This window comes from Litorimonas sp. WD9-15 (assembly GCF_050271975.1).
GTDB lineage: Bacteria > Pseudomonadota > Alphaproteobacteria > Caulobacterales > Maricaulaceae > Litorimonas.
This window is the reverse complement of sequence record NZ_CP189850.1, coordinates 1,260,330-1,318,000: the sequence shown is the minus strand read 5'-3', so window position 1 is coordinate 1,318,000 and position 57,671 is coordinate 1,260,330. Positions and strand designations below refer to the sequence as shown.

Sequence of the window (57,671 nt, the reverse complement as noted above, 5' to 3'; positions counted from 1 at the left end):
AAGCTCGAAGGCGGGCAACAGATGCCGCCTGCGCACCATATTCCTGAATAATCTGATCACGTGATGACAAGGACGCAGTTCGTTTCAAGACAACCAAAACATCGCCTGCCTGAACTGTTTCACCCTCTCTCACGCGGAGTTCAGAGACGATACCGCCCTCAAGATGTTGGACCATCTGGCGATTATCTTCGACGACAATTTGTCCAGACGCGGCGACACCTTCTTCGAGCGGTGCCAGAGCGCCCCATGTGCAGAAGCCTCCAAAACCGATGGCACAGAGAAGCGCCATATTACGGACCGTCTTGTCACGCATAGGATTGATGAATGTTTTTGATTGAGTCATGATTAAGCTCCTACCGCTTTAAGGGTGGGTCGTGGCTGTGATGCAGCGATGTAAGCCTGTGTCTGGGCCTGTCCGACTGATCCATTTTCGACGATGAGAAGTTGAGATGTAGCCCGAATGAGTTTCAAGTCATGCGTGGCGACAACAACGAGTGTTCCTGCCTTTGCAACAGCATGGAGGCGATTAATGATCTGATGAGCGGAAGCTGGATCGAGATTAGCTGTCGGCTCGTCGAGGAGTAAGAGGACCGGCTTACCAAATAACGCACGGGCCATGCCGATCATCTGACGTTGGCCTGCGGAAAGTGACCCGACCCCTGGAACACCAACCTGTGTCTCATATCCCTGTGGTAGAGCCAGAATCATCTCGTGCGCTCCAGCAACTTTAGCCGCCGCGATAATATTATTCGGCTCCACGTCTTTCATACGCGAGATGTTTTCCGCAACTGTCCCCGGGAGGAGTTCAACATCCTGCGGCAGGTAGCCGACATATTGCCCGCGATCCGCCGGGGCCCAATCGTGCAGTTCACGTCCGCCCAGTTTAACTGCGCCGCCATGCGGTGACCACGCGCCTGAAATCGTCTGAAGAAGTGAGGATTTTCCAGCTCCATTCGGCCCAATAATGCCGATCATTTGAGGAGCATCTACTTCGAACATAAACGGGCGCAAGATAGGAGCATCCGTGTCGGGAATACCAACGCTGAGGCGATCCAGCTTCAAGGCAGCGTCAGGACGGGGTAGCGGCGTGTACTCGGCAGATGTTTGCTCTTGAGAGATTGCAGGTAATATCTGGTTCCAAGCAGATTGAGCAGCGGCGACGCCACGCCAGCTCCCAACAATTTGATCAATCGGACCAAGTGCGCGGGATAAAATGATGGACCCCGCGACAATGGCACCCGGTGAAACCTGTTGTGCAATAGCCAGCGCTCCACCTGCACCCAGAATTAGGATTTGAAGCGTCTGACGGCCCGAGCGTGTAATAGAGGAAAACTTACCCTCATGGGATGTCGCCCTGAGCGCGTGTTCGCGGGCTTCAGATTTTGTTGCCCGCCATTTTGTCAGCGCCGGACCGGACAAGCCCATAGAAACGATAGCCGAGCGTTGACGGGCCAGTCCGTTAACGAGAGAAAAGGCCTTCGCGCTTGTTTGGCTCGCCGCATCATTAGTCGCCCGATTTGTCATTTCCGCTATGACGGCAATCGTAAACAGGATGGCGCCACCCGCTAGACCAAGAAACCCGATCAATGGGTGAATGATAAACATGACCGCAAGGAAAAGCGGCGCGAAAGGCAGGTCGAAAAAGGGCAGAATGGTTTGATTGGCAAAAAACCCACGAATGCGTGAGAGAACGCGTAGGTCATTCGGCAAACGCCCGCCTGCATCATGACGGCGTTCGAAATTCGCGAATATGCGCTCGGAGAGCTCTTCTTCCAAACGCTCGGCAGCTAGAGCACAAATCCGGCGACGCCCAATTTCTGCAGCGGCATAGATACCCATCAAGAAGACCGCAATTACGGTCATCCAGATTAGCGTATCGTGCGAGCCTGATGTTAGAATACGGTCATAGACCTGTAGCATGTAAAGCGGGGAGACCAGCAGCAATAAATTGCTGACGAGACTGAACCCCATAATGGGCCAGACAGTACCAGGTAATTCTCGGGACATGGATATGAACCACCCAATCAAGCCGGATTTATTCACCGTTGAAGTTTGCAATTTCGCCATGACGGTCTCTCTCTTTGTCAATTCGATGCGCGCACTGGACCACTTTAACCAAAGCGGCTCATCTTTCCGTCGCACCAGCCAAAGGAAAGGTTCAAAACAGAACTGAAATTTTCAGATATTCATACAAAAAAGACCGGCTCCGGGGGCGCATTCCGGAGCCGGCCTGAACGAACCCACCAAGAGAGAGACCGGCAGGTCCGCTCCCCCTTGTTCGGGGAAGCTTTTTATTACTTTCGCAAATTACGCGATTTCGAAGAGTTCCTGGGCAATAAACGCCTCAAATTCATCTTCTAATGCGATAGCGAAACTATCCGCTGCGAATGTTGAGTTACCTTCAAGGCTTTGGGCTGAAGCAGGTTGCGTAACATTCATAAGGGATGCGTCATCAACGGAGAGAGACTGTACAACAGCGGCGTCCAACTGACTGGACTCTGCCATCGGGCCTGATGGTGCCGATGTAATCGGTGCACCATCCTGACCAATGACTTGCTCAATGCTGACCAAAGTATCGACCTGAATGTCCTCGACAAAGACGTCTCCGTCTCCTGTATCGGCCATCGGGTCCATTGTATCGCCATTCACGTCACCGCCGGCATCGACGATGAAGTCCTGAACGACCCCACCATTTTCGCCGCGCGGCGCATTGTGCAGATGGATCGAGGAGAACGGTCCGACCGGGGTCAGCTCGCTTGTCGAGATACCCGCAACGTCCAGCGTACCCGAGTAAGTGGCGTTACCTTCCGCATCAATCACGATAGTGACTGTAGCTTCACCTGTCGCTTCGGAGTCAGAGGCACCATTTGGTTCCTGCGCGCCGTCAAGTGACGCTTCGAGAACCAGAGTCCGGACGCCGTCCACTGTTTCATCGCTGACCACTGTATCAAGTTGTCCGCGGATTTCGCCGCCGCCAAACTCTTGCGTGTGGATGTTAAAGTAGAGGTTCCCAGCATCTGCCGCTGCGATAAAGGCAGCATCATTTGCGACTTCAGCTTCGGTAACTTCGACAGAGAAGCCGAGTTCACGCGTGGCTGTACCGTTTCCGTCTGCGTCGAGTTCGACAATAACAGGAACGCTTGACGTTGTGTAATCCACTGTGTCGAAGCCTTCGCCACCATCATAGATGTCTTCGCCGCCGGTCCAGATGATCGTATCGTCACCCTCTCCTGCTTCGATGACGTTCTCGCCGCCATTACCGCGGATGACATCGTCTTGGGCTGTACCAATAACATTCTCAATTGACGTGAGTGTCTCATTGACCATGCCATAGCTGGCTGTTCCCGCACCGAGGTCCACAGTGACGCCCACACCGATATTGGAGTGGTCAGCTGTGTCGATACCTTCACCACCATCCAACGTGTCTTGGCCACCGCCACCGCGCAGGACGTCATTGCCGTCACCACCGATAAGCGTGTCATTACCAGCACCCCCATCAAGCAGGTCGTCGCCGAATCCACCTTCGATCGTATCATTCCCATTTCCACCAAAGAGTTCATCATCTCCGCCGAAGATGGCACGGTCCACGAGAATGCGCAGGACGAGTTGCTGTCCGCCATTCAGAGTGAAGTCGCCAACAGCCGGATCAATCACAGTTCCTGCAGCTGTTGTGCCGCCAAGAATATTTATCGGGCCGCCATCAAGATTGCCTTCGGAGCCGTTAAAGCCTGGGTGAACCGTTACAACACCGTTTTCAGTGATGCCCGTATTTGGACCCATCTGGTTTAGGAAGGCTGCATCCAGTTCCGTGTTCACCTCAGTTCCGGCATCCAGCACATCCGATCCGAAGCGCAGAATTTCAACTGGGCCGAGAAAAGAACCATCTGATGAGAAGATCGGATCCGTCAATGGGTTACCCGGAGACGCCAGGAAAGCATCATTGGATGGAATGACCATAGTGGCCCAGACAAAGTTACCGACACCAACATCGTCAGGATTGACATTGATTGTAAAGGTCGCTGTCTCGCCTGGATCGATGGGTCCGGGTGCGCCCTGTCCCAGTCCGAAGACTGTCGCATCGACACCATTGCGTCCGGCCAGTTGGCTGAACTCTGTCGCAAGTGCATTGACGTTTCCGTCTTCTGCTAAACGCTCCAGACCGGTACTGACGGCGCCGCCACGGTCATAGAGGTCGAAATCGGAATTGGCAGCATCTTGGAAGCCGAACCAAACAGGCGTGAGGAAGGTTCCGCCTTCTCCGAGTGTGTTCTCGACAGAGATAGTGATTGTCTCACCGTCGCCGATTGCATCACCGCGGATGAAGTCGTCACCGTCGCCACCCCGGATAACATCGGAGCCATCACCACCTGCGAGCAGGTTGTCATTGGCATCACCCGTGATGACATCATCCTGAGCCGTACCAATCACGTTTTCAACGTTAACGATCGTTTCAGCTTCGACCATGCCGTAGGACGCGTTACCTGTTTCAAGGTTTATGTCGATACCGAGGCCGATATTACCGAAATCGGCTGTATCAACACCGTCGCCACCATCAAGTGAGTCTTGGCCACCGCCACCAATCAAGGTGTCGTCACCGGTTCCACCGATCAGCGTGTCGTTGCCGGCACCACCTGAAAGCGTGTCATTTCCGGCACCACCGTCAAGCACGTTATCGCCTTCATCACCTGTCAAACGGTCATCACCCGTAAAGCCGGTGAGATTTTCGAAGTTTGTGGATGTCTCTTCAATCGTCGTGCCGTTCGGCGCAACATAGATAGCAGAGTCTGTCGAGAGGTTTGCGTCCACGTTACGTCCGATGCCTTCGAATGTCAGCGTGTCATTGCCTTCGCCGCCATCGAGAACATCAAAGCCCCCGCCGCCACCAACAATATCATCGCCAGAGCCACCAAAGAGTGTGTCATTACCGGCGCCGCCCAAGAGAACATCATCACCCGCACCGCCATCGACAGATTGCGATCCAGCCGCTGGGGCCAGTTGGTCATCATTCTCGGACAGAATCACGTTCTCAATTGAGATGAGAGTGTCAACGCTTTCAACTTCGGCAAAGACGTCACCGTCTTCCGTGTTACCGTTCACGTCACCGCCTGCATCCTGAACGATATCCTGTAAAACAGGTCCGTTCTGCCCCGCAGGGGCATTGTGAAGATGGATCGCGGAGAACGGTCCGACCGGTATCAGTTCAGAGACACCAATACCATCAACATCCAAAGTGGAGCTGTAGGTTGCGTTACCTTCAGCATCGACGGTGATCCTGACTTGACCAACACCTGTTGCGATGGAGTCAGACGCATTATTTGGCTCTTGCGCGCCATCAAGAGCGGCATCCAAAACAATCGTACGAACACCATCAACTGTCTCATCTGAGCTCACCGATAACTGTCCGCGAATTTCGCCCCCGGGGAAGTCGTTCGTATGAATGTTGAAGTAGAGATTTCCAGCTTCGGCCGCTGCAACGAATGCTGCATCATCTGCAACTTCAGCGTCCACAACTTGTACACCAAATCCGAGTTCGCGTGTTGCAGTTCCGTTTCCGTTTTCGTCAAGCTCGACGATAACCGGAGCAGAAGACGTCGTATAATCAACTGTGTCGTTACCTTCACCACCGTCCAGAATGTCGTCGCCGCCAGTCCAGATGATTGTGTCGTCGCCGGCACCTGCTTCGATGAGGTTTTCACCACCATTTCCGCGAATAGTGTCGTTATTTTCGGAACCGACAGCATTCTCGAAGTTCGAAATTGTGTCTGTTTCAATAACTTCAGCAAAGACGTTTCCGTCACCTGTATCAGCGTCGTCGGATTGCGCGACACCGTTAATATCTCCGCCTGCATCTTGAACAATATCAACAACAACAGGGCCATTTGTGCCAGCCGGAGCGTTATGCAAATGGATAGCTGAGAAGCCGGCCACAGGCAGTAATTCCGATGTGGAAATACCCGTCACGTCAAGATCCGTCGAATATGTCGCATTCCCTTCAGCATCGAAGACAAATGTCACAGTGGCGGAACCTGTCGCATCTGAGTCAGAAGAGTCATTAGGCTCCTGTGACGCGTCAAGAGAGGCTGACAGTACGAGTGTACGAACACCGTCCACGGTTTCATCAGACACGATTGTGTCAAGCTGACCACGGATTTCACCGCCACCAAATTCAGTTGTATGAATGTTGAAGTAGAGGTTTCCAGCTTCAGCTTCCGTTTGCAAGTCACCGGAGAGCATCGGGTTCAGCATACCATCAATTTCGACAGCTGCCTCTTCGAAAGCAATTCCGAATCCAACTTCTCGTACCGCAGTACCATTGCCTAAATCAATATTCACACCGACAGATGATGTTTCGTAATCAAGTGTATCGATACCTTCGCCACCGTCGAGTGTGTCTTCGCCGCCGGACCAGATGATCCGATCATCGCCAGCCGCACCCTCGATGACATTAACATTTCCGTCGCCACGTAGGCTGTCATTATTATCAGACCCAAGAAGGTTTTCGAAATTCGTGAAAGTCTCATTGACCATACCGTAATTGGCTGTTCCGTCACCGAGATTGGCTGTGACACCGACACCGATACCTTGGAAAGAGTTCGTGTCGTTACCTTCACCGCCATCCAGAGTATCTTGGCCCCCGCCACCAGCGATAAGATCGTTACCGGCACCGCCTTCAATTACGTTGGCCGCTGCACCTGTTGCGGTCAAAACGTCGTCGTTATCTGACCCGCGTAGATTTTCGATGCCTGTGAAGGTCTCATCGACCATGCCGTAGCTGGCTGTACCCGTTCCGTCCGCATTTACAGTGGCTGTGACACCAACACCAATACCTTCGAACGAGTTCGTATCGATACCTTCGCCGCCATCGATAATATCGACGCCGCCGCGACCCGCCAAAATATCGTCACCTGCGCCGCCTTCAAGGATGTTGGCAGAGCCATCACCTGTCAAAACGTCGTCATTGCTGGATCCACGTAAGTTTTCAATATTTGTGAAAGTCTCACTGACACCACCATAAGACGCTGTACCATCGGCAATGCTAGCTGTGACACCCTGTCCGATATCTGCAAAAGAGTTTGTATCGTTGCCGGTTCCACCATCAATAGCATCCGTTCCCGGGCCACCGGCCAGAACATCATCGCCAGACCCACCACGCAATGTGTCATTTCCAGCCGCGCCGGAAAGCGTATCATTACCAGCCAGACCATTGATTTCATCACCGCCACCTAGGCCGTTAATCGTGTCATCACCATCGGTCCCGGTCAGGAGGTCAGGTCCTTCTGTCGGCGCATTGGCGACGGGTAGAACAACATCAGTGTCATCATCATTGCCGCCACCGGATACCGCCAGTGCGATCCCGCCAACAACGGCTGCACCTGCAAGCAGTAAAAGCGCGCCATCGCCATCCGTTAAGTTTGCAACCGCCTCTGGCGTCAGAATAAAGCGTCCGGCATTTTCCACAAAACTATCCTCACCGAGAATAGTGACGCTTCCGTCTTTCAATGTGATTTCCAAACGTCCATCATCAAGACGGCGCACGGAGTCCACCGTATTTAGTTGTTCAACATCCACCATTTGCGATGTTGTGTCAGCGGCCTGAGCCTCTGACGTCAGTGCAACAGCGCCAGCGGCGGCTGCCAGTGCGGCTTTTGTGGCAGTTTTGCCAGCCTTATTCTTACCTGTGTTTATCTTGGTCGTCATGGGAGTCTCTCCAAAAGGGTACAATATTTTGTAGTGGTCAACTCATTGGGGGAGTTGGGAGGGAAGCGAGCCGACCACTACGCCTCTATGTCGCGCCAGCCAGAAATAAGGTTCAAAAAGTATGAAAATTAAATCATAAAATAAAAAACCCGGCACGATGGCCGGGTAATTTTAGATAATTCTAAACAGAGATATCAGGTGTCGCATTGCCCATAAGAAGTGATTAAACCATCCCCAAAAACAGGATCACGACCGCCCTCTCCCAAATCTTCAGTCATCTCGGCGAGATGAGAGCGTATATCATGGATCGAAATCTCCTCGCCCCTCTTTCTAACCGCCAAGCGCGCCGTTACGAAAGGCGCAGCGACAGATGTCCCCGAAATATACCGTCCACCCGTTCTTGTCGGGATATAGACGTCTACGCCAGGAGCCGCAAAATCAACATGTTGTCCACGCACGGCCTTTGGATAAATTTGACGCGCACTATCGACTGCCGTAGCGGCGAGGACAGATTTTAAAGCTGCCGGATAGCGAGGTTGCGCATCCGGTCCATCATTTCCGACAGCGGCGACGACCACAACGCCTTTATCAGCAGCCAAATCAAAACCTTTTGCAAGAGCCTCATTATATGGTCCCGCAAGACTCACATTGATTAACGACACGTCTTCGCGAACCAACCAATCCAATGCTCGCAGCATCGGCTCAACACCTGAATATGTTACACCATTCAAGTCTTCTGCCACGACGGATGCAGCAAATAATTCCGCATTTTGTAAGCGCCCTTCACCAACTAAGAGCTCTGCAACAGCTGTCCCGTGATTACGGGCCGCTTGACTGGCTTTGTCATTAACAAAACCTCGACGGTTAATGTTCGCATCCTGACGGCTCAAAGCCATTGGATCAACTTCGCCGTCAATCATACCGATACGCATGGTGACATCACACCCGTCCTCCGGCCAATCAATCAACTGATTTGCGTAGAGCCTCGGCTTGCTCGCGAAGGCTGGACCGGTTTCCAGTGGCCCACTTTGCAGCAGAAATTTGTGGTTTGCCTCGACCGTTGCGCGCGGCTGAAGTCTTTCCAGCTCAAGACTCGCTTCCCGGGGATCAATGCCCGGTGGACAGTCAAAGGTCATAACCCAAAGCCCAAGACCCTTCAGGGCCTCCTTACGTTTGAGTTCATAACCCCAGCGCAAAGCAGATTGTTCAAGGTTGGTTGCCACATCAACGCTCGCCACAACCGCCACGACTTCTGAGCGATTTATAAGCGCCTCATCTTCGGCAACGGTCTCCACCGGAACCGAAACTTGTTGCGTCGATGCACAGGCAGGCAGGATAAATGCCAGACCCGTCAGCGTGATCAATTGAAATCCGGCTTTTAATTTTCTCTGGCAAGTGTGAGTCATGATCAGCCTTTATCTTTGGTATTACAACCTTTTGTCGTTGGGCAAACGGCAAAGGTTCAGTCAGAATCTCAGTTGTGTTGTCAAAAAAACAGACCGCGTATCTACAGAAAATGTATCCGCCGCATAATCAGCATATTCCAGAGACAAGACGACATCTTTATATTGACCTGAAATGGACGCATTCCATTCCGTGCCGAATTTTGCCGTGTTTGCATCAGCACGAAACCAATGATGACGGGCGAAAACTCTTACGGAGTCAAAAATACCAACATGCGAGAAATCATGGCGCACCAGAAGTGATACATCCCTGACGCCCGTATCAGGCGTACGGAGAAATTGGTCGGAAAGTCCTTGAAACCGATGGAGTGAGCCTAAGGGTGTTTGGAAACCTTGATTATCGCCGCTTCCCAATGTCTCAGCACGAAGTGTAACTCCGGACGACCCTGGTTCCAAGGTGAGTTCTGCAAGCCAATAATCCGTTTCAAAATCACTGGGATTATCCTCGTGGTCGACTTGGCGTGCATAGGCAAAATCCCAAACCAATCCAAAATCCTGCCAATGCCGACGCCCAAATAAACGACCTCCCGTCACGCGATTAGAAAAAATATGCCTATTTGGTCCCTGCGGGCCCGTCTCTATATCCAATCTATAGTGATATGCGGTTAAACGCCCCAAAGGCGTTGCGAAATTATAGTTCGCGAAGATGGAGTCACCCGTAAACCGCCCACCCGGATTATCGTCACCCAAGGGCCTTAGAACGCGGCCAATATATCCCACATCCAATGTACCGGGCCCCAATGATGACGTCTCAAACCGAATGGCGTCAAAGGTTTGATCATTTTGACGGAATGGAAACGCGCCGATAAAACGCCAATCATCCAAGGCAATTCTTTGCCGGCCCGCCGTGACGCGAACACCGTCAATAGCTTCGCTAATAATGGCCAATCGGTTCAGCTCAAACCCGTCGGGGTCAGGGATAAACGGGAGCCCCGTCTTATTCCGCGTTCCATCATTAAAATTGTCGACCAACGCAATATTACCTTCGACTTCGGCCAAGAAAATAGTGTCTTGCGGGAGATCAATTTCGCCTGCCAGCTGGAACCGCGAGGTTAACGCCTCTCCATCGGGCCGCCCAGATTGTGTCGTGTTTTGATACCGTGTTCGAACATCTAAGGAAAATCGCGGAGACAGCTGCCACGCCTCCGGCACTTGCTCTTCAGAATGTTGCGCTTGAGCAATATTCGGAAATCCAGCTAGGCAAAAGTAGAATAACCCACCCGCCAGATCTCTAAATCTCGACACCGCTGATTTTGGTCGCGCCAACATCCCGACTTATGAGTCTATTCGCATTCTGATATGGTTTCTACAGTCGGATTTGTAGTCCCGCGCGATAGCTTGAGTTGAGCAGTTATACAAGAATCTGGCGTTTCATACGTCACGGAATAAAGCCCGAGCGTCGAGGGCCCGTTGATAATTTGTCCACCCGTTTCCGTCAAAATATCAGTCATATCGCTCAGCAAGGCGGACTCCGAAAAGCCGACCTTTAGAGTCGCATTTGGTACATATCCCGCTTCAGAAACCGTCAGATAAACATCGCTGCCGGGTTCAGCTTGCATCCCCGACAATGTGATGTGACCAAGACCTACTACAGCAAGCGCGACAGCCGCGATACGCCAAAACGGATTAACACCGGAAGGTTCGTTGGAATTTGCCGCTTTGATTGGCGCAGGTGTTGGAATTTCATTTTGTGAGGGCACGAGAGAAAGTGCTGGGGCGTTCGCCTTCGCCTCAGTCGCATCTGTACGCATGGCCGCCTGCAATCGATCCCAACCGTCTTCCGCAGGTTTCTCGTCTGACATGGCTGCACGCAAATTTCTCTGCAGTTTAATATCCGCAGCAATCTCTGCGTCCTGCTCCGCAGCCGACTCAAGTTTTTTGACCTCTTCCAAATCAAGATCGCCACGCAAATAGCCAGGTATCAGGAGGGAGAAGTAATCTCTTTGGTTTTCAATTTCCATTGTTTCGATTTCACCTCAGGGATCCACATCAGACCCCAAATAATTTCAGTCTTTCAGGACTTAGTCGCACAAAACACAGAAAGGGTTCAATCCTTCCTCATTTAGGCTTCCATCTGTCCCAGTACCGTTATCATTTTTCGCTTTGCGTGCAATATGCGAGTCTTGATGGTTCCCACAGGGCATCCCTCCACTTCTGCAATCTCTTTATATGTCATATCCTCAAAGAAGGAGAGATGCAGCGCCCGCCGGTGTGGCTCTGACAATGTATTCATTGCTGCGCGGACACGACTTGCATCTTGAGACGCGGCAAGGGCATCTGACGGGAGCGCATCTTCGCAAACCCGCGAATCTTCCATATCGCTCAGCACAGTCCGACCGGACTTCCGATTTCGGTCATAAGATTTGAACCGTGCGATCGCAAACATCCAAGATTTAAGCGATGAACGGCCCTCAAAGCGTTCCGGACGACGCCAAACCTCCATCATGGTTTCGTGCACAATATCGTCCGCGTCAGCTTCATGCGCAAGACAACGTTTCGCGAATCCAGTTAAAGGGCCCGCATGACGCGAGTATATTTCGCTCATAGCGCTTTCATCACGGGCCGCAATTTTTTTCATTAGGACTAAGTCATCAGAATATTTCACGACTTGAAACTTCTCATCAGCTAGAACTTTCATCGAAATCAACGACACGACACCTCGCAAAACTACGAACCTTTTTGCCGCGTATATTTTTTTTAAAGGTTTTTAATCACACGGTTTTTCAAGAAAATGTGATGTCCTAATTCGCTTATAGCTTGCGCGTGTTCAAATCAATTTGTTGATTGTTCGCGAACTCGTATTATCGAAATCGGTGTCATGCGAAAGGCCCATTGTTCAAATTTAAGATCAGATATGAACAGTGATTTTGTCTTCCGGCTCCATTCCTCTGAAATAAAAAAGAAATTATTTCACAATGAAGCCTATAGAATGCCAATAATACGACTTTAGACCGCCGCTTCACTGTTATCGATAAAATGGATGGCTTTAAATGTGCCACAGGGACGAAAGCAGCCTGGCCAAGACCGCGAAGCGGGTTTGGTTCACGCGAGCCCTGCCCAAAGCAACAGCGAAGTAAGATGCTATGATTCTCAATGATATAATTACTACGGAATCTGCACATCATTTAGAGTAGCTAAATTGAATCAATTCTAGCCTACGCTTGGCTGACACACTCTTTTAGTAAGATTTCAGGGTCACCAATACTTGATTTATCAAGATTTTACCCCCTGATTTAATGAGCATGTGGCTATTATATCACAGTTTATGAATAAATCTTACAGAAATACAAACGATTGCAATAATGTGTTGCAATCGTTTGTATTTTGAACCATGGCACGCTCAAGAGACGTTTGATCTCATTTAAAACATAAACGGGAGAGTACAATGAACCACAATTTCAGCAAACTATTGACCTGCACTGCCTTAACAGGATTGATGTCTACAGCAGCATTTGCGCAAGACGCAGAGGTGGAAGATGTGATCATTGTCACAGGTGTCGCCAAAGCAACGACAGCGTTTGATTCATCGGCATCTGTTACAGCCTTGCCTGATGACTATATCGAAAATCTTGCACCTCGTTCCGTCAACGAGCTGTTCCGCAGCTTGCCGGGCGTTAAGGCAGAAGATACGGGCGGTGACGCAAACGCAAACATCAAGGTTCGCGGTTTGCCAATCGCTTCAGGCGGTGCGCGTTATTTCTCCATTCAAGAGAACGGTTTTCCAACACTCCTGATTGGTGACACTGCTTTCGCGACCGCCGATAGCTGGGTGCGTGTGGATAGTACGATTGGATCCGTACAAGCCATTCGTGGTGGCTCTGCCGCTACTCAAGCGCCCAATGCGGCTGGTGGTATCGTAAACTTGATCTCTAAGAAGCCTGTAGAGAATGGCGGATCAGTGGCCGGTACAATTGGCTTAGATTATGACTCATATCGTCTGGACGCGGAATATGGCGGCGTTTTTGGTGACGATGCCTATTATCACATCGGTGGATTTGCTCGCACAGGCGAAGGCGTTCGTGATGTCATGACGACACAGGAAGAAGGTTATCAAATCAAAGCTACCGTTGGAAAAGATTATGACCGCGGTAACATTGCTGTTCATTTGAAGCATTTGAATGACCGGGTTCCGACTTATTTGCCACTCCCTGCACGGGTCCAATCAAATGGCGATATCGGCACAATCGGATTGGATCTTGGAAGTGGGACAAACTCGCTTGGGCTGACTGACTTCACGGCTCGCTCCAATGGCGAGTTCGAATCCAATGAGGAAGGCTTCCAAGCTGATATGACCTCAATAGGCATAGAAGGTGATTTTGATGTAACCGAGACTGTCACAATTGCAGCCAAGGGTCGTTACGCGGACATCGCGGGGAATTTCTATTCGCCGTTCCCATTCGCGATTACGGACGCGCCTTTGGAAGGTGGCGAAAACATCGACTTTGCCTTGTTCAATACAAGCTCCAACATGGACAATTTGTTTGGTGATGTGAACGTTACCGGCAATTTCGACAATTTCAGCGTCAAAGCCGGTATTGAATATGCCAATCAAGACAGTGAGCAGAACTGGAATTTCAACCAGGCCCGCGCGACACTCGTCAACGGCGTTCTTGTGACAAATGGTCCGGCTGGCGGCTTCACAAACCCATCAGATGGGTCCTATATTGACGGGTTCCGTCTCGGCAACCCTGCGTTCGGCAATTGCTGTACACGTGAGTATGATTTTGAAATCGAGCAATTTGCTCCGTACATTTCCGCGAATGTAGAGTTTGATGCTCTCACTGTTGAGGCCAGCTATCGTCGCAGCGAAAATAATATCACCGGGCGGTTCACCGAAGCGTCAATCGTTGGACCGCAAGATGGTAATGGCGACGGCACAATTGCCTCCAACGAAGTTGGTGCTCAAATCATTGATCGCAGCGCACTGCAATCTGTCGATTATGACGCGGATTATGATGCATTCTCTGTTGGTGCAAACTATCAAGTAAATGACACCGTCGCGCTCTTTGCGAACTATTCGGAAGGCGCATCTGTAACCGCGCCTGACCGTTCAACTGGTCAACTTATGGCATCCAGCACGTCTGGGGTCTTGACGGGTTCTAATGATCAGTTCTTGAACTTTGTCGATGCTTTCGAAATTGGCGCAAAATTCCGTCTCGGACTGGGTGATTTCAGCATTGTCTACTTTGATGCGCAGGTCGATGAAGGCGGACAATTAGAAGCGTCAACGCAGAACGTCATTCAAAACTCATTCGATACGAACGGTATTGAAGTCGAAGGTAACTTTAATTTCGACAACGGTTTTGGATTGCGTGGTAACGCCACATTCACGGACTCCAAAATTGCCGGGCCGGATAATAATCCAAACATCGGTAATACTGCGCGTCGTCAGGCTCCGTATATTGTGAACCTCAATCCATATTACGAGGCTGACGCCTATGGGTTTGGATTTAACGTCTTTAGCACAGGCAAAGCGCCTGTTCAGGACAGCAATCAGTTTGACTTGCCTGCCTACACAACCGTTGGCGCTTACATCAATTATGATATTCGCGAGAATATGGAAATCAGCCTCAACGCCAACAATCTGTTTGACGCGGTTGGCTTCTCCGAAGGTGAAGAAGGCGCGCCAGCAATTGGTGACTTTGTTCGCTTCCGTCCAATCAATGGTCGTACTGTTTCTGCAACATTGCGCTATAATTTCTAGCTTCCGACCCCTCGGATGCAAAACTTAGCCTGCCGCGCCTCGCGTGGCAGGCTTTTTTGTGCCAAGTGTAAGTTGATCGAGCGATTCCGCTCGGTTTTTCCAATGGATGGTGAATGGCGAATTCTCGTAAAACGATGTCAGAACTGGCGAGACTGGCGAAAGTCAACGTCTCAACAGTGTCGCGTGCTTTGAATGATAGCCCGCTCGTCAAGCCAGAAACGAAGGCTGAGATCCTGCGAATCGCCCAAGAAATTGGTTATTCCGTAAACGTCGCAGCGCGAAATTTACGTCGGCAATCCAGCGAGACCATAGCGCTAGTTATTCCGATAAAGCCGGGTTCGGGTGAAACAATTTCCGACCCCTTTTTCTTGGAAATGGTGGGTGCTGTTTCTATGGCCGCATCCCGGCGGGGCTATGACCTACTGCTCTCAACGCCAGAGGACGAAACTGCCATTGCGGAGCGCCGTCTTTTACAGACGGGCCGTGCAGACGGCCTCATTATTATCGGACAAGCGGGCCGTGAAGACCGCTTACAAGCGATAAGCGAAATGGAAAATCGCATCGTGGTCTGGGGCGGTTTGCAGAAAGAAGCGCCCTATACGCTGATCGGGAGTGATAACATTGGCGGTGCCGAAATGGCGACTGAGCATCTATTAGGATTAGGCCGTCGGCGCATCCTTTTTATAGGCGATACAAGCTTGCCGGAGATTGCGCTACGCTATGAGGGTTATCAGAAAGCACACGCTGAAGAACGTGTAGAGGTAGATCCAAGATTGAGTCTGCAAATTGGTTTTGGTTTCCAGGTCAAAGAGGTGTTTCCAAAACTGACCTCATTGATAAAATCAGGGCTTTCTTTTGATGGCATATTTGGGGCATCGGACGCGCTAAGCATTGCCGCGATGGACGCTCTACGTCAGAATGGTTTGGACGTGCCCAATGATGTTTCTGTTGTCGGATATGATGATATCAATCAAGCCTCAATGTCACAGCCCTCGCTGACAACGGTCAGTCAAAATATAGCTGAGGGCGGCGAGCTTCTGGTGAGTTCATTGATAGACAAATTGGAAGGCAAGGCTGCTGCCTCCAAGCTCACACAGACAAATCTTATCATTCGGCAGAGTTGTGGCGCTAATTCAGCCTAGATGAATCGTTTGGATTGGGGCGAAGGTCATTGGACGGTCCCCGCCAATTTTTCCGGTATAAGGCGCGATTAACTTCGCGGTTTTTTCTGATATTTCGCGATCCACAAAGCTAGCGCCAAACAGATGGTCTAAACCGTGAATCAAACTACCGTGACCAAAAACAGATTTCCAAGGCCCGGTTATCGTTTTGGATCGATATAACCGAAGGCCTTTTGTAATCTCTCCATCGGGCTGTTGCTCATGCAAACGATTACAGGAAGAAATCATGAGAAGGTAATCGCCTGTGTCTTTGTCGACGCAGAGTTTCGGCACTTCGGCTTGCGTATATTCATTCTCATCCGGCAGGCGGATCGGGGCTTGCAATTTGGCTACCCATTGATTGCCCTCTTTTTCAAGAATGGCATGGGCAACAGCTGGAATGCGAGGCTCTACCTTCGCGGACCAAAAAGCGTGCAGGACTCCATCGTGAGCTTCATAGATGAAAGGATCACGCCACGCCAAAATAGGGCCATCCCCTTCGCCATCATTATGACCTATCCGGCCTTCTTCCGGTAGGTAATAGCCTGCCTGAATAATAGTTTCACGATCGCGGACCGGGTGGCTTTGCGACTCAGAGGGAAATGCCGTAGGCCCGTCAACTCCACCAACCGCGAAATTAATAGTCTGCACAAATCGTCTCGTTGGAGACTTATGTTCAATCCCCGTATAGCCAAATAGAATTTCCCCGGATGCTAATTGATGAACACTCCCGCTCCAGACGTTTCCGTTATCTGACCCGTCAGAGAGATTACGCGGATGCAAAACTGCGCCGTGATCCTGCCACGTTTCACCATTGTCATCAGAAACGAAGTGACGAAAATGGAACGGGTAATCGTTAAATTCAAACACTGTGATAGGAGCGCCGACGCTAGTAACGCGTGCCAATCCCAAACAATAAAGGTGAAGTGTGCCGTCGACTCGAACGATCCAACTGTCCCAAAGCCAGAGATCGGGATGAACAATTTCCCCCACGAACTTTTCTGGATATGGTTCTGGGGTGTTCACTAGATTTGGCAGTATTTTGGTCGCCATCGTCACGCTGCAATCTCCCCACGGCGAATAAGTAACTCTCGTTCAATCGTTTTCACGGTGTCACCATTGAGTTTGTAAAAAACGATGAGAAGGCCTGCCGCACCGAAAAAGAGAGCAGGCACGATATTAAACATGAGTCGGATGCCGGTAATGGCTTCCGGCGTCTGCACTTCATTTGCAATGAACCCAAATCCTGCAAGGATGAAGGCTGGGACGGCGCTTCCCACGGCAGAACCCGTTTTGAGCGAAAACATGGACGCCGATACTGTTAGGCCCGCGCTGTTAATCCCTGACTTCCATTCGCCATATTCAGCGCAATCTGTATACATCGCAAAGAGCAGTGTAATCATCACGCCAAAGGTAAATATGCTAGCCGTGTGAAATGCGGTGATGGACCAATACCATTCGGGCGGAACGAAATAGCAGCCAAATAAAAGCGCGGCGTTCAGCACGGCCATAAAAATCATGAGTTGCCGCTTATCAAACACTTTAAGAAATGTTGGCGTTAGCATTGCGCCAAAGAGTTGTCCTACGAAGCCGAGCGTAATCAGCAATGAAGTTCTGTCCATCCACCAAAGTCCTGCCCCTTCGCCGGACGGGACATAGTATTTCATGTAGAACGCTGCAGAAGAAATGCGGGCAATTAATCCAACGACGATTAGAATTCCCGAAATGGCCAGAACAATCCAAGAAATATTGTTCAATAAAACGCCAAAATCCCTTGAGATGGACCCGCCTTCGCGTTTTGGCTTAATCCGTTCTTTTGTGCTGGCAAATGTAATCATGAAAAAGATGATCGACAAAACGGCGAACAGAATGATGGTCAGGCGGAAGCCCGTTAATTCATCGCCCTGACCCAGAAATTCCACCAAAGGCTTCGTCATCGCCCCTACGGTCAATGTCCCAAGAGAGGCGAAGATGAACCGATATTGCGTGGCTTTCTCGCGCTCTTCTGTCTTTGGATGAATGACTGCCAAAAGAGCGGAATATGGAACATTAATGGCTGTGAAGGCCAACATGACCAGAGAATAGGACACGTAAGCAAAGATGAGCTTCCCAATGTCTGAGAGGTCAGGCCCTAAGAATAAGAGATACCCTAGAAGCGCATATGGAATGGCCATCCATAGCAGATAAGGGCGGTATTTTCCCCACCGCGTTTGCGTGCGGTCCGCAATAAGGCCCATTGCGGGGTCAGTCACCGCATCGAGTATCTTTGTGACCAGAAACATTGTCCCGGCCGCAGCCGGGGAAATGCCCCAAACATCTGTGTAATAGTAAAGCAGGAAGATGCCGAAGAACCCATTATAAAAGTTCGACGCCATGTCGCCCAAGCCATAGCCAACTTTTTCGCGGATGGAGAGCGGCGCAATGCGGTCACTGATAGCCATGTTGATGTCCTCCCAAACGCAATTTTATCATTGCTTTCCCGAATGGCTATAGCATAATGCAATCGATTGCAATAAAGGCTTTCATAAAAAGTATTTTAGGATTTCCAATGACCAAAATCGGGCTTTCTGGCGGAATTGATGCGGGTGGGACTACGTTCAAATGTGGTGTCGCATTAGCGAATGGAGAGATTATAGCTAAGCAGCGGGTGGACGTGACCACCCCGGTCGAGACTGTAGCCCAATGTCTTACGTTTTTTCGCCAGTATGACTTGTCTAGTTTCGGAATTGCGAGCTTTGGACCTATCGATGTCGATAGGTCCTCTCCGCATTATGGTCGAATTTTGAAAACTCCAAAACCAAATTGGTCTCATTTTTCACTCAAGGCTGCTTTTGAGGCAGGGTTAAATCTTAATGTTGTTGTCGACTCTGATGTGAACGGGGCCTTGATGGCAGAGGTCACGTTTGGGGCCGCGCGAGGTATTTCATCGGCGGCATATATAACGGTTGGAACAGGAATTGGCGCAGGCATAATGTCGTCGGGCGAAATATTGGGTCGTCCTTATCACCCCGAATTCGGGCACATCGCCGTAAAAAAACATGATGTCGACAGGGGTTTTCCGGGCGTATGTCCCTTTCACGGCGATTGTTTAGAGGGACTGACATCCGTAAGAGCTCTGAAGAAACGATGGGGCGATCCGATTGATTGGGACGCAAACCATCAGGGATGGAACGTGGCGGCTAATTATCTAGCTCAGGCCTGCGCCTCGCTTGTTCTAACCCTGCGCTTAGAACGCATTATTATCGGCGGTGGATTAATGTTGGCCAAGAACATGCTCCCAAAAATTCAAACGGAATTTGAAAGCCAATTGAATGGATATTTGGGAAATTCCATTGCAACAGCGGACAATCTAATCTGCACGCCCTTTTACGGCGATGACGCAGGATTGCACGGCGCAATAGATCTTGGAAAGCAAGCGGTTTAATTCTCAGGTAATGGATTACAGATCTGGGAGTATGCGACAGGCATCTCTCCCAAAATAGCTTTCAACTACGCATCTTGGCACCTTGCAAGACCTTGGATAATTTAAAAGACAAATCTGAAGTCAACATCATTTGGTGATTGTCACTCTGGACAATGATAGGAATAGATAGGCTGCTGTTTTGTAGCACGAAATGTATCTATGACTGTGCTACAAAAAAATTGGAAAATTTTAAACTATTGTTTTATTTGGGTTTTTCTTCACGGCATCTTGCCGTGAGGGAGCACCGTTTTTCTGACATAGCAAATTGCGTAAGCCTCTGAAAAGCTTCGGAAAGTCCCTCTTTCCTTTACTTTCCACACAGTAACTCGCGCGACTTGCCTCACTTCTTGGCTTACAAAAGGCATAAACAGGAGATGGCAGGATGAAGGCGATTAGACGGCCCGACCAATACCTACGGTGACGCGGTGATATATGGCACTATGTGCGGCGCGCGCCCAAGGCCGTCAGCCATATATACGACATAGCTTTGTCACGTTAACTGAACCAGCCGTAATTTTTCTCTGGATGTACTCCTAGCCGCAAGCTTTCACCGTAATGGGACTCCATACTAATTGCGCCTGCGACCGAAATTTCCGAAGTGTATTCCTTGAGATTAGGCGTCGTCGGAATTTGCAAATTCAAGTTTAAGCGAAAATATATCCAAAGGCTCGTTTGATGATGTCTGTTTGGAAGCGATGTCAGGTGTAAATTGAGGTTTTCATAGTTGCAGATTAGCGCATCGATTGAAAATAGTCATTGTGGTAACAAAGCCACTGAGACTTGGGTGTGTTTGCAGTCACGTATTTTGAAGCGATTTTAAGCAAGGATTGCTCTGGGGCTGTTGTGATACACTATCTCTAATTAGATAAAACAGCTGTTACGTCTTCGGAAATCTCTGAAAATATCTTCACGATTAGTTTGGCGCGGGCTATTCGAGGCATTTGGATATTTAGACACACCCTTAGCTGCAGCTCATTGAAAGAAAAAAACTCTCGAGCCACACCTTATGGTGCAGCCCGGATACATTTAAAATGACCTCACGCGAATCGTAAGGCCTGAGTATTTTAACAGACTTAGCGTTGTACGCGACCTGAGCCATCTCCGCCCATCAGATTTTCAACTTCGCTACGGGACACGCGATTGTAATCGCCCAGAATGGAATGCTTCAAAGCGGAGCCAGCGACGGCAAATTCTAAAGACTGCTGACGGTCTTCATAAAGGTTCATGCCAGCAATAAAGGCTGACGCGAAACTATCGCCCCCGCCGACACGGTCTACGATGTCAGTAAGCTCATATTTCTTTGATAATAAAAAGCCGTTTTCACGATCGCGCATACAGGCGGACCACCCGTTAATGTTAGCATTAATGCTCTCGCGCAGTGTAATAGCAATCGTCGACATACCCGGATAAATATCGAGCACTTTCTGCGAGAGTGCTTCATATTTGCTTGTGTCCAAATGTCCGGCTTCCACATCAACGTCAACGGAAATGTCGAGCGATTTTTGGCAATCCTCTTCATTCGCAATCCCGACATCAATATATTTCACCAAATCCTGCATAACTTCGGGAGCTGTTTTTCCATATTTCCAGAGTTTACCGCGGAAATTGAAATCGCAAGACGTCGTCACGCCCGCCTTCTGTGCTTCTTTCACACATTCCAGAGAAAGGTCAGCGCAATCTTGCGAAAGAGCCGGTGTGATACCTGTAATATGCAGCCACTTTGCGCCTTTAAAAATCGTCGGCCAGTCAAAATCGCCAGGCTTACATTGGCTGATCGAAGAATTGGCACGATCATAGATGACTTTAGACGGACGTTGGTTAGCGCCTGTTTCAAGAAAATAGATACCGACCCGCTCACCCTGTCTTTGGATGAGCGATGTATCCACGCCTAAACCGCGAAGGGAATTGACCGCGCTTTGACCGATATCATTATCGGGCAGAGCAGAAACGAAAGCAGCATCAAAACCGTAATTCGAGAGCGACACGGCCACATTGGCCTCACCACCACCGAAAGTGGCCTCAAATTGTGGGCTTTGAAAAAACCGTTCATAGCCGGGCGTGCGAAGTCTCAACATGATCTCGCCGAAGGAAAGAAATTTAGTCATGAGTGTCTCTATTTATAGTGAATCTAATTTTTCTGCGCGATAGCGATGGCGGATTTTGCCAGTTCGGTGAGAACATCAAAGTCCCCCTTTGCAATGGCGTCCGCAGGTGTCAGCCAAGAACCGCCACAAGCCAAAACGGCAGGGACTGCGAGATATTCGTGTAAATTAGTCAGGCTTACACCGCCCGTCGGCATAAATCTGACGTCACGAAAGACGGAAGAGAGAGCCTTCAGCATCTTAGGTCCGCCTACCAATGACGCAGGAAAGAGTTTGACGGTTCGAAGGCCTAAATTCCAAGCCTGCTGCAGTTCTGTTGCTGTCGATATACCTGGCAGGATGGGAATATCCGCAGCGTTAGCGACCTCAACAGACGCAGGGTCAAGCCCGGGCGAAACAATAAAACTCGCGCCTCGTCGAATAACTTCTTCCGATTGGCTAGCGCTTAAAACGGTTCCCGCCCCGACATGTGCATTAGGAAATTCCTTCGCAATTGCCTCAAGGCAATCTAGTGCCGCATCCGTGCGCAGCACGACTTCTAAAACATCCAAGCCGCCTTTCAGCAGGGCTTCTGAAATTTTCAAGGCCGTTCTCGGGTCATCTGATTGAACCAAGGGGACAACGCGCTTACTTTCCAGAGCGGCGATAAGTTTATCTGACATAGTGATACCTACAAAGACGTTCAGTCTATAATTTATGTTCAGGCTTTTGCCCGTGAGATAGGTTGAGGGGATAAACGTAAAAAAGTTAAATGTAAAAATTTATCAAACTACATTTACGCAGTTTTTTACATCACCCTTCCAACTTTCCTAGGATTTGAGCTTTACGAAATAATCGAAAATTTCTGGGACGTTTCCATTCCCCATCCCTGCATCAACGGCGGCTTGCAGGCTCGTTGACGTGCTTTCTGCAACCAAGGACTTCGATCCTAAATCTTTCATCATCTGAACAAAATAACCGAGATCTTTGTTCGCATTATTGATGGAAAAACCGAGGTCACTAACACCGTCAACAGCGTAGTTTTTACAGAATTTCATAAAGGGCGAATTGGACGGACCGGATGACATGATGTCATAAAGTTGTTGACGATCAACACCTGCTAGTTCTGCAGCCGCAAAGGCTTGCGACATCGCTGTCACCGTTGTCATACCCATGAAGTTATTGATCAATTTCGTCGTGTGACCCGCCCCTAAATCACCGAGATAGAAAACATTCTCACCCTGCTCTTTCAGCATGGGCTCATATTTATCGAATGTGGCTTTGTCGCCAGCTGCCATAATATTGAGCAGTCCATCTTTGGCATGTGCAGGCGTCCGTCCCAGCGGCGCATCAATCATACCAACACCTTTTTTCGCCAGATCGGCACCAATCTTTTTTGTCGAAGCCGGGATGGATGTCCCAAAGTCGATAAGCACTGAGCCTTCTTTGACCCCTTCGAGAATACCGTTTTCACCGTAAACAATCTTTTCCACAACGGCGGAAGTCGTCAAACAAAATTGAATAATGTCAGATTTTTCCGCTAACTCTTTGGGTGAGCTGGCTTCGCTGGCATTTCCTCGATCCAAAACTGTTTTCACAGCATCCTTGTTCAGATCCATGACGATGACTTCAAACCCTCTTTTCTGAAGGTTTTCAACCATATTCCCACCCATAAGTCCGAGACCTATGAACCCTATAACTGGCTTAGACATTGATAAACTCCATCATGATTTTCGTTACTTAATTGATATTTACGGCAGAGTTTTCTTGCCGTGGCTTGAGAGGTTGGATGTGACCACATAAAAACCAGACACTTGCGATAGCAGCGAGGGCTAAAACAGCGCCAAGAATGAATACGGGTGTGTAATTAGCACCTGCCGTTAAAACAGGCACGAATAAAGTCAACGCAAAAGCCGTCAATTTCGCGGCCATCCCCGCAAAACCTGACAAGGTTCCGACCGTCTTCCCGCCGTAAAAGTCAGCCGGCAAGGTTTGAACATTTCCGATTGCCGTTTGAAATCCGAACAGAATGATAAACATCAACGTAATGGCAATGCCGGGCGTCACAGCAACAGACATGGCCAAGAGAGATGGCAGCATGATCAAGCAACCCAACGTAATTGTAAGTTTACGCGTCTTATTTACTGTCCACCCCTTACCGAGCAGATATTGCGCTAAAAGCCCCCCAAACCATGCGCCAAACATGGCACCGACATAGGGCAACCAACCGGATACAGCGAGGTCCTTAATATTAAAGCCGTGCACTTCAAAGAGATAGGTTGGAATCCAGACAATGAATAACCACCAAATTGGATCAATCGCGGCGGAGGCGGTGATAACGCCCCAGCTCTGTTTGCGGGACAGAAGCTCGCCTGTTGACGGATTATAACCACCATCGGGATTACCGTCCTCGTTCAAATCTTCATTGATTTGACCACTTAAGATATACTCACGTTCTTCTTCCGTGATCCATGAATGGTATTTCGGCGGAGCCTTCACAATGACAAGCCAAGGAATAAGCCAAATACCACCCAAGCCGGCAACAATCAGGAATATGACCTTCCAATCGAGATAGATTGCCAAATAAGCGAGGAGCGGGATTGAAATAATTCCCCCGATGGCGGCGCCGGAATTAAATATACCTTGGGCAAGCGCGCGCTCTTTCGTTGGGAACCATTCCGCATTGGCTTTCGCCGCGCCCGGCCAGTTCCCGGCCTCAGACACACCCAGTAAAACCCGGAAAATGCTCAAGCTCAGAACGCCTTGCGCAAATGCATGTAATGCCGTCGCAATTGACCAAAAGCCAATCGACAACACAAAACCGACCCGCGTCCCAAGCCAATCGAATATTTTACCGAAAATGGCTTGGCCCGCCGCATAGGACAAGATGAAGACAGCTGAAACAAGTCCCAAAATAGCTTTGTGACCATCGGCATCCATATCAGGAAAGAGGTCCGGCGCCATATGTTGCGGCCAGAGCACAGTAATTGTTTGCCTATCGATATAGTTGATCACTGTCGCGAGCGCGACCAGGCCAACAACAACCCATCTTAAATGTCCCTTCACGACATATCCCCCCTTTTGTAACTCTTCGGAAAGACGCTTGTGAATGCGCGCCCAATCAAATGAGTAAGTCTGTTATGTTTATCGAATGCACCACATATTCCAGAAAAGCTGTGATCAATAATTTCTTGCTTAAGGGGCCGCATTTATTGGACACCTTCAAGATGTAAGTCCGAATGAAAAATATGATATTGTCCCATCCAGGTCAGCGCCTGACCGTTAACAACAACCTCATGCGACTCCGTCTCATTTGTGTCATCTGAAAGCCCGAAAGCCACGGTTTGTCCTGATTTTGTTTCAATCAGAATGACTTGATCTGAACCAGCCTCAAAACGTGTGACAGTATTGACGCGGCTATGGCTTTCCAGAGTGTATTCTGATGTTGCGTTATATTCTCCGTGAGGTTCGATCACCGAAGCATAGGACACCCCGCCCGGTTTTTGGCTGCGCAAAATAAATGCGGGTTCTCGGCGAAGGTTAAAGTTTGGGTCAGTCGCACCCGTTTCAGCGAAAATGATTTCCGTGTTATCCGGTACGGACGATGTGACAGTGTAAAAAGTCTTATCGAGTAGGAATGTAATTTGAGACAAACCGTTTACAGCTTCGCTGGCCGCCACCTTCCATAAATATTGATATCCATTTTCAGTCCCCAAAGGCGCACGGGAGTCCGTGTAAGCCGCGACATTAAAATTCGTATCGACGAGCTGCCCGTTATAATGGAAAGGCAGATCATATTGATGGATCCCTTGCGCATCCGCTTCGACCAAATCAATAATGACGGGCCGATTAAAAGCCTTGTCTTCAACCAAAGCCACCGTTCGTGCGAATGTCACATTATCATAGGCCGTTTCTATTTGGGCCGATGTAACTTTTAAATTTGGCTCATCGACAAAAGCGCCCAATGATGGCGCATTCTGGTTGCCGATATCGACATCACCGTCAAAGTGACTGACCTCATCGATAACGAGCGTATTATGCGCGACCGATTGTTTGGCGTAAGCGTTATTTTCAGGCAGGTAGTGCCCGCCATATTTTGCTTCGATATTCAGAAAACGAGCCGCGCCATAGTCACGTAAAACCTCATACCCTTGATCATAAACCAGGAGTCCCATTTTATCGAAATGACCGTGGCCCAGTCCTTGTGACGTATTCTTTGCGACGACAACCAAATCATCCGGGTCATTTGAGGCGCGAATAATATCAAGCGCCCCTTCGGTCCCGTTTTCCCCGTCCCCCAAACGCATGGATTTGTAATCAAAGGCTTCCGTTTTTCCGGCAACAATATCCTGCGAAACTCTGCGACTTTCAGCCGTTAACATAAAGCGGCCCTGTTCCTGAGCAATGGAGAGGAGACCCTTATCGCCCGTCAGGTCATAGGCAATGGCCACACCATGCACGAGCTCCCGAGTTGCGATACCTTTATCTTTTATTGCGTCATTGATTGGAAAGAACAGCCCGCCGTAATTTTGTTGAATCGTTGCATAAATCGCTTTTTTCAGAATCCCGTCCCGTTTTTCAAAAATCTTGCGCTCTGGATTATTTCTCTCAACTTCCTGAGCAAAAATAACGAACGGCATGAGCGCGAAGCGCTGATAATAAGGCCCTTCATTATAATATCCATCAGGAGAAAAGAGCTTATCCATCTGCTTGAGAAAACCCGCTTCGCCTGACTTATCTAAACCGAGTAAAGCCTGCTCAACATATTCAGGCTCATCAATCGCATAACCCGTCAACCCAACAGCTGCCGTCGCCCATGTCCCGTGATTATGGACCTTGTTAAATGTTTCCGGTGAACCCTCTGAGAGGAAATCCGCCATGTTCCGGAGGAGATCCGTTTCAATTTTAGTCCGCTGATCCGCCGTCAATGTTTCTTTGATCGCACCGTAACTTTGAGACACATTTAAGAGAAACATGCTCTCATTTAAATTCTGCCAAAACATACGTCCCGGAGATTGCTCTTTCTGGGCAGGGTGCAAGTCCCAATCCGAATAGACATCCGCATAGGCGAGAAGAAGCTGGCCGGCAAAATCCGCGAATTTTTCTTCACCTGTCAACGCATAGATTTGGCCAGCCTCATATATTACGGTAGCGTTCGCCTTGTGCTTTTCATGCGTGTAACCACCACCCGGATCCTTCGGGACGGGAACAATAATAGGTTCCGACATTTGTGAAGAGAGCTTCTCCTTAGCCGCATCTAAAGTGGCTTCAAAAGTGAGACCCTGAAAAGTGGAATTTTGCAAAACTTGTTTTTGACCCGAAGGTTGAGACATGTCTCCTGGATGGCACCCTACAAGCAGAGTAGACAATGCGATGAGAGCGACGCCATACCGTAATGTTTGACTCATGGATTTAGCCCCGTATTGTCTTCAATAAAGGCCGTATTTTCCAATATGCTGTTAAGCTCACGAACTTGCGGCGGCTTAACATCCGTGAAATTGTTCTCTGTAATTTTTGTTTTTGGCTCACCAACTGTGTGGTTTATCACAAAAGGCTTGCTGTCTGAAAAGCTGTTCCCAGTGATATTTGTGACCTGAACGCCGTGCAGCAAAAGCGACGCCTTTGATTTATTGCGTTTATCCGACCCGATATTTGAAAGCGTCGAGTTATGCAGCTCAAAATGAGGTCCAAATGTGCTTTCATCAGTTCCACCCCGATAAAAACTTACGAGCTCCTGACCGATATTTTCAAATTCTGAATTTTCAATCGTGACATATTCAGCATTATAAATACCGTAATCGTCATCTTCGCGATTCAACTTTAAAACCTGACCTGAGACATTCTTAAATTTTGAATTCCGGATTAGAATATCGTCTGCAAATGTGCCTTTTGCAACAGAGACAACATTGAAGGAATGATTGACGTCAAGGTCTGTGATTTCTGTATCAATAATTTCCAGCCGATAATTCTTCAACATCGAATAAGGGCTGGTTCTGATAACCGAATTGCCGGCATTATCGGGACTATCCTTGCCGGAAACACCTAAGCCAATGACCTGAAGACTACCGCCATCTTCAATCTGGAAGAGCGCAGAACGGCCAAAGGACAGTTTAACATCACCCCGCCCCTGAATGGTCAGCGGCACATCAATTTTCAATAGTTTACTGACGGTATAGTCACCTTCGGAAAGCTCAAGAATATCTCCGGGTGCGGCCTTCTTTAGGGCATTAAAAATCGCCCCCTCTTCCGGCTGAACCTGATGCGTTTCCCCTGAACCAAAGGCAATATTTGGATCCACCTTCGGATACCAAGCAGGCCCAACCATAGAGGGCGTCGTCACAGTCACATCTCTCGATATACCCGCCTCCACGCCAGTTTGTGGATACATCAGGCCGTTCTCGAGCCGCCCTAACGCCATTTCCTGTCGCCGGAATCCATCCGTAAAATCGGGTAAATCCTGCGGGCCCAGAACATTGTCCTTAAAGGCAATGCCCGACATATCATCATAGACGGTAAAGACATCGCGGCCATCATCATTGTAGATCAGATTGCCTTCGAATGTGCTGTTTTCGGGCACGCCGCTACGCTCTTCATCACTGCCCGCTCCGAGCTGGATGTTGTCACTATTTATCAGACTATTATTGATGATTTCTGCGTCAATAACCGGGTCATATCGATTTATCGGACCATTGGGCACACCGTTCATCACGACCAAAGCACCGCCAAAACGCGTGCCTTTCAAGCCTTCCATATAATTATTCCGGATTGTCTGACCCGCATTAATCACACGAATACCGCCCGTATGGTCGGCATCATTTCCAAAAAACACGTTATTTTCGACAAGATTATTATTGCCATGACGCATTGTCAGCGTTCCACGGGATTCAAAAAATGTGTTGTTTTTAAAAGCGTTTTGCCCAGACTTATTGGAAATAATTTCAAGCTCACCATCGGCGCGATCAAAATAGTTATTCTCAACAACGGTATAACTATCCGTGCGGGAGAAATGACTGGTCCCAATCCGCAATGTTTCCCCGCCATTTGACCCCAAGATTGGACGAGGCCCAAAATAATTATGATCTATGCGATGACGGTTTTCTTGGCTCGCCTCAGTATTGAGACGGACAGCCATAGTTACACCCTTATTTCGCTTTCCAATCAGGTGATTATGATCAAAGCGGTTATTTTTCCCATACATCATAACCCATGAGTCAACTTCATAGCGCTCAGGATTGTTATAATTGTCAATGACTACCTCACTGACGCGAGAGTTATTGGCCAGATCATCTTTATTTCGACGGAAGGAAATGACTTCGCTAGTCGGGGTATATCCGTCTTTAAAGACAAGACCAGAAACCTCTAAATGCTCACCCGCAAGCCTCAAATTGGATTGACCGGTCAAGACAACCTGACCCGGCGTCTCTGCCGTTAGCTTGATAGGGTTATCCGCCTCACCACGCCCTGTGAACAGGATCTCAAAATCCACCCACTCACCATTAGCCAACGTCAGAGTGTCACCAGGCTGGGCATTCTGGACCGCAGCGCGATATTGCGCCTGGTCAGTGATAAGTCGACCATCAGTTTCCGCCGAGCAGGCGAGCAATAAAAAAGCCGATGCTGCGACAGATAAGTGCAATATTGTTTTAGATTGACCCACTTACCCCATACTCCCCTTTAAACAGTGAGAAGATTTTGGACTTTCTCAATCTGTTCGCATTGTTATTGGGATGAGGTGTCGTCAATCCTTCCAAATATGTCAACCAATAATGCCAACCAATTCATGATATTGGTATAGCTCTATGAGAGCTGTTTGGTCAGAAGGAAGCGAGACCGGCTTTCAGATGCCTTTCGCTTGACCTCTTGATAAGCCGCCTCCTCAGAAGCCTCTAAAAGCGCTTCGATCATGCGGGTAAAGTGCGCCCGCATCGCCAATCGCGCTGCAGAAGAATCTTTATTTTTCAGAGCATTAAGGATCGCACGATGCTCATCACCTCGGTGACTTGAATCCTTATCACAAACTTTACGATACACTTTCTGAAGCTGCGCGGCTTCCGTCCGCATTTCCCACATACTGTCGACCACATACATAATCGCGTGATTATTTGTCGCCCGCGCGATTGCGCTGTGAAAGGCTTCATCCGCGTCATCGGGCGACATATTCGCCTTTATCTCTCCGGACATAATCGCAATATATCTCTCTAACTCCGCAATAGCTTCATCAGTTATAATTGGTGCCGCAAGAGCCGCGGCCTCAGCTTCAAACAAGGCCCGAGCTTCCGTTAACTCAAATGGGCCAACCTTCGGTAAACCCGTGAGAGGCAAGTGACTGCCGTCTAATACATAGGCACCGGATCCGACCTTAATTTCAATACGCCCTTGCGCCTGTAGAGCAATTTCGGCCTCGCGCACCGATACACGGCTCACCCCAAATTTTTCCGCAAGATCACGCTCCCCCGGCAATCGACTTCCCGGCGGAAATACGCCGGAGTCGATCAGTTCCAGAATTTTATTCGCGACCGTGTGATATAATCGTTTTTCAGCCATGTCTCGCCCTATACCAATTTTCTTCCGTTAGTATAATTGCCTAGTCCAATTTGCAAACAAAAAACGCCTCCCCGAGGGGAGGCGTCAAAGCAGAACCTGCAATGTTAACTTACGCTTCGTCGCTTAGAATGTGTAGCTCGCACCAAACACAACACGACGATCCGTAATACCCTGGTAACAGAGCAGGCCACCGTCACTCAGGCAGAAGACATCAGAGCTTGCTTCGGTCAAGTTAACCGCATCAACTTGAAGCGTCAGCCCATCAATCACTTCATAACTCAGGCTACCGTTCAACTGACCACGAGATTCTTGAATGCCTCTGAAGCCAAATGGTGTAAAGGAGTTAGCTGTGCCCGGTAAATCATCCGTCGCAAAAGCATCACGCCATGTATAACGCAATCTCGCAGAGATACCGTATTTTTCGTAATAACCCGTGATGTTGTAGGCATGGTTGGAGAGATTCAATAATGTTGCCTGCTCACGTGTGGGATTAGCAACCCCTTGAGCCGTGAAAATGACATTGTTTCGGTTCCCTGAAACAGGGACAAAGCCGGTATTATTTGTCTCATCTTGATATGTGTAGTTAGCCAGCACACCAAAACCGGAGGCAAATCCAAGCTGATCTTCCCACTCTGAAAGATTATATTGAATCGCGACCTCAACACCCTCTTGGATCGTTGAATTATCAGAGTTGAAAGTTGTGCGGTTACCAACACAAACCCCAATTTCATCATTCAGACCGAAAATACCTGAGGATGTTCCTGGGGAGAAAATTCCGCCACCTTCGCAAGGGGCAGTGACATCACGAAGCCCACCCGTTTCATCTGGCTGATCAATGGCTTCACCAAATAGACCTGCACGCTCTTTACGGAAGACGCCAACTGTCAACACAGCCTCAGGCGCAAAATACCAATCAATAGAGGCATCAAGGTTTTCAACCTCTTCCGGCACCAAGAATGGGTTACCACCATCTGATAGACCGTTCACGCCCCCAAAATCTGGGAAGGTTCTGGCCGCTGTAATATCGGTGAAGTCAGGACGACGGATGTCTTCAGTATAAGAGCCGCGAAGGACAATGTCCTCAGTGACATCAATAGCCACGTTCACACGTGGTAGGAAATGATCGTAACCATTATCAACAGTCACCAAAGACGCGACGCCATCTGTGAACTGGTTCGCAGTCGATTCCAGATCCGTGTCTATATAACGAAGACCCACATTACCACGAACTTTATCAAAAATATCAAAATTCACTTGACCGTAAATCGCAAGTGTATCTTCCGTGATATCAAAGAAAGCACCATCATCAGAAATCAAATCGCCGCCAAAGAGCGGGTCTAGGCCTTGTTGTATTGCTGCGGCATTGATTGCAGCTGTAGCCTCTCTCAAGTTCCGAGTTAAATTCGGATCTACCTGCAAGACACCATCAACGGCCAAGCTGTTTCCAGTTCCGGAAGCGAAATTATCAGGGATTTCATTAAGAAATTGAGAAATCCCACCTGCATTCAAGCTACCTTCGAGTCTGCCGCTTCCGCTGACACGCGCGTTCCGATCGTCTCTGATACTCTGACGCTCTCCGAAACGCACCCCTACGTCTACAGAACTTACGAAATCAGAGAAACCTGTTTCGGAAAAGTCATAATTTGCATCAAAACGAAAAGCCCGATCCACGTTTTCTCTAACATCGGCACTATAGGTGGGGTTACCATCGACGACATAATTGTTAGGATCCAAGAGATCCGCTTCTGATGGGGCGAAAGGATCTGCAAAATTGATGTCGAAACCGAAACCATCACCTAGGTCGAAGATAAGCGGCGTACCATTCTCATCTCTAAATCCATCCCCGCTCGGCGCGATAAATGAGTTCGGATTAATGAAGTTGAGGTTGACCGCAAGGTTTGGATTTTCAGTGAATGAGCTGGATCGTGCGAATTCAGCATTAAGCGTTAAAGCTTCAGTTGCTTCCCACTCACCACCAAGTCTGACAGTTGTTGTGTCGGTAAAGCGCGAACCGCCATCAGACGCAACGCGGAAGAATGGAGCACCCCGACCATCATTCACCTGAGCATCAGCCTGAAGCGGGGTGAATGTACCCTGGGTAACAATGGCAATGCTACCAAAATCTTGGTTACCATTTTCACCTCGGACAGATCCAATGTCAACAGTGTCAAAGGCCGTGAAATCAACACTGCCCCCAGGGACGACAGCACGATCACCAGCACCGTTTAAACGACTGACATTAGACGCCTGAACACGAGACCCTGAAAGATCACGCTGTTGGTCATTATAGACCACGTCGGCAAACAATCTCAGATCCTGTGTTGGCTTAAACTCTAACGAACCTGCCAAGTTGAGCGTTTCGAATTCCTGTGTTCTTTGAACTTGATTCAAGAACTGAACACCCAAAAATCGGTCAACGCCCGCAGGACACTGTAGTGACGGAACATCGACCGTACAATCATTAAGGATATCGCGGTCAAGACGCGGGCGGAATGCCGTATTCTCTGACTTGGTATAGCTACCACTTGCAACAAAACCAACCTCTTGCCCCCTGGCGTTCTCCCATTTGTTACCAATGGCGCCGGACACGCGAGGCAAAATTCCATCCGTCAGGCTGCTATCTTCACCTTGGATCCGTACAGAGGCGAGCATATCTGTAAGGTCCAACGGACGAATAGTTCGCAGGTTAATCGTACCGCCGACTGCGCCCTCGATGTGATGCGCTTCCGGTGCTTTAATAACTTCTAGACCCGCAATAATCGCTGGATTGACGTCTGTGAAATTGATACCTACGCGACCATTTCCAGACCCTACAGTTGTTACACCGTTGAACTGAATAAGGTTTTGACCGGAACCACGAATTTGAACGCCTGTACCAACGCCTTCGGTTCGTGTAATTTGGATACCTGTGATGTTTTCCAGAACCTCAGCAAGGTTTTGATCTGGCAATTTACCAATATCTTCAGCGAAAATTACCTCAACGAGACTATCGGCCTCACGCTTTTCAATCAGCGCATTTTGGAGTGATGCACGAATACCCGTCGCGACAACAACGTCATCGGACTCGGCATCTTGCGCCGATACGGATGTCGCCATCGCCATGACGGACACGGATGCCAAGGCAGCCTTTAGAAAGGTTTTTTGATATTTCATTTTGTTCCCCTGAAATATGGATTTTTATTAACAACTTAAAGAACCAAGAAAAAAACGGTGTCAACCTTTATGTTGACCAATAAATTAATATTGGTCCTACCAATTAACGATTTCATGGTTTTGTTGTAATTTAGCAACATCGTTGTATTGACAGCCATAAGCGAAAGTCAGTCAAAAACGTCGCACGACTTCGCTCTTAATATTTTGTCGATGAGAAGTTCAATTTGGAAACATCCATACCACCGTCCTGACTTACGCCCCCTATCTACGGGGTGGCATATTTCTTGCCATGAGAATGATGAAGGTTTATCGGGCAGATGATGAGACGGCCAGGTCGGCTTCAATCCACACCTTTAATTTCGAGAGTAGAAACTGTGATGACAACGTCTAATGTATATGAGATTTTTAACGACTTTTTGGCGTTTAAAGACCCAACGCAGGTTTTGGATTTAGCCACTCATTTAGAGGTCTTTGGATCCGCAACTTTGAGCGATGGAAAAGTCTATACGGGCGAGGCGGCCCCGGAAGCCTTTCGGGAGGCCATCCGCCGTCATGCGGAAACAAAAAAGTCATCTGTAAAACTAGGAAAGATTTCCTCGCGGGTCGGAGATGACACGGCCGCGATCTTTGTCACAGAAGTGAAAGGAAAGCGAACAAGTCAATCTAGCGCCTTCTCAATCACACTGCGCGGATCCGATATGATTGGTTTTGTTGAAACAGTCTCAGCTTAATACCAGATAATTATAGGCGCTCCAGCATAAAGCGGAGCGTCGCTTCCAAATCATGGATAGGTTTCGGAGCCCCCGCATCGCGCAGCTGCTTCGGGTCCCCAACGAGTTTTAAGAGCGCCCCGGGCGTGCCCGTCGTGATAATTTCTGGATGATGTCCGGTAATATTCGACAGAGTTTCCAAGACATCTCCCACGCTCGCGGCATGACCTGAGCAGAGGTTAAGAACGCCCGTCGCCTCGCGTGCCATTAAGGCCACGTAAGACGAAACAGCATCGCGCACATCCCAAAATTCCCGAATAGAGACGGTCTCCCACAACTCAATTCTCTGCTGCCGCCCCGAAAATGCTTTCACAAGTTTTGGCACAATAAAATGATCGGGCTGTTCAGGTCCCGTGTAATTAAACGGCCTGAGGCAGAGTGTCGGCAAACCTGACCCCGCCGCCAGATTTTCCATATCAAGTTTTGACTGCCCATATGCATTCGCAGGCATTGGGGTGCGATTTTCGGAGACTGGTTCTGGACCGGGATTGCCATAGACAGCAGCACTGCTCGCCAGTGTAATATGCTTTAAACGCGGCGCATAATCCTGTGCTGCGTTTAACACATTCGCCGCACCGTCAACATTGACCCGCGTGTAAACCTCTTCGTCATCGCGACGTGTCGCACTGATCGCAGCTAAATGAACAATATGCGTTGGATCAGCAGTTTTTACAGCAGCAATCGTCGCGCTGACGTCACATATATCCGCAATGTGAACCGGAAAATCTGCGGACATAATGGGGTGGCGCGAGAGTCCCGCCACATCCCCACCTGCAGCCCGAATAGCGGAAATAAGGTGCTGCCCGGTAAAGCCCTCAGCCCCTGTGACGAGGACCTTTGCTCCCGCTAAACTCCCTGAACGGGTCATATTTATCCGAGGCGTTTCAGATCGGCTTCGACCATAATCCGGCAAAGCTCTTCCAAGTCTGTTTTGGCCTCCCAACCCAGATCGGCCTTCGCTTTGGACGCATCCCCGATCAGAAGTTCCACTTCGGCTGGACGATAGAACTCGGGGGCAATGACAATGCGTTTTTCACCCGTTTTCGCATCGCGTCCTATTTCGTCCTCATCCTTCCCGGACCATTCTATATCGATATCCGCGCCTTTAAAGGCCATATCCACGAAAGACCGAACCGTTTCCGTGCGATTTGTCGCGAGGACATAGGTGTCAGGTTTATCAGCCTGCAACATGGCATGCATACCTTGTACATATTCTTTAGCGTAGCCCCAATCGCGTTTCGCATCCATATTCCCGAGGCGTAGAACCTCGCTTCTACCGGTCGCGATTTCAGCCACACCATGCGTAATTTTTCGCGTCACAAATTCACGTCCACGAAGTGGAGATTCGTGATTAAAGAGAATTCCGGACGTTCCAAAAATACCATAACTTTCGCGGTAATTAATTGTCATCCAATGCGCATAAAGCTTTGCAACGCCATAAGGGCTGCGCGGGTAAAAAGGCGTATCTTCCTTTTGCGGAATGGCCTGGACCTCACCAAACATTTCGGATGTGGAAGCTTGGTAAAATTTGATTTTTGGATTCACAATCCGAATCGCTTCCAATAGGTTCACCGGGCCGATACCGGTGATCTCCGCAGTCGTGATCGGCTGTTCAAAGGAGACACCGACAAAGGATTGCGCAGCAAGATTATAGACCTCGTCAGGTTCGTGAACCTGCATAAGACGGATAGAACTGGACAAGTCTGTCAGGTCATATTCGACAAGCTTGAGGTTTTCATGGTTTGTCACGCCGACATAATCCAAGCGCCAGAAATCGACGCTGGATGTCCGACGATATGTGCCGATAACTTTGTAACCCAAGCCCAGAAGATATTCGGTTAAATACGCCCCGTCCTGTCCGGTGATCCCTGTAACAATTGCTGTTTTCATTCTGCTGCTACTGCGGTTTCCGCAGTCCCTTCTTTTGCCCAATCCAGCATCGCCGCATAATGTTTGGCGATGTTCTGATATGCGTAATTTGCGTTGTGATAGTCCACACCGGCATAGGAAATGCCCGTCCAGATCTCTTGGTCCATATAGGCTTTAACAGCCAATTCAGCGAAAGCTTTCGGATCATCCTCTTTCAGAATGACCTCAGCCAAACCTTCCTCGGCCATACCTTCAAACGCGATGGAGGTTCCGACCACGGGAACACCGACACCGATAGACGATGCGACTTTCCCCTTCAGGCCCGCCCCAAATCTCAGGGGCGCCAGTGTCAGACGCGTCTTCGATAACAGAGTGTCAAGATCGGGAACAAAGCCCTGAATAATGACGGAATCGGATGCATAAGCTTGGAATCGTTCAGGCATGGAGGACCCACAAATCCGCAAATTCACACCGGGCAATGCCGTCTCAATATGCGGCCAAATCTTTTCCATCATCCAATCGACAGCATCGACATTAGGCGGATGTTTATACCCGCCGATAAAGAGCATATCTTCCGTCGTGTCATATTCGACCAGACGTTCGGAATGCGGACGGATCAGTGGAACGAGCCAAAGTTTTTCTGCTGGCACACCCAGGTCAAGAAGTACCTCCTCCTCGACAGAAGAGAGAATGATCGTGGCATCCGCTTTTTCAATATAGGAGAGTTCACGCTCGCGCATGACATCTGCTGCAGCGGCAACCTCGGCATCGCCCGTTGTTTCGGCGCGACGTTGCATCCGAAGAAAGTGCATGTCGACCGTATTATAAATCGTTTTGGCTGAGGGCAAACGTTCCTTAATTTTATCGAGGAACAGGTCAGCACTCTCCGCACGGCTCACAATGGCGTAGTCAAACATATCACCGCGATCATCGATGAACATATCGAGATTAGAGTAGAACGGGTGGTAGACGCATTCGATACCGAGCGCCTGCAGATCTTGTGTCGCTTTACCCCAATAGGCAAAATTTGATCCCGGCACAAAATGAACGCGGTAACCCTGCTCCACCAAAATTCGCATGGCATAGACAGAATTAACAGAACCCGCATCCTTATCCGGCTCCGGCGTTTCCGCATCAATATAAAGAATGTGCCCTTTTACGGCACGGTCCGAGGCCAAGAACGGGGTCTGCGCATTTGGCAGATGATGTTTTAACGGCTCAGCCCAGCGCTCTTTAAATATCTTCTGATTGACGAGTTGATATTGTTTCGCGCCCGCATTCAAATCCGTACCGGAGGACAAACCCTCAATATGCACAACAACGGAGGACGGTTGATAAACGACGCGGTAACCCATTTCGCGAACTTTGAAGCAGAGATCTGCATCTTCATAATAAGCTTTTTCAAGGCCTTCGTTGAAACCACCGATCTCTTTCCAAAGCACAGTCGGGATCATTAAGGACGCGCCGGAAATATAATCGACATCTCGGACAAAATTATAAATCGGGTGATCGGCATTCTGCCCCTTCCCCCAATTCCAACCGGAGGCATCCTCCCAGATGATCCCACCGGCTTCTTGTAACTCACCCGTTGGATACACAAGCTTTGAGCCCGCAATACCCACATTCCCATGTTCGCGGAATGTCGCGAGCAGATTTTCCATCCAGCCCGGTTTGACCAATGTGTCATTATTCAAAAAGATGAGGTATTCGCCCCGCGCATGCTCCGCCGCGCGATTACAGTTCAACAAAAAATGTAAATTTTTCGGGTGACGCACATAACGAATACCGGGAATTTCCTTAAGAATTTTATGGAAAGGATCCGGAGAGGCATCATCCGCAATAATAACCTCATAGGTACAAGACACGCGCTGTTGATAGATCGACTTTAAACACGCAATCGTCTGACTGATCTCATTATAAACGGGGACAATAATAGAGATCACCGGATTGTCGACCTCTGGGAAAGCAAAATTAATCGTATTGTCGGTTGTCGGCAACGCCGTATTGGCCTCAACTTGCATGACTGGCGGTTGAAGGCGTTGCGCCAAACCCGTAGCTTTTCGCGCCATGCCGAGTTTTATCATCTCAGGTAAGGGCAAACCACGACGGATCATCCGCAAAGTTGAGAATAAAAAGCTCTTTAGACCCGCTCTCAAAGGCGCGCGCTCGTAATATCCGAGCCGGTTTTCCAGAACCGAAACTTTGGCAGAAAACTCATCTTCAACCATCTTTGAGCGAAGGTTTTCCATCTCAATGGTTGTGTCTTGCATCTCTTTGATGCGAGTAATTTCGGTTAAATTATTTTCGGTCTTTTTAAGCGCTTCTTTTGTTTCATATAAGTCACCGCCAATCCGGTTAATTGTGTGAATCGCATCATCCAGGGCTTGCGTCTTATTTTCTAGTTCAGATTTATACTCAGCCTCTCGTTGACGCGTTTCAATCAAATTCCCCTTAAGGTCCGAAATCGAGTCTTTCAGGAAATCCAGTTCATCACGTCTCAATTCAATCTCGGCTTCTATGACCGCTAATTTCTTTGAATGACGAGTCTTAGCGGATTTGAGGTTTCTGTTAAGACGCTTCACTTCTTTCTCAATTTGAGACTTTTGTGTATCCGCGTGTGATAATTTGGATTTTACATCAGAGATCGTTTTGACAAGCTCCACTTCTCTGTCTTTTAAATACTCTTCGGCTTCCCGTAATTTTCGGATCTCCAAGTTTAGCCCGTCCCTTTGCGCTTTTGCGCCTTCGGAGTCCTTAACCCTGGATTCGATATCACTTTTCAAGCGGTCGATTTGCTTTTCCGCCTCGGAGCGCGCGGCATCTTTTTGCGCAATGGTTTCGCGTAAAGAGGTAATATCCGCTTCGGTATTCGCCAATGTATTTCGGAGCGCCTCAATCGAGTTCGTCTCAGCCGTCAGCTCACGAATTTTGGAATCGCGTGCTTGTATAGCCGAGTCTAGAGCCGTGGATCTCTCTCTCTCTTCGGCAAATGTTTCCTTTATCGCATTCGCTTTTTTGACATAGTCATCCAGCGCTTCAGCTTTTTCATCATATTCCGCCTGAAGACGTTTTCTTTCAGACAAAAGTTGAGCATTCTGCTCTTCCGCCTGCTTTAAAGTTTCTAAACGATGTTCAGGAACCGTGAGCATTTTTGCGGATTTCGGTAGCAGACTCTTCCCGGCCTTGAGTGTTTTCACATCAAAAGTGACGGACTCGAGATAGGTTGATGCCGCAGACCAATGCGCAAATAAATCATTGTCAGTCTTAGCCAGTAATGCGTCATAAGATGTATCATCTTTTCCAGATACAGACTCTCTTTGCCCGACGATTCGGCCAATCATATCAATCATACTCGGCGTAGCCTGAAGTTTCAGATGCGGAAGGGCCTGCGTCATCGCCTCAACGATACTATCTGATGTTAAGGAAGTGAGCCGTTCAAACAGAACAACGGGGGGCTGATGCGCGGACAGAACTTCACCTAAAGTACTTAACTGAGATTGCACGACGAGGTCTGCCGCTGCTTCTGAAAACCCATTACGCTTAGATATGGAGGCCTTGACCTTGGACGGCCGCCGCAGCGCACCTATAACATGCAGGTCATGACCTGACTTTTCCGCAACGCGTGGCCAAATCGGAAGAAGAACTGCAAGACGAGGATCCTTGATAAGCTTGTTTGAGCCGTTATCGAAATCAGTCGCAAGAACATTAACTAAACTATCAATCGCCTGATCCGCGGCTTCGGTGTCCGGCCACGCGTCTGGTAGCGCCGCCGCCGTTGTCCAATCAACACCTAAGGCTTCGAAGAGCGCATCATGGGCCGCAACAATTTTTGAATTTTCCCAAAATCCACGTGGATTATCAAAGGCAGGCAGCATTAAGGTCCGCCCGAGATCAAGCCCGAGAACAGAGAGAACCTGCGTGCAGACGGACGTCCCGGATCTATGGACGCCGACGACAAGTTGTATGACGGGTTTGTCTGTTTTGGACACGAAGGAAAACGCCTATTTTGTTAGGATGTGGCTGGCCGCGAAGACTTAAATACCACCGGACTTTACGGCTTTGTAGAGGTCCATGTCTATCGCATTGAGTGCTAAGAGTGCATCAAAGGTCTCTTCGCCAATCCGTTCTGCGAATTTGGCAACATTTTCTTCGACGGTTCGACCACGTGACGTCACATTTTCATGCACACTGACCGCTTCAAAGTCAGGAAAATGTGGACGAATCAGAGCTTGAAACTCCAACATGGACGCATCGAATGTCTCAACAAGGCCCACAACCGGAAATGCCTCTAATGCTTTACGGGCCCGTGGTTCAAAGAGCTGCATTTGCTTATTTGGCGTAAAGTCATGGAAATCCTTAAGACGGAACGCGTGAAATTCTTGCACTTGCCAAGGGTTAGGCGTCGACACCCGCCAATCCATATAATATTTGAAATCGCCTTCCTTGGCCTTGATCGAACCCGGTGTTTGCGCATCCTGTTTCCGCTCAAAATCATAGGCTGACCGGATGCGATCAATCGGATGACGGAAGAAGAAAATTGGAATGATTTCAATATCTTCATATTCCGGTACGGTTACAACAGCCGTGTGGGAACTGACCGCATCATATTGAGGGTTTTCACGAATGAATTTGATCAAGTCCTCCGGATCAAGCTTTCGGTTGTTCGGCCCTTCAATTTCAATCCAACGCTCGCCGAAATTACGTTGTAGGATCGTATCAACAGACGTGCCTGCATTCTTGAAAAGGTGGAAATGGACGATAACGGGACGTTTTGACATTTTAGCGCCTGAATAGTGGGGCCGTCGGAGTGACGGCAAAGCATAGTTCCGCGCCCCTTACGAAAGGGACCGCGACTCTTCAACCCCACATTCGAGGTAATGGCCTTATCGCTTACACCGGTTGACGATCATGAACCGTTCGCCAATCCGCTCCATCAAAGAAGACTAGCGCCATTCCGCCAACGGCATCCGATACCATTGCGATACTGCCGCCGCCCTGCCCTGGAGGAAGCGTTGCAACCGTGTAAGTCTGCATGCGAACCGCCCCCTGAACATCCAACATGGCTTCAATCGGTTGAATATTCGGGCCGACGCGCATCCCTGTTGCCGTATCCACGATAAAGGCCCCATCACCCGCAGGGACAAATGTGATATCGGCATCGAGTCCTGCAGCGGTATTTTTAAAAACGAAAGAGAGATCATCCGGATCATCCTTTTCCGTAAACCGCCAATACAGACTCGTTCGGGGAAGAACGTTTGAACCATTTCGCGTCACGACCGTGCTGGTGAGTTGCAGACCCTGCCAGAACGGATTACCCGTATTCTTGCCCCCGCACCCGACAAAGACGAAGGCGGTCCCATCCGCCAGTGTTTCATCAGAGGTCGGCTTTTCAAAACTCATATTGCCTTGCCGCGTTCGGATATAGCTGACACCAGCCTTATTTCCGCTATCCACATCGAATTCCAGCTGTTGCCCGTCCGGCAAACGCAGATTTGCCGTCCAAGGATCGACGTGAAATACCTCGTTAAAGGCCTGACCATTTCCGCTCACCTTGAGCGAAAAATCATTATTGCCCACGAGTCCGAATTCCGCATGGCCTTGGAAATCATTCTGGAACACGAAGGAGGCCGTCTCTCCGCTAGAAGATTTATTCACGACGCAGCGGTGGCTCGCGCCGGCATGGGTGAAGAGTGTGGCATCTGATGACACGGCCAGTCGGTTAGTGCCGTCCGCAGTTGCATTGATGCCCAGTTGGGTCAGAGAGCTGAGATCATCACCGCTCCCACCAATAACCTGCCAATCCGACCCGTCGAAAACGGCAAACCGCGCTTCATCCTCGACCCAGACCTGCCACCCCATCTCAGGCGGATAGGTCAGATAGCCACCCTCCTGATACCGTATCAGACTGCCGGGCGGTCTTTCCCAGTCCCCTTGAGGGTCAGGAACGATATAGCCGCGACCCTCTTCTGGAGACACAGGCGGCGCGGTCATCGTTCGACTGACCACCCGGGTTTGCACGCGAATATCCAACGCTTTGAGTGCTTCATTATGCGTAATATAACTCAGCGCCTGCCCCGGCATGATATAAGGCAGGCCAAGTGAAGGTGTTTGTTGTTGAGCGAGCGTGGGCATCTGTGAGATCCTTGTTGAATTGACTTTCATAGAAACTAGCCGACCCCGTAAAAGTGAGGATCATGTTCTTCTTAAAGGCGGATTGGCCTTCCCTGTTGATGCGGGACCAACCAAGCGTTAAGACGCGACAAAATGCGACGGTTTTGTCGCACTTATATTGGGATCAATCATGAAGTTCGAACGCACGTCCATACCCGACGTCGTCATCGTGACGCCGCGCCGTTTTGGCGATGCGCGCGGCTATTTCATGGAAACCTATAAGCGGCAGGCCTTTCTTGAGGCGACCGGGCATGATCCTGTTTTTGTGCAGGATAATTTCTCGCTCTCCGCCAAAAAAGGCACGATTCGAGGCCTTCATTTCCAGACACCACCTCATGCACAGGGGAAACTCGTCCGCTGTCCACGCGGGGCTTTGTTGGATATCGCCGTGGATGCACGGATCGGGTCACCAACTTATAAACAATGGGTCGCGGTCGAATTGACGGGCGAAAATGACAAACAACTCTGGGTGCCCCCTGGGTTTCTCCACGGGTTCCGGACACTCGCGCCGGACACTGAAATTGCCTATAAATGCACGGACTATTATGCGCCGGAGTGCGATGGGTCAGTCATGTGGAATGATTCCGACTTAAACGTGGATTGGGGCGTGGATTCGGGGGATGCACTCCTCTCTGAAAAAGACCAAAAGGCACAGAGTTTTGCCGATTTCGACAATCCGTTTACCTATCAAGGATAAATCATGAAAATCATTGTTACCGGAGGCGCAGGTTTCATTGGCTCCGCCGTTATCCGACAAGCCATTAAAGACGGTCATTCTGTGATCAATGTGGATTGCCTGACCTATGCGGCCAATCTGGAATCCCTGAAATCCGTCTCGGATAGTCCGAATTACGCATTTGAGAAGCTCGATATCAATGACGGCCCGGCCATGATGAGCCTGTTCGACCGTCATCAACCTGACGCGATTATGCATCTGGCAGCAGAATCTCACGTAGACCGTTCCATCGACAGTCCAGGGGAGTTCATCCAGACGAATGTGATCGGGACGTTCAACCTCCTCCACGGAGCCCGTGTTTACTGGGATAGTCTAACGGGTGAGAAGAAAGAGAATTTCCGCTTCCACCATATTTCGACTGATGAAGTGTACGGCGATCTGGAACTGGACGATCCGGCATTTGAGGAAACCACCAGCTATGATCCGTCTTCCCCATATTCCGCTTCGAAAGCGGCGTCGGACCATCTCGTCCGGGCTTGGGCGCGGACATATAAACTCCCCACGCTGATTACAAATTGTTCCAACAATTACGGGCCGTTCCAATTTCCGGAAAAGCTGATCCCCGTTGTCATCCTGAAAGCGCTGCACCGCAACGCCATTCCCGTTTACGGCGCGGGCGATAATATCCGCGACTGGCTCTATGTCGACGATCACGCGGATGCGCTGCTAACCGTCCTACAAAAAGGTGCCATTGGCGAGACCTACAATATTGGCGGAAACAATGAGCGGACCAATCTGGAGCTCGTCAAAACAATCTGCGGATTGATGGATGCGCGAGTCGAAGATGGCTTCAAACATGAAGAGCTCATCACCTTCGTCACAGACCGTCCCGGCCATGACCGCCGTTATGCGATCAATGCGTCCAAGATTGAAAATGATCTGGAGTGGACACCGTCCGTGTCTTGGAATGAAGGCTTTGAGCAAACCATCAATTGGTACCTTGAGAATGAGGATTGGTGGAGACCTCTCGTGAAGGCCGATATGTTCGGTGCCCGTTTGGGACTCGAAGGCAAAAAGTAATGTCCCTGCGCCTCGCCATCATAGGAAAGACCGGGCAGCTCGCCCGCGCCCTCCTGCGCGAGGGTGAGGATATGGGTCACGAGATCATTGCGCTTGGCCGTGATGCGCTCGACCTGACAGCGCCTCCGCAAGAGATTGAGATGGCCGTCGAGATGCTACCGTCGGGCGTAGGCGCACTCATTATCGCCGCTGCTTACACCGCCGTAGACGCAGCAGAAAGCGATGCAGACACCGCCTATGCCGTCAATGCCGCGGCTCCCGCCGCGATTGCACGCGCCTGCGCCCGCCATGATATTCCGCTGGTCCACATCTCGACGGATTACGTGTTCGACGGCGAGGCCGACCAACCCTATATGCCGGATGATGATACGGACCCACCGGGCGTATACGGAGCGTCAAAACTGGACGGCGAATTGGCGGTTCTGTCCTCAGGCGCAAGAGCGGTTATCCTTCGCACATCCTGGGTGTTTGACGGGACCGGCAAGAACTTCCTGACAACCATGTTGCGCCTGTCCGAAACGCGAGACGAATTGCGCGTTGTGGACGATCAAATCGGTCGCCCAACCTATGCCGGACATCTCGCTCGCGCGGTTATCAAAGCGGCAGAAACGCTCGCGACAGAACCGGATTTGGAAACCTCTGTTCATCACGTCACAGGTGGCGGAGAACCTATTAGCTGGGCGGATTTCGCCGTGGCCATTTTCCAATCCACAGACCGCAACACGCGTGTCGAACGAATTCCGGGCAGTGAATACCCGACACCCGCAGAAAGACCTTCCTATTCCGTGCTGGACACGGATAGTTTCGAACGAACATTCCGTCATCCCCTACCCGAGTGGCAAAAGGGATTGGCGGCAGCTTTAATGGAGCGCACAGAATGACAAAACAACGCAAAGGCATCATCCTCGCCGGAGGAACAGGCTCACGCCTGCATCCCGCCACGATCACGGTCAGCAAACAGCTCATGCCGGTTTTCGACAAGCCGATGATTTATTATCCGCTTTCCGTCCTCGTACAGGCAGGTATTCAGGACATCCTGATGATCACAACGCCGCACGATCAAGCGCAGTTCAAAAAATTGCTGGGCGACGGGAAAGCCTGGGGATTAAACATTGAATGGGCGGTGCAACCGTCACCCGATGGATTAGCCCAAGCCCTTATCATCGCGGAAGATTTCCTCGACGGCGCGCCGTCCGCGCTCATCCTTGGCGACAACCTCTTCTTCGGCTCAGGTTTCGCCAAAACCATCAAAAGATCAGTCAAAGATACGGGCGGTGCGACCGTGTTTGGCTTCCACGTGAAGAACCCTTCGGATTACGGCGTTGTCGGATTTGACAAGGATATGAACGCGATCTCCCTCGTGGAGAAACCTGAAAACCCAGCCTCGAATTACGCCGTCACAGGTCTGTATTTCTATGACGAGCACGCGCCGAAATATGCGAAAACGGTCACCCCTTCCGCCCGCGGCGAATTAGAGATTACCGCTCTGAACGAGATCTATCTCAACCGTTCGGAACTGCGCGTTGAACTCCTCGACGAAGGCACTACATGGCTGGATACGGGCACGCATCGCTCCCTCCTCGCCGCTGCGCAATTCGTCGCCGTGATGGAAGACCGTCAGGGCATCCGTATTTGCTGTCCGGAAGTCGAGAGTTTCCGCCAAGGGTGGCTGACGAAAGACGAGCTCCTCACGCTGGCGGAACCGCTCAAGAAATCCGGCTATGGCAATTACCTCGCCAAGGTCGCCGAGAGCGAGCACTGAGACCAAAACTCTATCCAGCGGTCTTGACCGCCTTTGGGGTCGCCGTTTTGAGCGCCTGCACCGTCAAAAATACCGCACTGACCTCAGATCAAATCGTCAGCACATCGCTCTGCGCGGATAGCTACCTTCTCGCCATGCCGGACCTGCGCGACCGGATTGGGGCACTATCTTGGCAGTCGCGCAGTACACTCTCCCGCGCACCAGACACATTACAAGACTTACCGCAGGCGGGAGAGAATCTCGAACGCTTGATAACCTTTTCCGACGCGAAAATTATCGTTGGCCCAGGGCCGTCGCAGCTTCAATCTCCCGCTGTCAGTTTAACATGGGGCGAGAATTTCGAGACAGTTTGGACAAATTTTGAGGCGCTTTCAAAAACGCTAGAGGCCAGAAACCCGTCTGACAGTTTAAAAGATCGTCTGAATAAAATTGATCGGTCTAAAACGCCACCCAAACTCCTCTATCTTAATCGTGCGGGCGGGACGGCGGGACCCGGTACATTTGTGAATGCGGTCTTTGAGGTCGTCGGTGGCGAAAACATTATCTCAACACCGGGTTGGCAAAGCCCCGATACGGAAAGCCTATTACAATTAAATCCCGATATCATTGTCACGAGTTTCATGGCCTCAAATTATAAAGGTACGAATGACCGTGCCATCCGGCACGCCGCATTGGCAGAACGATTAGAGGCAGTTCCGCAGATAGATATTCCCGGCGCATTATGGCCCTGTGCAGGGCCGGGCCTTGTCGATGCGGCAGAGCTTTTATCTAAAGAATTGGCGAAGTTGTGAGCGCGCGGCTCTGGACGGTCTCTCTCGCGGGTTTGCTCATTCTCGTCAGCCTATTGAGTTTGATCATTGGCCCGACCGCGTTTTCAATCGCCGAAATCTTTAATGGTCTGCTCGGCAGAGGGGACGCTAATATTCAAACCATCATGCAGGACATTCGCCTGCCGCGGGCCTTACTCGCCGCAATTGTCGGCGCGGGATTGGGCGCATCCGGCGCAGCCCTACAAGGCTTTACCCGCAACCCGCTTGCGGCCCCCGGACTCCTCGGGTTTTCAGCCTGCGCGGCTTTGGGGGCGGTTCTGGCGCTGTATTTTGATTTCAACGCACTCATCACGCCCGCCGCGATCGGACTGGCCCTATTGGGAGCCCTTGCAATGACGGGGTTCTCCCGCCGTAAGCCGGGCGCGTCAGGACTCGTCCTGGCGGGGATTGGGATTGGCGCGCTTGCGACAGCCGTGACGGGGCTCGTCATGAACCTCGCCCCTAATCCATGGGCGCTGTCGGAACTCGTATATTGGTTAATGGGGTCGTTAAAAAACGCTGACCTGTTAGATGTCGCGATTAGCGGCCCTCTGACACTTGTTGGATTGACTTTACTCTGTCTCAGTGGTCCGGCCTTGCGCGTCCTGGGGCTTGGTGAAGAGACGGCACAAAGCCTCGGCATTTCCGTGGCTAGAACACAAGCTCTTATCGTCACGGGTTGTGCGCTTTGTATTGGCGCGGGCGTAGCAGTCGCAGGTGCGATTGGATTTGTCGGTCTATTTGTACCTCATATTTTGCGATTCCTAACCGGGCCTGATGAAGCGCGCCTCGTCCCCCTCTCCGCATTGGGCGGCGCAATCTTCCTCGTCATTGTGGACACGCTTATCAGGGCAACCTCCGGACCCGGCACCCCTCTCTATCTTGGCATTGTCACTTCATTGATCGGAGTTCCGTTCTTCCTTTGGTTGGCTTGGCGGCAGACATGACGTTAGAATTAAATAATATACGCGTCGCTTATTCCGGCAAAACGGTCATACGGGGCATAACTGTAAAAGCACGAGCCGGAGAGTTAATCGCTCTGGTGGGACCGAACGGGTCGGGAAAATCATCCCTTCTTAAAGCTGTCACAGGTCTCATACCGCATGAAGGTCAGACGAACCTTCCACCAGATACGCGCACCCGCGCAAGCTCTTTGGCCTATCTTGCCCAAGACGCGACCGCACCTGTCCGCCGAAAAGTTAGAGATATTGTTGCGCTGGGCCGAACACCCCATATCGGGCCGCTTGGTAAACTAACCTCGAATGATGATGTGATCATTTCAGACAGTCTTTCACGCTGTGACATGAGCGAGTTTTCAGACCGGGAATTCGGTACACTTTCCGGAGGCGAACAAATGCGTGTCCATCTCGCGCGAACTTTTGCGACACAGGCACAAATTCTTCTTGCCGATGAGCCCGTCACAGCGCTTGACCCCTATTATCAACTCACAGTCATGGATGCTCTTCGCGGATATGCCGGAAAGCACCGGACCGTCATCACCGCTTTACACGACCTCAACCTGGCGCGCAGATATGCAGACCGCATTTGGGTGATTCAAGACGGTATTCTCGTCAAAGATCACTTACCCGATGAAGCTTTGGATATCGAGACCCTGGCACAGGTTTTCCGCATCACGCCCGACGGGCAAAGTCTTTAATTATCAGAAAATATCTCTTCAATTTTCATTTCAAATAATCTGGCAATTTTAAACGCGAGCGGCAGGGACGGATCATATCGTCCCTTTTCTATCGCATTGACGGATTGGCGCGAGATATTGAGCTCATCTCCAAGCGCAGCTTGAGACCATCCTTTTTCGGCGCGTAATTCTTTTAAACGGTTTTCCATATTGATAGCCGCCTATTTTAAACCCATGTGACGCGCCGGACCAAAGCATGATGAGAGGCCCAAGGAGACAAAAAATACGGGGAATATCCAAAATATGGGGACATCTGGTACGCCATCGACAAGCAATTCGATTAATCCCCATACGCCGCTAAAAGCTAAGACAGCAAATGTCGCCACAACAAAACTCTGCGTGAAGAAGTAGCGCTGGGCCTCATCGACACATCTCACAAACTGCCAGATTGTGTGAAGCATATATAAAACGAATAATCCTGGAATTAAGCTCAATGCGATTTGCGCCGAGAGTGGCAGCGCCGTTGATTTGAGTGCCAAACTGACCCCGATCATAGCGCCAGCATATCCGAGTGATCCTCCCAGAATGCCAAACATATAGCGTCTTAAATGCGTTTTTGCTGACATCACTATTCTCCTTTTTATGTAAAGCGTCCTTTACTTAGTCAAGCACACTTTACATGTCAAGCAAGCTTTCCATTTTATAATTACGGTCTTTAACGCATTCTTATATGACATGGTTCGGTTGGCTCGCTACGATAACAAGATGACTATTCTGATTGATCCGGCGAAGTTCAAAGACCCTCTTATCACCGCCAAAGGTGAAAAGCGGGCAAAGGTATTCTTCAAGCAGCTCGACACGCTCTGGTTCAACACGGGATCACAATGTAATATTGAATGTGCGAATTGTTATATTGCGAGTTCCCCCACCGCTGATCATTTCATCTATCTAACACCGGAAGATATGGCCCCTTATCTGGATGAAATAGACGCTCTGGATATGGGTAAAATCGAAATCGGTTTTACAGGCGGCGAACCTTACTTGAACCCGTATATCATCCGTCTATCGGAAATGGCATTGGAACGGGGGCATTCTCTACTCGTTCTCACAAATGCGATGAAACCGATGATGCGGCCACGGGTACAGTCTGGACTTTTGGATTTACAACACCGCTTTCGGGGGAAGATGACACTGCGCGTCAGCCTCGATCATTTCACGAGACAGAGCCATGATGCGGAACGTGGGGACGGAAGTTACGACATTGCGCTAGAAGGACTTCGCTGGCTGACAGATAATGGGTTTGATTTGCATATTGCCGGACGCGCAACATTTTCAGAATCAGACGTCGCTGCACGCGCGGGATATGCAAAACTCATTGAAGAGCACGGTTGGAAAGTCGATGCATCAAATCCAGCCCATGTCATGTTATTCCCGGAGATGGATGACACCATGGACGTACCGGAAATCACGACAGCCTGTTGGGGTATTTTGGACATCCACCCTGATAGTCTGATGTGCAGTCATTCGCGGATGGTTGTAAGACGGAAAGGCGAAGCCCGCCCCGTTATCCTTGCCTGCACTCTGCTGTGGGATGACTCGCAATTCGAGATGGGCAAAACGCTTTCACAAAGCCTCGGACCCGTGGCCCTCAACCATCCGCATTGCGCAAAGTTCTGCGTATTAGGCGGAGCGAGCTGCTCCGCCTAATCCTTATTTCATTTCGCCATAAATTCAGATTCGCCGTTCACCTTGATAAGGAAATTATCAAGGCCTTCGAAAAAGGCTTCGCGGTTTTCCTGACGTGAGAGGTAATGATCTTCATCCTCAAATTCCATATAGGTCCCGTCAACACCCGCCTTTTCCAATGCTCTCTTCATCTTCTTATATTGATCAAAGTGAACATTAATATCCGAGTCGCCATGCGCCAGAAAAACGGGGACTTTGATATCGTCCGCCCGTTGCGTCGGCGAATTCGCTTTGCGGGTCTCTTTGTCATCCATGGCCTCGCCAAAAAATGTTTTGGCGGCATTTTTTCCCCCGCGATATTTTGCAAGGTCACGTTTCGCATCCGCAATATCAGTGAGAGCCGCCATTGCGATGACGCAACTATATCGATTTTCCACATCTTTCGCCGCACCCATCAAGGCCGCATAGCCACCATAGGACCAACCGGCGATACAGGTTCGGTCCGGATCAGCATATCCTTTTTTAAATAGGTATTTCGTCGCGTCCTCGACATCTTCCTGCATGACAATCCAATTGTTTCGTCCGGCCTCTTCAAAAGATTTTCCATATCCGTCAGATCCGCGAAAGTTCATCTGCATAACCCCATAACCGCGAGAGGCGAAAAACTGTGCAAAATAGTCAAATCGCTTCGCATCACGTCCATAGGGGCCGCCATGAGGCAGAATGATAAAGGGCAGGTTCTTAAACTGCGCCTGCGTGGTCACAGTCACGGGCATCGTAATATAGGCCGGAATTTTTTGACCGTCCCGCGCCGTGTAGGAGGCGGCAACGACGCTCCCCATATCGGCAGCTTCCAAGCCGTTATATTGACGTCCCACCAACCGCACATTTTCGTCACCGCTGGAATACATAAACAGACCGCCCGGTTCATATGCCGTACTCATTCTCACAATGAGGGTCCGGTAATCGTCCGTTTGATCAACAAACCTAACCGAATAATCAGGATATTTCGCGCGCAGTTCATCAATGAGGGTAGAATATTCGCCCAAGAGCTCAGTCTCGACTTCGTCGGCTATATATTTAGCCCCGATCACAGTTTCGCCGTCCGTACTGACGACGACGCCCGAGGCATCATAATCATCATTATGGAATAATTCGCGCGTCACTTTCTTCTCAACAAGGTCATATATATAGAGCCCGAGTGTATCGCGGCCATTATAGCGCCCGACAATCAATTCTCTTCCGTCACTTAAAATACCAAAAATCGGCGTGTCGGCTTCGAGACCGGGATATTCGTAATCAGTTTCCCATTTCTCTGTGAGCGGATCAAAAATTCTCATCCGGTCTTTACCTTTATCGGTCTCGCCGACGCCGATACGTAGAACGCCATTATCATCTGTCATCCACCGCTCGATGCCATTCACGCCGCTTTTGACGCGTCGGTCCCGGCCATTCTCCACTTTGACCTTATAAACATCGGGATAGGCGCTAAATTCTTCTTCCGAATAGGCCATTAAAATATGATCCGGATCATCCTCCAACCAATCCACCACTCGATTGTTGAACTGTCGAAACATGTTACGGGGTTTGACCACTAAGCGGCCTTTTTCATCACCGGACACATCCTGTGTGTAGAGATAGCCAATCATAAACGGTGTATCGCGATAGGATTCAAGTTTCGCGACGGAAACAACAAAGCGATCATTATTTATCCAACGGATATATTCAGGTCTGATATCTTCCCCGAGGGCGAGGACGGTCGGCTTAACGGTAAGATCATCGATCACACTCGTATAAACAAAATAATTACCACCTTGATTGGAAATCACGCCGATTCGTTTCCCATCTGGCGACAAATCCGCGTCTAACGAGACCGGCAATTCACCAAAGGCTTTGGCAGGCGGCGCCGCGTAGGTTGCAGAGGAGAGCGCGCCAAACAAAGATGAAGCAGCCACAAAGATGACGACGTTAAAAAATGAAATGCGCATAACCCAACCCTAATGAATGTTTCGAACTATGAGGAACTATGAGGGATGAAATCCAAACCGCAACTTATTCAGCTGACATTTTTCTTAAGTCTTGATTTTGTTCAGAAGGATAATTGAAATTTGAAGACGTAAACGTTGAATTTAATATTAGTTAAATCAGACCTGCGAAAAATGTTTCGACAATCGTAATCCTTGCGCCTGATAGTGACTGCCCTGATCGCCATAAAGCGTGTCCGGTATGGCCGACATGGTTTCAAAGACAAGCTTTGCGACGGGTTGTCCGTGTCGTAGAAGAAAGGGGACATCTCGGCCGCGGACTTCCAAGACCGCGCGACTGCCAGCACCGCCTTGTTTGGCTACACCAAAACCGGGATCAAAGAATCCGGCATAATGCGCCCGGAATTCGCCAATTTCGGGCGCAATGGGGGCCATTTCAGCGGCTTGATTAATCGGGATTTCAACGGATTCGCGACTTGCGAGAATATAAAATTCCTCAGGATCCAGAACTAACTGCCCTTGCGGCGCACGTAAGGGGGCCCAGAAATCCTCTGGCGCATGTGCGCCAAGACCGCGTAAATCCACCATGCCCGAATGACGCCGCGCGCGGTAGCCGATAACCGCTCCGGGACCGTCACCTTCCAGATCAATACTGACATGTTGCGTGCGTAACGCTTTATGAGCCCCGCGTCGAAATCGAATCTGTCCGAGACGATCACCGGGACGGACGAGAACCGGGAATGTACGCGGCGCGACCTCCATGTAAAGCGGTCCGGAATATCCAGCCGGAATATGATCGAATAATTCTCCGCCATCGCAAATGACACGGGTGAAGACATCCAGTCGACCGGTCGAACTTTTCGGATTTGCCAATCCCTCGACATCTTCCGGTAGGTTCAAACTCTCGCAAAGCGGGAGTAAATAAACGCATCCCGTTTCCAGAACCGCGCCACCGTTCAAGTCGATTTCGTGCATTTTGACGAAATCCAGGCTCTCGCGAACCGTGCGATCGCGTCCCGGCAGAAAACTGGCACGCAAACGATAAGCAGTTCCGCCGAGGCATAAATCCAGGCTTGCAGGCTGAACCGAGGGCGGATGAGCCGGGTCGGTTTTCAGACCCGTAATACGCCCCTGCGCAACGAAGTCAGCAATGTCCTGTTGGGGGAGAATTCCGTAGCTCATGCGGGCAAGCTACCCTTTTCTATGTGATGTGCAACGGGTTCGACCACAAATCTGTACATGAGTTTTCCCTGTTTTGAATCCTGTATTCACTGGGGAAAGTCCTTGCAGGTGCGACATTCTTTCGTCACGGTCACGATAGAGAGAGACTGGTTTTGTGGGAAAACCTGAAAAATCGTGACGAACGGGAGTGGGCGTGCGAGAGAGAGAACAACATAGCGAGGACGAATTACCGTCCATTCAGGGGTTTCCCCTCTACGAACACCGCACGGACGGTGTAATTGTCCGCGTTGAGCCGGAATTTCTGGCCGATCAATCTAATCCTTCCGATTCGCGCTTCATTTGGGCCTATACGGTCGAAATTGATAATCAGAGCGGACGCGACCTCACCGTTGTCGAACGATTCTGGCAGATTGCGGATAGTCGCGGTCAAGTTCACGAAGTCCGGGGGTCCGGCGTTGTCGGTGAACGTCCCGTCGTGAAATCCGGCGAAGTGTTCCGCTACACATCCGGTGCGCCGCTGACGGCGCCATCCGGCATGATGCGCGGGTCTTACACGGTCAAAGATGATCAGGGTGAGAGCTTTGACATCACCGTCCCGACATTCTTATTGGACAGCCCGCATGAAGGTTTGGTGTTGAATTAATTCGACGCGCCGAGGGCTTTACCTTTTGTGTATTTCGCCAAAATCTTTTGATAGCTGACAGGCATCAGGCGTTGTAGAAAACTTGCAATCTTTGCGTCTGAGCCGACGACAATACGTTTCTTCCGTTTTGCCGTTCCGGCAAGAATAATCTGCACGGCTTTATCGACGGGGGTGATTGCAAGGTCATCAAAGTCAGCGTCCAGCTCGGACTTGCTCGTCCCATCCGGCATATGATCTACGACCGCATTTCGCGCGACATTGGTCTGTACACCACCGGGATGTACGCAACACACGCCAACACCGGTTTCCGCCTCTTCCATCTCCAATGCGAGCGTTTCTGTAAATCCGCGTACAGCAAATTTCGACGCGCAATAATGGGCTTGCCCATGATAGGCGATAAAACCGAAGAGCGAGGATATGTTCGTCACGACGCCTTTGGTTTGAATTAATTGGGGCAGAAATCCTTTTGTCATCCGCACGACACCCCAAAAATTGACATCAATAATCTGTTCCATCGACTCCAGCGGCGTATTCACCACATCGCCCACGCGTGTCATGCCCGCATTATTGAATACAAAATCGGCCGGTCCCAAGGCCGCTTCCACTTTGGCAGGATATGCGGCGATGGCAGCCTTGTCGGAGACATCCAGCACATCCACCAAAATCCGGTTACCGGCTCCAACCATCGATTTCGTCTCTTCCAACCCCGTTTCGTTCACGTCGGAGATTGCAAGAACTGCACCCTGCGCAGCCAATTGCAACGCAAGTTCGCGCCCCATGCCCGAGGCCGCACCTGTAATGACGCAGACTTTATCTTTAAAAACACTCATGCCGCTGCGTCCTGTTTAAATTTCCGACCAAATTCCAACCCTTCATGCGACTCCGCATCCCGCAGGAGAACGGATTTATCAAAACGGTAATCCTGTCGGTTGCGCCAGGGGTCGCGGTCCCCTTGTTTCGGCAGCTCCTCAACAACCCGCGTGATATACCCCGCCTCGAAATCAATAAACGGATTGGCTTTTAAATCTGCTGGCGCTTTCGGGACAACGTAATCCAAGTTTTGCGCGTCCATATGGTTCATGAGTCGACAGGAGAAGCGGGAGATTAAATCCGCCCGCAATGTCCAACTTGCATTTGTGTAGCCAAAAATTGAGACGAGATTGGGGACATCAGAGAACATCAACCCGCGATAGGCGAAGGTCTCACCGAGATTTTTCTCACCCCCGTCAATGGAGAGTTTCGCCTGCCCTGCAAAGACAACTTGCAAGCCTGTGGCCGTCACGATCAGGTCAGCCTCTAAAATCTCGCCCGATTTCAATTTTATACCTTCGGGGACGAACCGCTCGATATGATCGGTCACGACATCCGCCTTACCGACTTTCATGGCCTTAAACAGGTCCGCATTCGGGACGAGACAGAGCCGCTGATCCCACGGGTTATAATTGGGTGTGAAGTGTTTTTCGACATCGAAATCCGGGCCCAGTTCTTTTCGAATGAGCTTTAATAAATGATCGCCGACCTTTTTCGGCTTCTTCTGCGCCGTGTTATAAATGAACCGTGTATAGGCGATATTTTTGGCGCGGGAGACGGCATAGGCGGCATTTTCCGGCAGAATTTTTCGTAATGTATTTGCGACCCAGTCGGTATCAGGGCGCGAAGCAATCCAGGTCGGACTGCGTTGTAACATCGTGACATGCGCGGCGGTCTCGGCCAGCGATGGAACCAGCGTCACAGCCGTTGCACCGGACCCAATCACGACAATTTTCTTGCCGGAATACTCATAATCCTCCGGCCAATGCTGCGGATGGATGATATCGCCGGTGAAATCCTCGCGCCCCTCAAAATGCGGGTTATGGCCTTCGTCATAGCGATAATAGCCGGGCGCGGAGATAATAAAATTCGCGGTCATCTGTGAGGTTGCGCCGGATTCGGATTGATAAGTCACATGCCAATGTGCCGCGTCCGAGTTCCACTCCATCGCCACGACCCGCGCATCATATCGGATGTGATCTTCGACCCCAAACTCCGCCGCCGTTTCCTGAATATATGACAGGATGGCCGGACCATCGGCAATGGCTTTCGCGTCCGTCCAAGGTTTAAAATCATAACCCAGCGTGTGCATGTCAGAATCAGAGCGTATCCCGGGATAACGAAACAAATCCCACGTCCCGCCCATGCGGGTCCGGGCTTCCAGAATGATATAGGTTCGGTTCGGGCAATCGCGTTGATGGTGACAAGCCGCACCAATACCGGACAGCCCTGCGCCAATAATGAGAGTATCAAAATGTTCGGTCATAGAAGATGTGTAAGACGCAGCCCCCGAAATGTCAGGACATAAATCCGAGACACGCCCATGCGCGAATGGCTTACGACTATAACTGCGCAATGCAGATGTGTCGAAATCGCTGCTATATTCCTGTGCGCCCCCTCTCTATAAGCCCCTCATGTTTAAACGTTTCGCGACATTTTTCCGCCTGCTCCGCACGGCTTGGGTGCTGATCCGGCATGATGCGCTGGTCCCGGCGGAATATGCGCCATTTGTGCCGTGGCCAGTGCGCTTTATCGGCGCGATTAGCCGTATTTTCAGCCTTGGCAATCGCAAAGGCAATGCCGGCGAGCGTTTTGCGCGAGCGTTACAAGATCTCGGTCCCGCCTATATCAAGTTCGGACAAGTCCTCGCGACACGTGGCGATATGTTTGACGCGGAATTTGCCCGTGGTCTGTCCGTCCTGAAAGATAAAGTTCCGCCCTTCCCCATGGAAAAAGCTGAAGCTATGATGGCGGCAGAATGGGGCGCACCCTGGTCAAAACATCTGGCCTCCCTATCTGAACCTGTCGCCGCAGCGTCTGTTGCGCAAGTCCATAAGGGCGTGTTGCACACGGGCGAAACCGTCGCCGTGAAAGTCCTGCGTCCGAATATCCTGACGCGCATGACGAATGATATGAACACGATCGCGCTCGTGGCAAAATTGGCACATGGCGCGGTACCGAAACTCCGCCGTTTGCGGCCCAAAGATTTTGTCGCAGAGGCCCGCCGCGCCGTGATGCTGGAACTCGACCTGCGCCTTGAAGCGGCCTCGCAAAGTGAGCTCGCGGAAATTGCGGAAGATACGGGGTTATACCGCGTGCCCAATCTCTTTTGGGATCTGGTTGGAAAAGACGTCCTCGTCAGTGAGTGGATTGACGGCACGGCGCTCTCCTCTGACACAATTTTGGATATGCCGCTGGAAGACCGTCAAAACCTTGCCACCAAAGTCATTCAATCTTTCCTCGCCTCCACATTCGAATATGGCGTCTTCCACGCCGACATGCATGAGGGCAATCTCATCATGGATGCAGACGGGCAATTGGTCCTGCTCGATTTCGGGATTTTGGGTCGCTTGGGCGAAGAAGAAATCCGGTTCGAGATTGATACACTATTCGGCTTTCTCCAGCGTGATTATTATAAAATTGCACAGGTTCATTTTGATATCGGCTATGTCCCCCCGCATCACAGCGTAGAAGAATTTGCCAGCGCCTTGCGCGCGGTCGGCGAGCCGATCTTTGGCAAACGCGCCGAAGACGTGTCCATGTCCAAAGTCTTGCTGCAACTGCTCGAAATCACAGATATTTTCGATATGGAATTGCAGCCGCAATTAATTCTTTTGCAAAAAACAATGATGCAAGCCGAGGGTGTCGCCCGCCGCCTCGACCCGGAATTCGACATGTGGGAAGCGTCGCGTCCCGTCGTCGAGAAAGCCGTCCGCCGCGAATTGGGGCCGGAACGGTATCTCAATGACTTCCTTGATGGATTGGGCAAGACACGCCGCACGCTCAGCATCCTCCCCGAAGCCACCGACAATATCGCAAAACTCGCGCAAGCCTGGGCGGATGGAGAGATTGATCTCTCGGTGGACCGGAACAAGCCCGCAAAGACACGGAAACGCGATATCGTCCGCCCCGTCGCCTATGCAGGATTGGGCGCAGCCATAGCGCTGGGCGCAAGCTGGGCCGCGGCTCAGTTGTAAAGGTAGCAATCTTTTACGATATTTCTAAAAAGCTGATTGGCTTCTTCTCTTCTATCAAACCGAACCGGATTTAGTTTGCTCACAGTTCCCTTCGCCCAATTAATCTCAGCTTTTATGAAATCATCTACG

43 protein-coding genes (2 of these 43 cut by a window edge) are annotated in these 57,671 nt (G+C 50.1%); 14 read left to right on the top strand and 29 right to left on the bottom strand.

What is annotated here, in order from left to right:
• The 7 genes from ACP9M6_RS06040 to ACP9M6_RS06010 all read right to left on the bottom strand — a co-directional run.
• Positions 1 to 343, bottom strand: the 5' end (the start) of a protein-coding gene (locus ACP9M6_RS06040; protein WP_427454439.1) for an HlyD family type I secretion periplasmic adaptor subunit. Its footprint begins 968 nt before the window's first position; only the first 343 of its 1,311 coding nucleotides appear in the window; its start codon is at positions 341 to 343; its stop codon lies off the left edge, out of view.
• Between the two features lie 2 nt (positions 344 to 345).
• Positions 346 to 2,067 carry a type I secretion system permease/ATPase gene (locus ACP9M6_RS06035; protein ID WP_427454437.1) on the bottom strand — a complete coding sequence of 574 codons (1,722 nt, stop codon included), beginning with the start codon at positions 2,065 to 2,067 and terminating at the stop codon, positions 346 to 348.
• Between the two features lie 240 nt (positions 2,068 to 2,307).
• The gene (locus tag ACP9M6_RS06030; protein WP_427454435.1) at positions 2,308 to 7,698 is read right to left on the bottom strand and encodes a CHRD domain-containing protein; all 5,391 of its coding nucleotides are present in this window, start codon (positions 7,696 to 7,698) and stop codon (positions 2,308 to 2,310) included.
• Between the two features lie 194 nt (positions 7,699 to 7,892).
• Complete coding sequence (locus ACP9M6_RS06025; RefSeq protein WP_427454433.1) at positions 7,893 to 9,104, bottom strand: S8 family serine peptidase; 1,212 nt, start codon at positions 9,102 to 9,104, stop codon at positions 7,893 to 7,895.
• A 60-nt stretch (positions 9,105 to 9,164) separates the two neighbouring features.
• A complete protein-coding gene (locus tag ACP9M6_RS06020) occupies positions 9,165 to 10,406 on the bottom strand; it encodes a hypothetical protein (RefSeq protein ID WP_427454431.1) in 1,242 nt (413 codons plus the stop codon).
• Positions 10,407 to 10,444: 38 nt separating this feature from the next.
• A complete protein-coding gene (locus tag ACP9M6_RS06015; protein WP_427454429.1) occupies positions 10,445 to 11,122 on the bottom strand; it encodes a hypothetical protein in 678 nt (225 codons plus the stop codon).
• A gap of 101 nt (positions 11,123 to 11,223) precedes the next feature.
• Positions 11,224 to 11,706, bottom strand: a complete 483-nt coding sequence (locus ACP9M6_RS06010; RefSeq protein ID WP_427454427.1) for an RNA polymerase sigma factor — start codon at positions 11,704 to 11,706, stop codon at positions 11,224 to 11,226.
• 891 nt (positions 11,707 to 12,597) lie between these two features.
• Here ACP9M6_RS06010 and ACP9M6_RS06005 point away from each other — a divergent pair.
• Both ACP9M6_RS06005 and ACP9M6_RS06000 read left to right on the top strand, forming a co-directional pair.
• Positions 12,598 to 14,865, top strand: a complete 2,268-nt coding sequence (locus ACP9M6_RS06005; protein WP_427454424.1) for a TonB-dependent receptor domain-containing protein — start codon at positions 12,598 to 12,600, stop codon at positions 14,863 to 14,865.
• 113 nt (positions 14,866 to 14,978) lie between these two features.
• Positions 14,979 to 16,007: a LacI family DNA-binding transcriptional regulator gene (locus tag ACP9M6_RS06000; protein WP_427454422.1), complete on the top strand. Its 1,029-nt coding sequence runs from the start codon at positions 14,979 to 14,981 to the stop codon at positions 16,005 to 16,007.
• Here ACP9M6_RS06000 and ACP9M6_RS05995 read toward each other — a convergent pair.
• On the bottom strand, positions 15,999 to 17,084 hold the full coding sequence (locus ACP9M6_RS05995) for a hypothetical protein (protein WP_427454420.1): 1,086 nt from the start codon (positions 17,082 to 17,084) through the stop codon (positions 15,999 to 16,001). The genes ACP9M6_RS06000 and ACP9M6_RS05995 overlap by 9 nt on opposite strands.
• Positions 17,081 to 18,466: an MFS transporter gene (locus ACP9M6_RS05990; protein WP_427454418.1), complete on the bottom strand. Its 1,386-nt coding sequence runs from the start codon at positions 18,464 to 18,466 to the stop codon at positions 17,081 to 17,083. The genes ACP9M6_RS05995 and ACP9M6_RS05990 overlap by 4 nt, the downstream gene beginning before the upstream one ends.
• A gap of 56 nt (positions 18,467 to 18,522) precedes the next feature.
• On the opposite strand from ACP9M6_RS05990, the gene ACP9M6_RS05985 reads away from it, so the two are divergent.
• Complete coding sequence (locus tag ACP9M6_RS05985) at positions 18,523 to 19,449, top strand: ROK family protein (RefSeq protein ID WP_427454416.1); 927 nt, start codon at positions 18,523 to 18,525, stop codon at positions 19,447 to 19,449.
• A 1,112-nt stretch (positions 19,450 to 20,561) separates the two neighbouring features.
• Here the strand turns inward: ACP9M6_RS05985 and ACP9M6_RS05980 are convergent.
• From ACP9M6_RS05980 to ACP9M6_RS05945, 8 genes are all read right to left on the bottom strand, one after another.
• Positions 20,562 to 21,593 carry a PfkB family carbohydrate kinase gene (locus ACP9M6_RS05980; protein WP_427454414.1) on the bottom strand — a complete coding sequence of 344 codons (1,032 nt, stop codon included), beginning with the start codon at positions 21,591 to 21,593 and terminating at the stop codon, positions 20,562 to 20,564.
• A 23-nt stretch (positions 21,594 to 21,616) separates the two neighbouring features.
• Positions 21,617 to 22,252 carry a bifunctional 4-hydroxy-2-oxoglutarate aldolase/2-dehydro-3-deoxy-phosphogluconate aldolase gene (locus ACP9M6_RS05975; RefSeq protein WP_427454412.1) on the bottom strand — a complete coding sequence of 212 codons (636 nt, stop codon included), beginning with the start codon at positions 22,250 to 22,252 and terminating at the stop codon, positions 21,617 to 21,619.
• 147 nt (positions 22,253 to 22,399) lie between these two features.
• Positions 22,400 to 23,281 (bottom strand): NAD(P)-dependent oxidoreductase, encoded by an 882-nt coding sequence (locus ACP9M6_RS05970; protein WP_427454410.1) that lies wholly within the window; start codon positions 23,279 to 23,281, stop codon positions 22,400 to 22,402.
• A 28-nt stretch (positions 23,282 to 23,309) separates the two neighbouring features.
• The gene (locus ACP9M6_RS05965) at positions 23,310 to 24,635 is read right to left on the bottom strand and encodes an MFS transporter (protein ID WP_427454409.1); all 1,326 of its coding nucleotides are present in this window, start codon (positions 24,633 to 24,635) and stop codon (positions 23,310 to 23,312) included.
• 143 nt (positions 24,636 to 24,778) lie between these two features.
• Positions 24,779 to 26,797, bottom strand: coding sequence for a heparinase II/III domain-containing protein (locus tag ACP9M6_RS05960; protein ID WP_427454407.1), 2,019 nt, complete (start codon positions 26,795 to 26,797; stop codon positions 24,779 to 24,781).
• Positions 26,798 to 26,973: 176 nt separating this feature from the next.
• Positions 26,974 to 29,226, bottom strand: coding sequence for a polysaccharide lyase 6 family protein (locus ACP9M6_RS05955; RefSeq protein WP_427454405.1), 2,253 nt, complete (start codon positions 29,224 to 29,226; stop codon positions 26,974 to 26,976).
• 140 nt (positions 29,227 to 29,366) lie between these two features.
• Positions 29,367 to 30,113: a FadR/GntR family transcriptional regulator gene (locus ACP9M6_RS05950; protein WP_427454403.1), complete on the bottom strand. Its 747-nt coding sequence runs from the start codon at positions 30,111 to 30,113 to the stop codon at positions 29,367 to 29,369.
• 123 nt (positions 30,114 to 30,236) lie between these two features.
• Positions 30,237 to 33,266, bottom strand: a complete 3,030-nt coding sequence (locus ACP9M6_RS05945; RefSeq protein WP_427454401.1) for a TonB-dependent receptor — start codon at positions 33,264 to 33,266, stop codon at positions 30,237 to 30,239.
• A 374-nt stretch (positions 33,267 to 33,640) separates the two neighbouring features.
• On the opposite strand from ACP9M6_RS05945, the gene ACP9M6_RS05940 reads away from it, so the two are divergent.
• Positions 33,641 to 33,997 (top strand): hypothetical protein, encoded by a 357-nt coding sequence (locus ACP9M6_RS05940; RefSeq protein WP_427454399.1) that lies wholly within the window; start codon positions 33,641 to 33,643, stop codon positions 33,995 to 33,997.
• A gap of 10 nt (positions 33,998 to 34,007) precedes the next feature.
• On the opposite strand, the gene ACP9M6_RS05935 is transcribed toward ACP9M6_RS05940, so the two are convergent.
• From ACP9M6_RS05935 to ACP9M6_RS05915, 5 genes are all read right to left on the bottom strand, one after another.
• Positions 34,008 to 34,904 (bottom strand): NAD-dependent epimerase/dehydratase family protein, encoded by an 897-nt coding sequence (locus ACP9M6_RS05935; RefSeq protein WP_427454397.1) that lies wholly within the window; start codon positions 34,902 to 34,904, stop codon positions 34,008 to 34,010.
• A 2-nt stretch (positions 34,905 to 34,906) separates the two neighbouring features.
• Complete coding sequence (gene gmd, locus ACP9M6_RS05930; protein ID WP_427454395.1) at positions 34,907 to 35,926, bottom strand: GDP-mannose 4,6-dehydratase; 1,020 nt, start codon at positions 35,924 to 35,926, stop codon at positions 34,907 to 34,909.
• On the bottom strand, positions 35,923 to 39,894 hold the full coding sequence (locus ACP9M6_RS05925) for a glycosyltransferase (RefSeq protein ID WP_427454393.1): 3,972 nt from the start codon (positions 39,892 to 39,894) through the stop codon (positions 35,923 to 35,925). Before ACP9M6_RS05925 ends, gmd begins: the two co-directional genes overlap by 4 nt.
• Before the next feature lie 45 nt (positions 39,895 to 39,939).
• Positions 39,940 to 40,683, bottom strand: coding sequence for a sulfotransferase family 2 domain-containing protein (locus ACP9M6_RS05920; RefSeq protein WP_427454391.1), 744 nt, complete (start codon positions 40,681 to 40,683; stop codon positions 39,940 to 39,942).
• 112 nt (positions 40,684 to 40,795) lie between these two features.
• Complete coding sequence (locus ACP9M6_RS05915; protein ID WP_427454389.1) at positions 40,796 to 42,037, bottom strand: DUF2793 domain-containing protein; 1,242 nt, start codon at positions 42,035 to 42,037, stop codon at positions 40,796 to 40,798.
• A 169-nt stretch (positions 42,038 to 42,206) separates the two neighbouring features.
• Here ACP9M6_RS05915 and rfbC point away from each other — a divergent pair, with 169 nt between their 5' ends.
• The 7 genes from rfbC to ACP9M6_RS05880 are packed head-to-tail and all read left to right on the top strand — an operon-like array spanning position 42,207 to position 48,060.
• On the top strand, positions 42,207 to 42,773 hold the full coding sequence (gene rfbC / locus ACP9M6_RS05910; protein WP_427454387.1) for a dTDP-4-dehydrorhamnose 3,5-epimerase: 567 nt from the start codon (positions 42,207 to 42,209) through the stop codon (positions 42,771 to 42,773).
• 3 nt (positions 42,774 to 42,776) lie between these two features.
• Positions 42,777 to 43,832, top strand: a complete 1,056-nt coding sequence (gene rfbB, locus ACP9M6_RS05905) for a dTDP-glucose 4,6-dehydratase (RefSeq protein WP_427454385.1) — start codon at positions 42,777 to 42,779, stop codon at positions 43,830 to 43,832.
• Positions 43,832 to 44,713, top strand: coding sequence for a dTDP-4-dehydrorhamnose reductase (rfbD, locus tag ACP9M6_RS05900; protein ID WP_427454383.1), 882 nt, complete (start codon positions 43,832 to 43,834; stop codon positions 44,711 to 44,713). Before rfbB ends, rfbD begins: the two co-directional genes overlap by 1 nt.
• Complete coding sequence (gene rfbA, locus ACP9M6_RS05895; RefSeq protein WP_427454382.1) at positions 44,710 to 45,594, top strand: glucose-1-phosphate thymidylyltransferase RfbA; 885 nt, start codon at positions 44,710 to 44,712, stop codon at positions 45,592 to 45,594. The genes rfbD and rfbA overlap by 4 nt, the downstream gene beginning before the upstream one ends.
• A gap of 23 nt (positions 45,595 to 45,617) precedes the next feature.
• Positions 45,618 to 46,385, top strand: a complete 768-nt coding sequence (locus ACP9M6_RS05890) for an ABC transporter substrate-binding protein (protein WP_427454380.1) — start codon at positions 45,618 to 45,620, stop codon at positions 46,383 to 46,385.
• Entirely contained in the window at positions 46,382 to 47,350 is a 969-nt protein-coding gene (locus ACP9M6_RS05885; RefSeq protein ID WP_427454378.1) for a FecCD family ABC transporter permease, read from the top strand. Before ACP9M6_RS05890 ends, ACP9M6_RS05885 begins: the two co-directional genes overlap by 4 nt.
• A complete protein-coding gene (locus ACP9M6_RS05880) occupies positions 47,347 to 48,060 on the top strand; it encodes an ABC transporter ATP-binding protein (protein ID WP_427454376.1) in 714 nt (237 codons plus the stop codon). The genes ACP9M6_RS05885 and ACP9M6_RS05880 overlap by 4 nt, the downstream gene beginning before the upstream one ends.
• Here ACP9M6_RS05880 and ACP9M6_RS05875 read toward each other — a convergent pair.
• Both ACP9M6_RS05875 and ACP9M6_RS05870 read right to left on the bottom strand, forming a co-directional pair.
• Positions 48,057 to 48,248, bottom strand: coding sequence for a helix-turn-helix transcriptional regulator (locus ACP9M6_RS05875; RefSeq protein ID WP_427454374.1), 192 nt, complete (start codon positions 48,246 to 48,248; stop codon positions 48,057 to 48,059). The two genes, ACP9M6_RS05880 and ACP9M6_RS05875, sit on opposite strands and share 4 nt — an antisense overlap.
• A 12-nt stretch (positions 48,249 to 48,260) precedes the next feature.
• Positions 48,261 to 48,665 carry a hypothetical protein gene (locus ACP9M6_RS05870; protein ID WP_427454372.1) on the bottom strand — a complete coding sequence of 135 codons (405 nt, stop codon included), beginning with the start codon at positions 48,663 to 48,665 and terminating at the stop codon, positions 48,261 to 48,263.
• A gap of 139 nt (positions 48,666 to 48,804) precedes the next feature.
• On the opposite strand from ACP9M6_RS05870, the gene ACP9M6_RS05865 reads away from it, so the two are divergent.
• A complete protein-coding gene (locus ACP9M6_RS05865; RefSeq protein ID WP_427454370.1) occupies positions 48,805 to 49,746 on the top strand; it encodes a radical SAM protein in 942 nt (313 codons plus the stop codon).
• A gap of 8 nt (positions 49,747 to 49,754) precedes the next feature.
• On the opposite strand, the gene ACP9M6_RS05860 is transcribed toward ACP9M6_RS05865, so the two are convergent.
• Positions 49,755 to 51,713, bottom strand: a complete 1,959-nt coding sequence (locus ACP9M6_RS05860) for an alpha/beta hydrolase family protein (protein WP_427454368.1) — start codon at positions 51,711 to 51,713, stop codon at positions 49,755 to 49,757.
• 156 nt (positions 51,714 to 51,869) lie between these two features.
• The gene (locus tag ACP9M6_RS05855; protein WP_427454366.1) at positions 51,870 to 52,892 is read right to left on the bottom strand and encodes a 2'-deoxycytidine 5'-triphosphate deaminase domain-containing protein; all 1,023 of its coding nucleotides are present in this window, start codon (positions 52,890 to 52,892) and stop codon (positions 51,870 to 51,872) included.
• A 193-nt stretch (positions 52,893 to 53,085) separates the two neighbouring features.
• On the opposite strand from ACP9M6_RS05855, the gene apaG reads away from it, so the two are divergent.
• On the top strand, positions 53,086 to 53,535 hold the full coding sequence (gene apaG / locus ACP9M6_RS05850) for a Co2+/Mg2+ efflux protein ApaG (RefSeq protein ID WP_427454364.1): 450 nt from the start codon (positions 53,086 to 53,088) through the stop codon (positions 53,533 to 53,535).
• Here apaG and ACP9M6_RS05845 read toward each other — a convergent pair.
• Both ACP9M6_RS05845 and ACP9M6_RS05840 read right to left on the bottom strand, forming a co-directional pair.
• A complete protein-coding gene (locus ACP9M6_RS05845) occupies positions 53,532 to 54,365 on the bottom strand; it encodes an SDR family NAD(P)-dependent oxidoreductase (protein ID WP_427454361.1) in 834 nt (277 codons plus the stop codon). The genes apaG and ACP9M6_RS05845 overlap by 4 nt on opposite strands.
• Positions 54,362 to 55,831, bottom strand: a complete 1,470-nt coding sequence (locus ACP9M6_RS05840; protein WP_427454359.1) for a flavin-containing monooxygenase — start codon at positions 55,829 to 55,831, stop codon at positions 54,362 to 54,364. The genes ACP9M6_RS05845 and ACP9M6_RS05840 overlap by 4 nt, the downstream gene beginning before the upstream one ends.
• 148 nt (positions 55,832 to 55,979) lie before the next feature.
• On the opposite strand from ACP9M6_RS05840, the gene ACP9M6_RS05835 reads away from it, so the two are divergent.
• Positions 55,980 to 57,542 carry an ABC1 kinase family protein gene (locus ACP9M6_RS05835; RefSeq protein ID WP_427454357.1) on the top strand — a complete coding sequence of 521 codons (1,563 nt, stop codon included), beginning with the start codon at positions 55,980 to 55,982 and terminating at the stop codon, positions 57,540 to 57,542.
• On the opposite strand, the gene ACP9M6_RS05830 is transcribed toward ACP9M6_RS05835, so the two are convergent.
• Positions 57,533 to 57,671, bottom strand: the 3' end of a protein-coding gene (locus tag ACP9M6_RS05830; protein ID WP_427454355.1) for a nucleotidyltransferase domain-containing protein. It continues 677 nt past the right edge of the window; the window shows 139 of its 816 coding nt (coding positions 678–816); its start codon lies beyond the right edge, outside the window — the gene reads right to left on this strand; it ends in the stop codon at positions 57,533 to 57,535. The genes ACP9M6_RS05835 and ACP9M6_RS05830 overlap by 10 nt on opposite strands.

Excerpts from the sequence above, each read along its gene's own strand:
- rfbD (WP_427454383.1), top strand. The coding sequence starts at position 43,832 with ATGTCCCTGCGCCTCGCCATCATAGGAAAGACCGGGCAGCTCGCCCGC.
- ACP9M6_RS05855 (WP_427454366.1), bottom strand. The coding sequence starts at position 52,892 with ATGAGCTACGGAATTCTCCCCCAACAGGACATTGCTGACTTCGTTGCG.
- ACP9M6_RS05920 (WP_427454391.1), bottom strand. The coding sequence starts at position 40,683 with ATGTCAAAACGTCCCGTTATCGTCCATTTCCACCTTTTCAAGAATGCA.
- ACP9M6_RS05960 (WP_427454407.1), bottom strand. The coding sequence starts at position 26,797 with ATGTCGGAACCTATTATTGTTCCCGTCCCGAAGGATCCGGGTGGTGGT.
- ACP9M6_RS05950 (WP_427454403.1), bottom strand. The coding sequence starts at position 30,113 with ATGGCTGAAAAACGATTATATCACACGGTCGCGAATAAAATTCTGGAA.
- rfbC (WP_427454387.1), top strand. The coding sequence starts at position 42,207 with ATGAAGTTCGAACGCACGTCCATACCCGACGTCGTCATCGTGACGCCG.
- ACP9M6_RS05880 (WP_427454376.1), top strand. The coding sequence starts at position 47,347 with ATGACGTTAGAATTAAATAATATACGCGTCGCTTATTCCGGCAAAACG.
- ACP9M6_RS05985 (WP_427454416.1), top strand. The coding sequence starts at position 18,523 with ATGCAATCGATTGCAATAAAGGCTTTCATAAAAAGTATTTTAGGATTT.
- ACP9M6_RS05975 (WP_427454412.1), bottom strand. The coding sequence starts at position 22,252 with ATGTCAGATAAACTTATCGCCGCTCTGGAAAGTAAGCGCGTTGTCCCC.
- ACP9M6_RS05990 (WP_427454418.1), bottom strand. The coding sequence starts at position 18,466 with ATGGCTATCAGTGACCGCATTGCGCCGCTCTCCATCCGCGAAAAAGTT.
- ACP9M6_RS05935 (WP_427454397.1), bottom strand. The coding sequence starts at position 34,904 with ATGACCCGTTCAGGGAGTTTAGCGGGAGCAAAGGTCCTCGTCACAGGG.
- ACP9M6_RS06005 (WP_427454424.1), top strand. The coding sequence starts at position 12,598 with ATGTCTACAGCAGCATTTGCGCAAGACGCAGAGGTGGAAGATGTGATC.
- ACP9M6_RS05945 (WP_427454401.1), bottom strand. The coding sequence starts at position 33,266 with ATGAAATATCAAAAAACCTTTCTAAAGGCTGCCTTGGCATCCGTGTCC.
- ACP9M6_RS05860 (WP_427454368.1), bottom strand. The coding sequence starts at position 51,713 with ATGCGCATTTCATTTTTTAACGTCGTCATCTTTGTGGCTGCTTCATCT.
- ACP9M6_RS06025 (WP_427454433.1), bottom strand. The coding sequence starts at position 9,104 with ATGACTCACACTTGCCAGAGAAAATTAAAAGCCGGATTTCAATTGATC.
- ACP9M6_RS05875 (WP_427454374.1), bottom strand. The coding sequence starts at position 48,248 with ATGGAAAACCGTTTAAAAGAATTACGCGCCGAAAAAGGATGGTCTCAA.
- ACP9M6_RS06000 (WP_427454422.1), top strand. The coding sequence starts at position 14,979 with ATGGCGAATTCTCGTAAAACGATGTCAGAACTGGCGAGACTGGCGAAA.
- ACP9M6_RS05840 (WP_427454359.1), bottom strand. The coding sequence starts at position 55,831 with ATGACCGAACATTTTGATACTCTCATTATTGGCGCAGGGCTGTCCGGT.
- ACP9M6_RS05865 (WP_427454370.1), top strand. The coding sequence starts at position 48,805 with ATGACTATTCTGATTGATCCGGCGAAGTTCAAAGACCCTCTTATCACC.
- ACP9M6_RS05845 (WP_427454361.1), bottom strand. The coding sequence starts at position 54,365 with ATGAGTGTTTTTAAAGATAAAGTCTGCGTCATTACAGGTGCGGCCTCG.
- ACP9M6_RS05915 (WP_427454389.1), bottom strand. The coding sequence starts at position 42,037 with ATGCCCACGCTCGCTCAACAACAAACACCTTCACTTGGCCTGCCTTAT.
- ACP9M6_RS05870 (WP_427454372.1), bottom strand. The coding sequence starts at position 48,665 with ATGTCAGCAAAAACGCATTTAAGACGCTATATGTTTGGCATTCTGGGA.
- ACP9M6_RS06010 (WP_427454427.1), bottom strand. The coding sequence starts at position 11,706 with ATGAGCGAAATATACTCGCGTCATGCGGGCCCTTTAACTGGATTCGCG.
- ACP9M6_RS06030 (WP_427454435.1), bottom strand. The coding sequence starts at position 7,698 with ATGACGACCAAGATAAACACAGGTAAGAATAAGGCTGGCAAAACTGCC.
- rfbB (WP_427454385.1), top strand. The coding sequence starts at position 42,777 with ATGAAAATCATTGTTACCGGAGGCGCAGGTTTCATTGGCTCCGCCGTT.
- ACP9M6_RS06035 (WP_427454437.1), bottom strand. The coding sequence starts at position 2,067 with ATGGCGAAATTGCAAACTTCAACGGTGAATAAATCCGGCTTGATTGGG.
- ACP9M6_RS05970 (WP_427454410.1), bottom strand. The coding sequence starts at position 23,281 with ATGTCTAAGCCAGTTATAGGGTTCATAGGTCTCGGACTTATGGGTGGG.
- ACP9M6_RS06015 (WP_427454429.1), bottom strand. The coding sequence starts at position 11,122 with ATGGAAATTGAAAACCAAAGAGATTACTTCTCCCTCCTGATACCTGGC.
- ACP9M6_RS05835 (WP_427454357.1), top strand. The coding sequence starts at position 55,980 with ATGTTTAAACGTTTCGCGACATTTTTCCGCCTGCTCCGCACGGCTTGG.
- gmd (WP_427454395.1), bottom strand. The coding sequence starts at position 35,926 with ATGAAAACAGCAATTGTTACAGGGATCACCGGACAGGACGGGGCGTAT.
- rfbA (WP_427454382.1), top strand. The coding sequence starts at position 44,710 with ATGACAAAACAACGCAAAGGCATCATCCTCGCCGGAGGAACAGGCTCA.
- ACP9M6_RS05980 (WP_427454414.1), bottom strand. The coding sequence starts at position 21,593 with ATGACTAAATTTCTTTCCTTCGGCGAGATCATGTTGAGACTTCGCACG.